This is a genomic window from Streptomyces sp. BF23-19 (genome assembly GCF_041106355.1).
Lineage (GTDB): Bacteria > Actinomycetota > Actinomycetes > Streptomycetales > Streptomycetaceae > Streptomyces > Streptomyces virginiae_A.
In genome coordinates this window covers 56,692-110,859 of record NZ_JBGBPT010000020.1, presented here as the reverse complement: position 1 = coordinate 110,859, position 54,168 = coordinate 56,692, and the positions used below count along the sequence as shown (strand labels likewise).

General features: G+C 71.4%; 46 protein-coding genes and 1 pseudogene (1 of these 47 only partly in view). 16 read left to right on the top strand and 31 right to left on the bottom strand.

Annotation, left to right across the window (positions count from 1 at the left end; translation table 11 throughout):
- From AB8A24_RS14410 to rimP, 8 genes and pseudogenes are all read right to left on the bottom strand, one after another.
- Positions 1-1,091, bottom strand: a pseudogene (locus AB8A24_RS14410) (hypothetical protein); the annotation flags it as partial.
- A 232-nt stretch (positions 1,092-1,323) separates the two neighbouring features.
- Positions 1,324-2,259 carry a tRNA pseudouridine(55) synthase TruB gene (gene truB, locus AB8A24_RS14405; RefSeq protein WP_328961426.1) on the bottom strand — a complete coding sequence of 312 codons (936 nt, stop codon included), beginning with the start codon at positions 2,257-2,259 and terminating at the stop codon, positions 1,324-1,326.
- Positions 2,256-2,714, bottom strand: coding sequence for a 30S ribosome-binding factor RbfA (gene rbfA / locus AB8A24_RS14400; protein ID WP_266379076.1), 459 nt, complete (start codon positions 2,712-2,714; stop codon positions 2,256-2,258). The genes truB and rbfA overlap by 4 nt, the downstream gene beginning before the upstream one ends.
- Positions 2,715-2,742: 28 nt before the next feature.
- Positions 2,743-3,036 carry a DUF503 domain-containing protein gene (locus AB8A24_RS14395; protein ID WP_030651158.1) on the bottom strand — a complete coding sequence of 98 codons (294 nt, stop codon included), beginning with the start codon at positions 3,034-3,036 and terminating at the stop codon, positions 2,743-2,745.
- Between the two features lie 160 nt (positions 3,037-3,196).
- Positions 3,197-6,331 (bottom strand): translation initiation factor IF-2, encoded by a 3,135-nt coding sequence (gene infB / locus AB8A24_RS14390; RefSeq protein WP_328961427.1) that lies wholly within the window; start codon positions 6,329-6,331, stop codon positions 3,197-3,199.
- Between the two features lie 148 nt (positions 6,332-6,479).
- On the bottom strand, positions 6,480-6,764 hold the full coding sequence (locus tag AB8A24_RS14385) for a YlxR family protein (RefSeq protein WP_266379085.1): 285 nt from the start codon (positions 6,762-6,764) through the stop codon (positions 6,480-6,482).
- 145 nt (positions 6,765-6,909) lie between these two features.
- A complete protein-coding gene (gene nusA / locus AB8A24_RS14380) occupies positions 6,910-7,920 on the bottom strand; it encodes a transcription termination factor NusA (protein ID WP_266379088.1) in 1,011 nt (336 codons plus the stop codon).
- Positions 7,921-7,922: 2 nt separating this feature from the next.
- Complete coding sequence (rimP, locus tag AB8A24_RS14375) at positions 7,923-8,420, bottom strand: ribosome maturation factor RimP (protein WP_030386337.1); 498 nt, start codon at positions 8,418-8,420, stop codon at positions 7,923-7,925.
- Between the two features lie 179 nt (positions 8,421-8,599).
- Between rimP and AB8A24_RS14370 the strand changes: the two genes are divergently transcribed.
- The 4 genes from AB8A24_RS14370 to AB8A24_RS14355 are packed head-to-tail and all read left to right on the top strand — an operon-like array spanning position 8,600 to position 11,548.
- On the top strand, positions 8,600-9,142 hold the full coding sequence (locus AB8A24_RS14370) for a hypothetical protein (protein ID WP_328961428.1): 543 nt from the start codon (positions 8,600-8,602) through the stop codon (positions 9,140-9,142).
- Positions 9,139-9,606, top strand: a complete 468-nt coding sequence (locus AB8A24_RS14365) for a ferritin-like domain-containing protein (RefSeq protein ID WP_266379096.1) — start codon at positions 9,139-9,141, stop codon at positions 9,604-9,606. The genes AB8A24_RS14370 and AB8A24_RS14365 overlap by 4 nt, the downstream gene beginning before the upstream one ends.
- Positions 9,607-9,622: 16 nt before the next feature.
- Positions 9,623-10,525 (top strand): aminoglycoside phosphotransferase family protein, encoded by a 903-nt coding sequence (locus AB8A24_RS14360; protein WP_266482143.1) that lies wholly within the window; start codon positions 9,623-9,625, stop codon positions 10,523-10,525.
- A gap of 42 nt (positions 10,526-10,567) precedes the next feature.
- Positions 10,568-11,548 carry a slipin family protein gene (locus tag AB8A24_RS14355; RefSeq protein ID WP_328961429.1) on the top strand — a complete coding sequence of 327 codons (981 nt, stop codon included), beginning with the start codon at positions 10,568-10,570 and terminating at the stop codon, positions 11,546-11,548.
- Between the two features lie 211 nt (positions 11,549-11,759).
- Here the strand turns inward: AB8A24_RS14355 and AB8A24_RS14350 are convergent, their stop codons facing one another.
- From AB8A24_RS14350 to AB8A24_RS14300, 11 genes are all read right to left on the bottom strand, one after another.
- Complete coding sequence (locus AB8A24_RS14350) at positions 11,760-13,457, bottom strand: proline--tRNA ligase (protein ID WP_369475919.1); 1,698 nt, start codon at positions 13,455-13,457, stop codon at positions 11,760-11,762.
- Positions 13,458-13,499: 42 nt separating this feature from the next.
- Complete coding sequence (locus AB8A24_RS14345; protein WP_328961431.1) at positions 13,500-14,042, bottom strand: GNAT family N-acetyltransferase; 543 nt, start codon at positions 14,040-14,042, stop codon at positions 13,500-13,502.
- A 100-nt stretch (positions 14,043-14,142) separates the two neighbouring features.
- Complete coding sequence (locus AB8A24_RS14340) at positions 14,143-14,985, bottom strand: GNAT family N-acetyltransferase (RefSeq protein ID WP_328965830.1); 843 nt, start codon at positions 14,983-14,985, stop codon at positions 14,143-14,145.
- 154 nt (positions 14,986-15,139) lie between these two features.
- On the bottom strand, positions 15,140-16,297 hold the full coding sequence (gene ispG, locus AB8A24_RS14335; RefSeq protein WP_030386345.1) for a flavodoxin-dependent (E)-4-hydroxy-3-methylbut-2-enyl-diphosphate synthase: 1,158 nt from the start codon (positions 16,295-16,297) through the stop codon (positions 15,140-15,142).
- Between the two features lie 174 nt (positions 16,298-16,471).
- Positions 16,472-17,773, bottom strand: a complete 1,302-nt coding sequence (locus AB8A24_RS14330) for an RIP metalloprotease (RefSeq protein ID WP_369475916.1) — start codon at positions 17,771-17,773, stop codon at positions 16,472-16,474.
- Positions 17,770-19,023: a 1-deoxy-D-xylulose-5-phosphate reductoisomerase gene (gene dxr, locus AB8A24_RS14325; protein ID WP_369475914.1), complete on the bottom strand. Its 1,254-nt coding sequence runs from the start codon at positions 19,021-19,023 to the stop codon at positions 17,770-17,772. Before dxr ends, AB8A24_RS14330 begins: the two co-directional genes overlap by 4 nt.
- A gap of 21 nt (positions 19,024-19,044) precedes the next feature.
- Positions 19,045-20,373 (bottom strand): hypothetical protein, encoded by a 1,329-nt coding sequence (locus AB8A24_RS14320; protein WP_369475913.1) that lies wholly within the window; start codon positions 20,371-20,373, stop codon positions 19,045-19,047.
- A gap of 91 nt (positions 20,374-20,464) precedes the next feature.
- Positions 20,465-22,396, bottom strand: a complete 1,932-nt coding sequence (locus tag AB8A24_RS14315) for an acyl-CoA dehydrogenase family protein (protein WP_328961435.1) — start codon at positions 22,394-22,396, stop codon at positions 20,465-20,467.
- 256 nt (positions 22,397-22,652) lie between these two features.
- Positions 22,653-24,098 (bottom strand): aldehyde dehydrogenase family protein, encoded by a 1,446-nt coding sequence (locus AB8A24_RS14310; protein WP_328961436.1) that lies wholly within the window; start codon positions 24,096-24,098, stop codon positions 22,653-22,655.
- 146 nt (positions 24,099-24,244) lie between these two features.
- Complete coding sequence (locus tag AB8A24_RS14305; protein ID WP_369475910.1) at positions 24,245-25,825, bottom strand: PucR family transcriptional regulator; 1,581 nt, start codon at positions 25,823-25,825, stop codon at positions 24,245-24,247.
- A 143-nt stretch (positions 25,826-25,968) separates the two neighbouring features.
- Entirely contained in the window at positions 25,969-28,071 is a 2,103-nt protein-coding gene (locus tag AB8A24_RS14300; protein ID WP_369475908.1) for an ATP-binding protein, read from the bottom strand.
- Positions 28,072-28,323: 252 nt separating this feature from the next.
- Between AB8A24_RS14300 and gabT the strand changes: the two genes are divergently transcribed.
- Together gabT and AB8A24_RS14290 are read left to right on the top strand one after the other, a co-directional pair.
- Entirely contained in the window at positions 28,324-29,670 is a 1,347-nt protein-coding gene (gene gabT / locus AB8A24_RS14295; protein ID WP_030012869.1) for a 4-aminobutyrate--2-oxoglutarate transaminase, read from the top strand.
- A gap of 394 nt (positions 29,671-30,064) precedes the next feature.
- Positions 30,065-30,601: a phosphatase PAP2 family protein gene (locus AB8A24_RS14290; protein WP_369475904.1), complete on the top strand. Its 537-nt coding sequence runs from the start codon at positions 30,065-30,067 to the stop codon at positions 30,599-30,601.
- Here the strand turns inward: AB8A24_RS14290 and AB8A24_RS14285 are convergent.
- The 8 genes from AB8A24_RS14285 to AB8A24_RS14250 all read right to left on the bottom strand — a co-directional run bounded on the left by AB8A24_RS14285 (position 30,567) and on the right by AB8A24_RS14250 (position 40,403).
- The gene (locus AB8A24_RS14285; protein ID WP_369475902.1) at positions 30,567-32,372 is read right to left on the bottom strand and encodes a chitinase; all 1,806 of its coding nucleotides are present in this window, start codon (positions 32,370-32,372) and stop codon (positions 30,567-30,569) included. The two genes, AB8A24_RS14290 and AB8A24_RS14285, sit on opposite strands and share 35 nt — an antisense overlap.
- 70 nt (positions 32,373-32,442) lie before the next feature.
- On the bottom strand, positions 32,443-32,907 hold the full coding sequence (locus AB8A24_RS14280; RefSeq protein WP_328961441.1) for a hypothetical protein: 465 nt from the start codon (positions 32,905-32,907) through the stop codon (positions 32,443-32,445).
- Positions 32,908-33,090: 183 nt separating this feature from the next.
- Complete coding sequence (locus AB8A24_RS14275; RefSeq protein ID WP_328961442.1) at positions 33,091-34,509, bottom strand: FAD-dependent oxidoreductase; 1,419 nt, start codon at positions 34,507-34,509, stop codon at positions 33,091-33,093.
- Between the two features lie 42 nt (positions 34,510-34,551).
- The gene (locus tag AB8A24_RS14270; RefSeq protein ID WP_030718627.1) at positions 34,552-35,358 is read right to left on the bottom strand and encodes an ABC transporter permease; all 807 of its coding nucleotides are present in this window, start codon (positions 35,356-35,358) and stop codon (positions 34,552-34,554) included.
- Positions 35,358-36,287: an ABC transporter permease gene (locus AB8A24_RS14265; protein ID WP_328961443.1), complete on the bottom strand. Its 930-nt coding sequence runs from the start codon at positions 36,285-36,287 to the stop codon at positions 35,358-35,360. The genes AB8A24_RS14270 and AB8A24_RS14265 overlap by 1 nt, the downstream gene beginning before the upstream one ends.
- The gene (locus AB8A24_RS14260) at positions 36,284-37,432 is read right to left on the bottom strand and encodes an ABC transporter ATP-binding protein (protein WP_328961444.1); all 1,149 of its coding nucleotides are present in this window, start codon (positions 37,430-37,432) and stop codon (positions 36,284-36,286) included. Before AB8A24_RS14260 ends, AB8A24_RS14265 begins: the two co-directional genes overlap by 4 nt.
- A 133-nt stretch (positions 37,433-37,565) precedes the next feature.
- Positions 37,566-38,816 carry a spermidine/putrescine ABC transporter substrate-binding protein gene (locus tag AB8A24_RS14255; RefSeq protein WP_328961445.1) on the bottom strand — a complete coding sequence of 417 codons (1,251 nt, stop codon included), beginning with the start codon at positions 38,814-38,816 and terminating at the stop codon, positions 37,566-37,568.
- 69 nt (positions 38,817-38,885) lie between these two features.
- Positions 38,886-40,403, bottom strand: coding sequence for a gamma-aminobutyraldehyde dehydrogenase (locus AB8A24_RS14250; protein WP_369475898.1), 1,518 nt, complete (start codon positions 40,401-40,403; stop codon positions 38,886-38,888).
- Positions 40,404-40,597: 194 nt separating this feature from the next.
- Between AB8A24_RS14250 and AB8A24_RS14245 the strand changes: the two genes are divergently transcribed.
- From AB8A24_RS14245 to AB8A24_RS14235, 3 genes are all read left to right on the top strand, one after another.
- Complete coding sequence (locus AB8A24_RS14245; protein ID WP_369475896.1) at positions 40,598-41,152, top strand: NADAR family protein; 555 nt, start codon at positions 40,598-40,600, stop codon at positions 41,150-41,152.
- The gene (locus tag AB8A24_RS14240) at positions 41,149-41,562 is read left to right on the top strand and encodes an NUDIX domain-containing protein (protein WP_328961448.1); all 414 of its coding nucleotides are present in this window, start codon (positions 41,149-41,151) and stop codon (positions 41,560-41,562) included. Before AB8A24_RS14245 ends, AB8A24_RS14240 begins: the two co-directional genes overlap by 4 nt.
- A 485-nt stretch (positions 41,563-42,047) precedes the next feature.
- Positions 42,048-43,637, top strand: a complete 1,590-nt coding sequence (locus AB8A24_RS14235; RefSeq protein WP_369475894.1) for a TROVE domain-containing protein — start codon at positions 42,048-42,050, stop codon at positions 43,635-43,637.
- 10 nt (positions 43,638-43,647) lie between these two features.
- Here AB8A24_RS14235 and AB8A24_RS14230 read toward each other — a convergent pair whose 3' ends face one another.
- Positions 43,648-44,370: a DUF4190 domain-containing protein gene (locus tag AB8A24_RS14230; protein ID WP_369475893.1), complete on the bottom strand. Its 723-nt coding sequence runs from the start codon at positions 44,368-44,370 to the stop codon at positions 43,648-43,650.
- A 110-nt stretch (positions 44,371-44,480) separates the two neighbouring features.
- On the opposite strand from AB8A24_RS14230, the gene AB8A24_RS14225 reads away from it, so the two are divergent.
- From AB8A24_RS14225 to AB8A24_RS14205, 5 genes are all read left to right on the top strand, one after another.
- Positions 44,481-45,506 (top strand): adenosine deaminase, encoded by a 1,026-nt coding sequence (locus AB8A24_RS14225; RefSeq protein WP_369475891.1) that lies wholly within the window; start codon positions 44,481-44,483, stop codon positions 45,504-45,506.
- 36 nt (positions 45,507-45,542) lie between these two features.
- Positions 45,543-46,232 (top strand): glycerophosphodiester phosphodiesterase, encoded by a 690-nt coding sequence (locus tag AB8A24_RS14220; protein ID WP_328961451.1) that lies wholly within the window; start codon positions 45,543-45,545, stop codon positions 46,230-46,232.
- Positions 46,233-46,318: 86 nt separating this feature from the next.
- Positions 46,319-47,395, top strand: coding sequence for a sensor histidine kinase (locus AB8A24_RS14215; RefSeq protein WP_369475927.1), 1,077 nt, complete (start codon positions 46,319-46,321; stop codon positions 47,393-47,395).
- The gene (locus AB8A24_RS14210) at positions 47,392-48,069 is read left to right on the top strand and encodes a response regulator transcription factor (RefSeq protein ID WP_266482170.1); all 678 of its coding nucleotides are present in this window, start codon (positions 47,392-47,394) and stop codon (positions 48,067-48,069) included. Before AB8A24_RS14215 ends, AB8A24_RS14210 begins: the two co-directional genes overlap by 4 nt.
- Positions 48,070-48,216: 147 nt before the next feature.
- On the top strand, positions 48,217-49,404 hold the full coding sequence (locus AB8A24_RS14205; RefSeq protein ID WP_369475888.1) for a serine hydrolase domain-containing protein: 1,188 nt from the start codon (positions 48,217-48,219) through the stop codon (positions 49,402-49,404).
- 3 nt (positions 49,405-49,407) lie between these two features.
- Here the strand turns inward: AB8A24_RS14205 and AB8A24_RS14200 are convergent, their stop codons facing one another.
- The 3 genes from AB8A24_RS14200 to AB8A24_RS14190 form a co-directional block, all read right to left on the bottom strand.
- Entirely contained in the window at positions 49,408-49,872 is a 465-nt protein-coding gene (locus AB8A24_RS14200) for a hypothetical protein (protein WP_030718595.1), read from the bottom strand.
- Between the two features lie 78 nt (positions 49,873-49,950).
- Positions 49,951-51,129 (bottom strand): spermidine/putrescine ABC transporter substrate-binding protein, encoded by a 1,179-nt coding sequence (locus tag AB8A24_RS14195; RefSeq protein ID WP_369475886.1) that lies wholly within the window; start codon positions 51,127-51,129, stop codon positions 49,951-49,953.
- A gap of 92 nt (positions 51,130-51,221) precedes the next feature.
- The gene (locus tag AB8A24_RS14190) at positions 51,222-52,661 is read right to left on the bottom strand and encodes a gamma-aminobutyraldehyde dehydrogenase (protein WP_328961454.1); all 1,440 of its coding nucleotides are present in this window, start codon (positions 52,659-52,661) and stop codon (positions 51,222-51,224) included.
- Between the two features lie 169 nt (positions 52,662-52,830).
- Here AB8A24_RS14190 and AB8A24_RS14185 point away from each other — a divergent pair, with 169 nt between their 5' ends.
- Positions 52,831-53,334, top strand: coding sequence for an Lrp/AsnC family transcriptional regulator (locus AB8A24_RS14185; RefSeq protein WP_007266859.1), 504 nt, complete (start codon positions 52,831-52,833; stop codon positions 53,332-53,334).
- 3 nt (positions 53,335-53,337) lie between these two features.
- Positions 53,338-54,168 carry the 5' portion of an aspartate aminotransferase family protein gene (locus AB8A24_RS14180; protein WP_030718578.1) on the top strand. 531 nt of this gene lie beyond the right edge of the window, so only the first 831 of its 1,362 coding nucleotides appear in the window; its start codon is at positions 53,338-53,340; the stop codon falls past the right edge of the window.

Sequence of the window (54,168 nt, the reverse complement as noted above, 5' to 3'; positions counted from 1 at the left end):
CGGGGCGTCTCCTCGGGCGCCGAACGTGACGAGGGGTCGGAACGTCGGGCGGCACTGCGTTCGGCGCCCTGCGGGGATCGCCCCGACACACACCCGGCCCCGTCGGAACCGGTGCTCACGTCCGCTCCGTCCTGGGGGGAACCGGCCGTCCCCACGATGCGGGCCGCCGCGGTGAGGGCGCGGGTCGCCGCGTCGGCCAGGGAGGTGTCGGTGGCGCGCAGGTCCGCGCCGCGCAGCCACAGCGTCGGGGCCGGGCAGGCGCCCCGTGCGCGGCGTACGGCCAGGGCCGCGAGCTCCGTGGTGCGGCCCGTGCCCGGGTCTCCGACGAGGCCGAGGACCGGGCGGTCCCCGGTGGTGAAGGCGGCCAGTTCGGCGGCGATGCCCGGGCGTTCCACGGGTTCGGGGCCGTCCGGGAGGAGGGAGGCGCCCAGCGTGGTCGCGGTCAGTTCCAGTGCCCCGGCGAGGTTCAGGTCGGCTCCGTGGCCGGGCACGGTCGCGGCGTTGCGTTCCAGCAGTGCGGCCAGCGGGCCGTGCGGATCGGCCCCGGCCGCCGCCCGCAGGGCCACCGCGAAGCCTCCGGAGCGGTGCCCCGCCTGCAGGGCGGTGCCCACCACCGCGAGCCCCGCTCCGGAGTCGGCGTCGAGGACCGGGCCCCCGCAGGCCTCCCCGCCCAGCCGTAGCGCGTCCCGGCCGTCGGTGCCGATCGCCAGCTCCACGGCCACGCCCGCGGGCACCGCGTGGGACCGGTCCGTCGCCGGGTAGTCGACCTCCGTGCCGCCCAGTACCCGCGCATGCCGCCATCCCCGCGCGGGCAGCCGTACGTAGGTCCCGGGATCGATCACCTCGCGCGGCGCCACCGGAAGCGGCCGCAGCCCGAGCCCGTCCGTGCGGATGAGGGCCAGCGCCAGGCCGGGCAGAGCGGTCACGTCGGCCGCCTCGGCCAGCCAGGTCCGCCCGGGGGCGTGCAGCACGACCCGCGGCAGGCCGTCGACGGCCTCGTGACTGGTGACGACCGTCCCGCGGTCGTCCGCGACGAACCCGCTGCCGCGCTCCCGCCCGGCCGGATCGCAGATTTTGACGAGCTCCGCCATGGCCGCACCACTCCCCCGCAACGCCCCGTGCTCACGACGGTAGGCAGGTGAAGATCAGCACGAAAAGCACGCGAGGCGAAAGCGCCCCCTTACGCTCCCTCCATTCACTCCGAGCGCCTGCTCGGACGGGTGAATACAGGGGTCCGGGTGGATAGAGACCTACCCGAGGGGGGTCGTGGAGCGGTGAGCGGCAGTCCATGTGCGCTCACCGCTCCACGTCAACACCCGATCGTCAGACGAAGACCGCGAGGGACTTCGCCTTTCCGTTCTTGCTCTCGACGAGACCGAGCAGTTGGCCCTGCGGTCCGAAGACCGCGACCGTGCGGCCGGACTCGTACTCCTGCGGCATGTCGATCCGCACGCCGTTGGCGAGCAGCGACGCCCGCCGGGCGTCCAGATCCCAGCGCGGGAAGGCCGCGGCGGCCGCCTCGCCGATGGGCATGACGGTCAGCTCCTCCTGGAGCTGGTCCAGGGTCCGCGCCTTGTCGAGCTTGTACGGGCCCACCCGCGTGCGGCGCAGCGCGGTCAGGTGTCCGCCGACGCCGAGGTCGGCGCCCAGGTCACGGGCGAGGGCGCGGATGTACGTACCGCTGGAGCAGACCACGGAGACGACGAGGTCGACGACCTTCGTGCCGTCCTCGGCCTCCGCCTCGCGCATGTCGTACACCTGGAACGACGAGATGGTCACCGGGCGGGCCGGGATCTCGAAGTCCTCGCCGTCGCGGGCGCGCTTGTAGGAGCGCACGCCCTTGATCTTGATGGCGCTGACCTTGGACGGGACCTGCATGATCTCGCCGGACAGCTTGGCGATGCCCGCGTCCACGGCTTCCCGGGTGACCCCGGCGGCGTCCGTGGAGGAGGTGATCTCGCCTTCGGCGTCGTCCGTCAGGGTGTTCTGGCCCAGGCGGATGGTGCCGAGGTACTCCTTCTCCGTGAGCGCGAGGTGGCCGAGGAGCTTGGTGGCCTTCTCCACGCCCAGGACCAGCACGCCGGTCGCCATCGGGTCGAGCGTGCCGGCGTGGCCGACGCGGCGGGTCTTGGCGATCCCCCGCATCTTGGCGACCACGTCGTGCGAAGTGAAGCCGGACGGCTTGTCGACGATGACCAGGCCGTCCCGGGGGCCCCTCCCAGCGGTAGCTGGGGGAGTCTGACCTGCGTCGGTGCTCATTCCGCGGCCGCGTCCTCGTCGGAGTCGTCGTCCTCGCCCGGCTTCTTGTACGGGTCGGCGTCACCGGCGTACTGGGCGCCGGAGGACACCTCGCGCACCTGGGCGTCGGAGGAGCGCGCCTTGTCGAGGAGGTCCTCGATGGTCTTGGCGTTCTCCGGGAGGGCGTCCGCGACGAAGGTCAGGGTGGGCGTGAACTTGGTGCCCGCCGCCCGACCGACCGCGGAACGCAGTACGCCCTTGGCGCTCTCCAGGCCCGCCGCCGCGCTGGCCCGGTCCTCGTCGTCACCGTAGACCGTGTAGAAGACCGTGGCCTCCCGCAGGTCGCCGGTGACCCGGGTGTCCGTGATGGTCACGTGCGTACCGAGGCGGGGGTCCTTGACACCGCGGAGCAGCTTCTCGGCCACCACCTCCCGGATGAGGTCCGCCAGCTTCTTCGCCCGCGCATTGTCGGCCACTGGTCCGTCTCCTTCTTATGTCTTGCTATCAGTCTTCATCACCGTGGAGGCGCCGTCGTACGGACAGCAGCTCCACTTCCGGACGCGCAGCGACCAGCCGCTCGCAGCGGTCCAGTACGTCCGAGAGGAACCCCGCGTCCCCACTCACCAGGGCGACCCCTATACGGGCCCTGCGGTGCAGGTCCTGGTCGCCCACTTCAGCCGCGCTCACGGAGAACTTGCGTTGGAGCTCGGCCACGATGGGCCGAACCACGGAGCGTTTCTCCTTCAGCGAGTGGACGTCGCCGAGGAGCAGATCGAAGGACAGAGTCCCCACGTACATGCAGTTCCGGATATCCCGCCGGTGCGGGTTCGGTGGCCTGCCGGCCGTCGCTCGGCAGGGTCACCAGAACCGTACACGCAACGGCCGGGGCCGATCGACGGATATTCCGCCGACCGGCCCCGGTGTTACGAGCTACGACACGGTGCGATGTGCCTCGCGCTTACGCGCGCGGCTTCTCGCGCATCTCGTACGTCGCGATGACGTCGTCGATCTTGATGTCGTTGAAGGAACCGAGGTTGATACCACCCTCGAAGCCCTCGCGGATCTCGGTGACGTCGTCCTTGAAGCGGCGCAGACCGGAGATGGTGAGGTTCTCGGCGACGACCTTGCCGTCGCGCAGGAGCCGCGCCTTGGTGTTGCGCTTGACCTCGCCGGACCGGATGAGGACACCGGCGATGTTGCCCAGCTTGGACGAGCGGAAGATCTCGCGGACCTCCGCCGTACCGAGCTCGACCTCTTCGTACTCCGGCTTGAGGAGACCCTTCAGGGCCGCCTCGATCTCCTCGATGGCCTGGTAGATCACCGAGTAGTAGCGGACGTCGACGCCCTCGCGGTCCGCCATCTGCGCGGCACGGCCGGCCGCACGGACGTTGTAACCGATGACGATGGCGTCGGAGCCCATCGCCAGCGAGATGTCGGACTCGGTGACCGCACCCACACCGCGGTGCAGGACCCGGATGTCGACCTCTTCACCGACGTCGAGCTGGAGCAGCGAGGACTCGAGAGCCTCGACCGCACCGGACGCGTCGCCCTTGATGATGAGGTTGAGTTCCTGGACCAGACCGGCCTTGAGCACGGAGTCGAGGTCCTCGAGGGACACGCGACGGACGCGCTTGGCGAAGTTGGCGTTGCGCTCTCGCGCAGCACGCTTCTCGGCGATCTGACGGGCCGTACGGTCCTCGTCCACGACGAGGAAGTTGTCGCCGGCGCCGGGGACGTTGGTGAGACCCAGGACCAGGACGGGGGTCGACGGACCCGCTTCCTCGACGTTGTTGCCCTTGTCGTCGAGCATGGCGCGCACACGACCGTAGGCGTCGCCCACGACCATCGTGTCGCCGACGCGGAGGGTACCGCGCTGGACGAGGACGGTGGCGACGGCACCGCGGCCGCGGTCGAGGTGGGACTCGATCGCAATACCCTGAGCGTCCTGCTCCGGGTTGGCGCGCAGGTCGAGCGAGGCGTCGGCGGTGAGGACGACGGCCTCGAGCAGGGAGTCGATGTGCAGACCCTGCTTGGCGGAGATGTCGACGAACATCGTGTCGCCGCCGTACTCCTCGGCGACCAGACCGAACTCGGTGAGCTGACCGCGCACCTTGACCGGGTCGGCACCCTCGACGTCGATCTTGTTGACCGCGACGACGATCGGGACGCCGGCGGCCTTGGCGTGGTTGAGCGCCTCGATCGTCTGCGGCATGACGCCGTCGTTGGCCGCGACCACGAGGATCGCGATGTCGGTCGACTTCGCACCACGGGCACGCATGGCGGTGAACGCCTCGTGACCCGGGGTGTCGATGAAGGTGATCTTGCGCTCTTCGTCGTTGACCTCGGTGGAGACCTGGTACGCACCGATGTGCTGCGTGATGCCACCGGCCTCGCCCGCGACGACATTCGTCTTGCGGATGGCGTCGAGCAGTCGGGTCTTACCGTGGTCGACGTGACCCATGACGGTCACGACCGGCGGACGCGGCATGAGGTATTCCTCGCCGCCCTCGTCCTCGCCGAACTCGATGTCGAAGCCCTCGAGGAGCTCGCGGTCCTCTTCCTCCGGGCTGACGATCTGGACGACGTAGTTCATCTCGCCGGCCAGCATCTCGAGCGTCTCGTCGGAGACGGACTGCGTGGCAGTGACCATCTCGCCGAGGTTCATCATCACGGCGACGAGCGACGCCGGGTTGGCGTTGATCTTCTCCGCGAAGTCGGTGAGGGAGGCACCGCGCGACAGGCGCACGGTCTCGCCGCCACCGCGCGGCAGCATCACGCCGCCGACGGACGGGGCCTGCATGGCCTCGTACTCCTGGCGCCTCTGACGCTTGGACTTGCGACCACGACGGGCCGGACCACCGGGACGACCGAAGGCACCCTGCGTGCCACCACGGGCACCGGGACCACCGGGACGACCACCGAAGCCGGGACGACCGCCGCCACCGGCACCGGCCGGACCGCCGCCGAAGCCGCCGCCACCGGGACGCGGGCCACCGAAGCCGCCACCGCCGCCGGGACGCGAGCCCGGACCGGCCGGACGACCGGCGAAGCCGCCGCCCGCGGGACGACCGGCACCGCCACCGGGACGGGCACCGCCCGCACCGGGACCACGGCCACCGGGGCCGCCACCGGGACGGGGACCGGGACCACCGGCAGCGGGACGCTGCGGCATCATGCCCGGGTTCGGACGGTTACCACCGGGAGCACCGCCGGGACGCGGGGCGCCACCCTGCGGACGCGGCATGCCGCCCGGGGTCGGACGACCTGCACCGGCACCCTGCGGACGCGGAGCGCCGCCGGGACCACCCTGCGGGCGGGGAGCACCCTGGCCGCCACCGGCGCCGGGGGCACCGGGACGGGGCGCGCCGGCCGGACGGGGCGCCTGGGGGCGCGCCATGCCGGTGGAGCCGCCGGAGGTGAAGGGGTTGTTGCCCGGACGGGGACCCGCCGGACGGGCACCCTGCGGACGCGGCGCCTGGGAGCCGGGGGCTCCGGCGGGACGCTGCGACTGGGCACCGGGAGTGGCGCCGGCCGGGCGCGGGGCGCCGGGACGGGCACCGGCCTGGCCACCCTGACCCTGGGCCGGACGCTGCTGCGCCGGACGGGGGCCGGGAGCCGCGGCGGGACGCTCGGTGCGCGCCGGGGCGGCCGGGGCCGCCGGAGGCGCGGAGAACTCGGTCGCCACGGGCGCCGCCGGAGCGGGCTTCGGGGCGGCCGGAGCCTTCGGGCCGGGACGCGGGCCGGAGGCGGCCGGAGTCACCGGTGCGGGCGCTGCGGCGGCCGGAGCCTCCGCGACGACCGGCTTGGGGGCCGGTGCGCCGGGCTTCGGCGCAGCGGGACGTGCAGCGGCACCCGGGGTGGGAGCCCCGGGCTTGGCGGGGGCGGCCTTGCGAGGCGCACCCGGCTTCGCGGCGGACTTGCCGGCGTTACCGCCGGGGCCCTGCAGCGCGTCGGTCAACTTGCGTACAACCGGCGCCTCGATCGTCGAGGACGCCGAACGGACGAACTCACCGAGTTCCTGGAGCTTGGCCATGACGACCTTGCTCTCAACTCCGAACTCCTTGGCGAGTTCGTATACCCGGACCTTAGCCACTTCGCTCCTTTTAGGTCCGGGTTACGCCGGACCGTCGCTACTTCATGGGCGTACTCATCGCGTACTCATCGAGTGCTCATCGCAATCTCGACCTACTTCCAACTCGCGAGGTACCTGACCGCACGGTTATCCGTGCCGTACTACTTCTTTACGGTGTGCCCGGCCTATCGGCCACGGCTTTGCGCAGGTTCTCCGTGTCGAGCGCTCCGGCGGACCGAAGGGCCCGGGGGAACGCACGGCGGCGAATCGCCTGGTCGAGGCAGACCACGGCGGGGTGCACATACGCACCCCGACCCGGCCTCGTGCCGCGTGGATCGGGGACGCATGCGTCCCCGTCCGCCACGACGCGCAGCAGATCGTTCTTGGCCGCTCGCTCCCGACACCCCACACAGGTGCGTTCGGGGCATGCGCGGGCTTGCGTCCGGCCAGACACGCCTAAGTCTACCTCCCCGCACCGACCTCTCTCCCGACAAGTCGCGGGGGAAAGATCGAACGGCTGTTGTGTTGTCTTGTATCCGCCGCCGTAACGGCGGCCGTGCACCCTGTCTAACCTCCGGGCAAGCCCGGACGGTACCGGTTTATTCCCCGTCCCGGTCCCGGTCGGCGTCCGGGGACACCTCGGTGTCGGGACGGATGTCGATGCGCCAGCCGGTGAGCCGCGCGGCGAGGCGGGCGTTCTGGCCCTCCTTGCCGATGGCCAGCGACAGCTGGTAGTCCGGCACGGTCACCCGGGCGGACCGGGAGTCCCAGTCGACGACGTCGACCTTGCTCACCCGCGCGGGTGACAGCGCGTTCGCGACCATCTCCGCCGGGTCGTCCGACCAGTCGACGATGTCGATCTTCTCGCCGTGCAGCTCGGCCATCACGTTGCGCACGCGACTGCCCATCGGGCCGATGCAGGCGCCCTTCGGGTTGAGGCCCGAGCGGGTGGACCGCACGGCGATCTTGGTGCGGTGACCGGCCTCACGGGCGATCGCCGAGATCTCGACGCTGCCGTCGGCGATCTCCGGGACCTCCAGCGAGAAGAGCTTCTTCACCAGGTTGGGGTGGGTGCGCGAGAGGGTCACGGACGGACCGCGGACGCCCTTCGCCACTCGTACGACGTACGCCTTCAGGCGCAGGCCGTGCGTGTACTCCTCGCCGGGGACCTGCTCCTGCACCGGCAGGATGGCTTCCAGCTTGCCGATGTCGACGAGGACGTTCTTGGGGTCCTTGCCCTGCTGGACGACGCCGGTGATGACGTCGCCCTCACGGCCGGCGAACTCGCCGAAGGTCAGGTCGTCCTCGGCGTCGCGCAGGCGCTGCAGGATCACCTGCTTGGCGGTCGTCGCGGCGATCCGGCCGAAGTCCGACGGCGTGTCGTCGAACTCCTTGGGCTCCTGGCCCTCTTCGAGATCCCTCGGGTCTTCCGTCGCCCATACGACCACGTGACCGTTGGTGCGGTCCAGCACGACGCGAGCGCGGCGGAAGCTCCCCTCGGTCCGGTGGTACGCGATGAGGAGGGCCGACTCGATCGCCTCGACGAGCAGGTCGAAGGAGATCTCCTTCTCCCGGACCAGACCCCGCAGGGCACTCATGTCGATGTCCACGGCTACGCCTCCTCTTCCTTCTTGTCCTTGCGGTTGAACTCGATCTCGACACGCGCCTTGGCGATGTCGGTGAATGCGATACGCCGGGCGGTCGCCTTGCGGCCCTTCACGCCCGGGACTTCGAGGTCCAGGCCCTCGTCGTCGACTTCGAGAATGCGGGCGATCAGTTCCCCGCCCTCGGCGAGCTGGAACTTCACGAGACGGCCGATCGCCCGTACGTAGTGACGGTGCTCGGTCAGCGGGCGGTCGGCGCCCGGCGAGCTCACTTCGAGGACGTACTCGTCCTCACCCATCACATCGGTTTCGTCGAGCTTGTCGGAGACCTCGCGACTCAGCTCGGCACACGCGTCCAGCTCCACGCCCTCGTCGGAGTCCACGATGATCCGCAGCATCCGGCGCTTGCCCGCCCGGGACATCTCGATCTCTTCGAGGTCCAAGCCCTTGGCGGCGACGAGCGGCTCCAGCAGTCCGCGCAGCCTGTCGCTCTGGGTGGTGCTCATCCGGGTGACTCCTCGGCCGCGTGTGCTGTTGTGGTTTCCGTCGTGTGTCAGGTCAAAGGGTATCCGGTGTCGGAGGGTGTTGCCGTCCGCCCTGTGGACGGGGCCCCGGGTACCGTGATCACACCCTGCCCCGCCGGCAGTCCCGCCATCAGTCCCGTCATCACCCGGAGGACGTCGCCGTGCCCTGGACCCATCCTTCGAGACCGTCGCGCAGGAGCCTGCTCGCCGGTGCGGCCGGCGTGGCCGGCGCCGTGCTGCTGACCGGGTGTTCGGACGGCGGCGCTTCCGATGCCGACGTCACGATTCCACTCGAACGGCGGATGCGGGAGACAGCCGTTCGTGACAGTACGCGACTGCTGGAACGTTACGACGCCACCACGGCCGCCCATCCGGCCCTGGCCGCGCGGCTCGCTCCGCTGCGGGCCGCCGTCGCCGCCCACACCGCGGCCCTGTCCCTCACGCCTTCGGCCCCGCCGTCCCCCTCCCCGTCCCGGTCCGGCGGTACGGGTGCCGCCGCGCCCGCGGCGAGCGGCGAGCCGGTGCCGCCGAAGCCCGAGGAGGCGCTGAGCGAGCTCGCGGACGCCGAGCGCGGCCTGTCCGAGTCGCGGACCATCGACCTGGCCGGGGCCCCCGGCGAGCTGGCCCGGCTGCTGGCCTCGGTCGCCGCCTGCGGCGCCGTACACGCGTACCTGCTGACCTCGAACCCCGGAGCCACCTCGTGAAGCCCGAACCCTCCCCCGCCGGCCGGGCCCTGGAGGCCGCCCAGGCCGCGCTCGCCGCCGAGCACGCGGCCGCGTACGGCTACGGGGTGATCGGCGCCCGGTCCGGCGGCGCCCGTGCGACGCAGGCCCGCGAGTCGTACGGCGGCCACCTCGCGCGGCGTGACGCGCTGGCCCGGACCGTACGGGAGCTGGGTGGGGCGCCCCGGCCCGCGGAGGCCGCGTACGCCCTGCCGTTCGAGGTGCGCACCCCGGCCGACGCCGAGCGGCTGGCCGCCGAGATCGAGGACCGGGTGGCCGGCGCGTACTCCGATCTGGTGCGTGCCGCGGAGGGTCCGCTGCGCCGCGAGGCGGCCGACGCGCTGAGCGCGGCGGCAGTGCGCGCGGCACGCTGGCGTGGTGTCGGCGTAGCCTTCCCTGGGCTCACGGAACGCGCTGACGAGGCGCAACGGGCCCAGCACAGCTGAAAGGGACCACGCACGCATGGCTTTCGAACCGCCGCAGCGGCTTGTACGGGCGCTCGGCGAGATGCCGGAGACGGCGCAGGACACGGACTGGCTGGGGCAGTTGCCCCGACTCACCGAGGCCGCGCTGTCCCGGCGCGGGGTGGCGGCCCGCCGGGTGCAGGCCCCGGGTGGCCGTAGCAGCCTGGTGGTCCTCGTCACGTACGCCGACGGGACCCCGGCCGCACTGAAACTGGCGCCCCCGCACGCCCGGCCCGACCGGGAGCTGGCCGCACTGGCCCACTGGGGCGGTTTCGGGGCCGTACGGGTCCTCGACACGCGGCATCACGACGACGACGGGGCGCTGCTGCTGGAGCGGCTGCACCCGGAGGTGTCGCTGCGGTCGCTGCCGGAGGCGAAGGCCTTGCTGGAGGCGAGCGGCACGCTGCGCAGGCTGTGGGTGGCGCCGCCGGCCGGGCACGGGTGGGAGACGGTGGCGGAGCGCACCGAGTGGCAGTCGGCGGCCCTGCGGGCGGCTCCGGCGGAGACCCGGGCGCTGGCGGACACGGCGCTGGCCATGCGGGCGGAGCTGGTGGCGGCCCCGCCGGAGGAGCTGCTGCTGCACGGGAACTTCCGGCAGGGCAAGGTGCTGGCGGGTGAGCGGGCCCCGTGGCTGACGGTGGGCCCCGATCCGCTGGTCGGCGAGCGGGCGTACGACCTGGCGCGGCTGGTCCGGGACCGGCTGGAGGACCAGGTGGCCTCCTCGGCGGGGGCGGCGGGGGCCCGGCGCCGGGTGAACAAGCTGGCGGACGCGCTGGAGGTGGACCGAGAGCGGCTGCGGGGTTGGACGCTGTTCCGGGCGGTGGAGTCGGGTAACCGCGCGCTGGCCGCGGGGCGGCGCAGGGACGCGGAACTGCTGCTGGAGTTCGCTGCCTGGTTGTAGGGCATACCGTAGATATCAAGGTATGTCCGGCAGGGGGCCGTCATGGTCGAAGAACTGCTGACAGCGGCGATCGCCACGGGTGTGGGCGTCGCGGTCTACATGGGCGCCGCGGCCCGGGTGGTGAAGCAGTACGAGCGGGGCCTGGTCTTCCGCTTCGGCAGGCTGCGCGAGGAGGTCCGCGGGCCCGGCTTCACGACGATCGTTCCGCTCGTGGAGCGGCTCCGCAAGGTCAACATGCAGATCGTGACGCTGCCGGTGCCCGCGCAGGAGGGCATCACCCGGGACAACGTCACGGTGCGGGTGGACGCGGTCGTGTACTTCAAGGTCGTCGACCCGGCGAGCGCGATCGTGGCGGTGGAGGACTACCGCTTCGCCGTCTCGCAGATGGCACAGACCTCGCTGCGGTCGATCATCGGCAAGTCCGACCTGGACGATCTGCTGTCCAACCGGGAAATGCTCAACCAGGGGCTGGAGCTGATGATCGACAGCCCGGCGGTGGGCTGGGGCGTGCAGATCGACCGGGTCGAGATCAAGGACGTGTCGCTGCCGGAGACGATGAAACGGTCGATGGCCCGGCAGGCGGAGGCGGACCGGGAGCGCCGGGCGCGCGTGATCAACGCGGACGCGGAGCTGCAGGCCTCGCACAAGCTCGCCGAGGCGGCGGAGGTCATGTCGGAGCAGCCGGCGGCGCTGCAGTTGCGCCTGCTGCACACGATCGTGGCGGTGGCCGCCGAAAAGAACTCCACGCTGGTGCTGCCCTTCCCGGTGGAGCTGCTGCGCTTCCTCGAGCGCTCGGCCCCTCCGCCGGCGGCGGCGACGCCCGTGCGGAAGGAACCGGCCCCGGCCGGCCCGGCTTCCGAAGGCCCCGGGCCGGCCGAGGTCGCGGACGCAGCTGCGGCTGCGGACGCGGACGCCGACGCGCTCGACGGAGCTCCGGTGCCGGACGCGCTCGGTGGGCCGGCGGACGGGCTGATGCTCGACGCGCCCCCGCCGGAGGAGGAGCGGGAGGGGCTGCGCGAGTAGCCGCTGCGCGGAGCCTGCTCCCCGCCCCGCCCTTTCCCCGTTTCCCGGGCGCTGCCCGGACCCGCGCCTCAAACGCCGGCGAGGCTGAAATTGCGCTCCGCGCAGTCCAGCTCGCAGGCACCGTGCCGGTCCAGCCAGACATATCCAGCCCCGCCAGCGTTTGAGGCGCGGGGTCCGGGGCGGAGACCCGGGAGTCGCGCCGCGGTCGGCGCTACGACGTCAGGCGGGCGAGGGCTTCTGCCAGGGGGAGTTCCTCGCGGGTGCCCGTGGCGCGGTGCTGGAGTTCGACCACCCCGTCGGCGGAGCGGCGTCCCGCCACCAGGATCCACGGCACGCCGATCAGTTCCGCGTCCGTGAGCTTCACGCCGGGCGACAGGCCGGGCCGGTCGTCCAGCAGCACCCGCCGTCCCGCCGCGGCCAGGGTCGTCGCCGCCTCCTCCGCGAGCGCGAGCGGCACCGCCTTGCCCGCCGCCACCACGTGGACGTCGGCCGGGGCCACCGCCGCGGGCCAGCACAGACCGCGCTCGTCCGCCGTCTGCTCGGCCAGCGCCGCCACCGCGCGGGAGACGCCGATGCCGTAGGAGCCCATCGTGACCCGGACCGGCTTGCCCTCGCGGCCGAGGACGTCCAGCCCGAAGGCGTCCGCGTACTTGCGGCCCAGCTGGAAGATGTGCCCGATCTCGATCGCCCGGTCCAGCTTCAGCCCCGCCCCGCAGGACGGGCAGGGGTCGCCCGGCTCCACGACCACCACGTCCAGGTACTGATCCACCTCGAAGTCCCGCCCGCAGACGACGTTCCGGGCGTGCGTGTCCGCCCGGTTGGCGCCCGTCACCCAGGAAGTGCCGGGCGCGACACGGGGGTCGGCCAGGTAGCGGACCTTGTCCAGACCCTGCGGGCCCACGTAGCCGCGTACCAGGTCCGGGCGGCCCTCGAAGTCCTCGGCCGTCACCAACTCCACCACCGCCGGGGCCAGGTGCTCACCCAGCTTGCCGAGGTCCACCTCCCGGTCCCCCGGCACGCCCACGGCCGTGATCTCGCCGTCCACCTTGACCAGGAGGTTCTTCAACGTCGCGGAGGCGGGTACGCCCAGGTGCGCGGCCAGGGTCTCGATCGTCGGGGTGTCCGGGGTGTCCACCTCCTCCAACGCCGGGTGCTCCGCGGAGACGGGGGCCAGGGCGAAGGTCACGGCCTCCGTGTTCGCCGCGTAGTCGCAGGACGGGCAGTCCGCGAAGGCGTCCTCGCCCGCCTCGGCCGGGGCGAGGAACTCCTCCGACGCCGAGCCGCCCATCGCGCCCGAGACCGCCGACACGATCCGGTGGTCCAGGCCGAGCCGCTCGAAGATGCGGACGTACGCCTCGCGGTGGAGCCGGTAGGACTCCTCCAGCCCCTCGTCGGACACGTCGAAGGAGTAGGAGTCCTTCATCTGGAACTCGCGCCCGCGCAGCACCCCGGACCGGGGCCGCGCCTCGTCGCGGTACTTGGTCTGGATCTGGTACAGCATGACCGGCAGGTCCTTGTAGGAGGTGCACTGGTCCTTCACCACGAGGGTGAAGATCTCCTCGTGCGTGGGCCCGAGCAAGTAGTCCGCTCCCTTGCGGTCCTTGAGCCGGAACAGCAGGTCCCCGTACTCCGACCAGCGTCCGCTGACCTCGTACGGCTCCTTCGGCAGCAGGGCCGGGAGCAGTACCTCCTGGGCCCCGATCGCGTCCATCTCCTCGCGGACGACGCGCGAGACGTTGTCGAGGACCCGCTTGCCGAGCGGCAGCCACGTCCACACCCCGGCGGAGCTGCGTCGGACGTAGCCGGCGCGGACCAGGAGCCGGTGGCTGAGGGTTTCGGCGTCGGCCGGGTCCTCGCGGAGGGTCTTGGCCATGAGGCGGGACATGCGCTGCACGTGTTGCGTAGACATGTCGGGAGATTACCGGGGGCCCGGCGGCCCGCGGTACCGGTTTCAGCGCCTGGTCAGCGGCAGGGTGGCGCCCATGACCGCGTACGGCAGGCTCGCGCTCGGGAAGTGGACCTGGCGGGCGAGGTCGGTGTAGCCGAGGGCCCGGTAGAGGCCGCGTGCGGGGCTCTCGGTGTCGATGGCGGAGAGGATCGAGCGGGGCTCGGCTGCGTCGTCGGTGATGCCGGTGATCAGGGCGCGGCCGACGCCGTGGCCCTGGAAGCCGGGGTGGACGTGCAGCTCGGTGATCACGAAGGAGCCGTCGAGCCAGCCCTCGTGGCCGCCGGCGCGCAGGTAGGGCTCGACGATGGTGGACCACCAGTGGGTGCGGTCGTTCGGCATCCCGTACACGAATCCGGTGAGCGCCCCGTCCTCGGCGAACGCCCCGAGGGCGCGGGCGCCGCGGCAGGTCATGTGGCGCTGGACGATGTAGCGCCGGATGCCGACCTCCTCCTCGCTGAGGCCGAAGGCGACGGCCTGTACGCGCAGGGCCTCGTCCACGCGGGCGGCGAGGTCGAGGGGAGCGATGCGGACTCCGGAAGGCAGCATGCGGCGACCTTACTTCGCGGTACGGGGCTGCCGGAATGCCGCAGCCGGGGTCCGTGGCCCGCGGTTCGGATCAGGTGCGGCCAGGTGTCGGAACCGGGTGTCAGAAGAGCACGCTCATGAACGCGCCGACCTCGCGGAAGCCGACGCGCTGGTAGGCCGCCCGGGCGGCGGTGTTGAAATCGTTCACGTAGAGGCTGACCACGGGGGCGACGTCGCGCAGCGCGTAGGCGACGACGGCGGCCATCCCGGTCTCCGAGTGACCGAGGCCGCGGAACTCGGGGTCGACCCACACGCCCTGGATCTGGCAGGCGCGGGCGGTGGCGGCGCCGATCTCGGCCTTGAAGACGACCTTGCCGTCGTCGACGCGGGCGAAGGATCGGCCACTGGCGACGAGCTCGGCGACGCGGGCCTGGTAGAGCAGCCCGCCGTCACCGGCCATCGGCGAGATGCCGACCTCCTCGGTGAACATGGCCACGCAGGCGGGCATGATCAGCTCCATCTCGTCCTTGCGGATCCGGCGGACCTGAGGGTCGGCGTCGACCGTGGCGGACGGGCGCTCGATGACCATGAGCGGCTGGTGGGAGCGGACCTCGCGGGCCGGGCCCCAGCTGGGCTCCAGGAGTTGCCACAGCAGTCGGGTGGCCTCGGCGGGGCCGACGATGGAAGAGCAGCGGCGGCCGGTTCGGCGGGCCCGGTCGGCGAAGGCGCGTACGGCGTCGGGTCCGGCGCACACGGGGACCAGATTGGCGCCGGCGTAGCAGAGCGAGCGGAGCTCGCCGTCGGCGTACCAGCCCCACATCTCGCCGCCCAGGCGCCAGGGGTCGAGTCCGGCGACCTGGACCCGGGAGGTGACGAAGGCGTTCTCGACCGGCTCGCGTCCGAGGATTTCCATCGCGGCGTCGAGATCACTGGGCTCAAGGACCCGGGTGGTGGTCTGCGTCAACACTGGGGCCTCACCATGCAAGTCTGCTGATCTCCGCACTGTACCCGGCGGCGCCCGGGGATGCCGCGTCCGAGGTCACGAAAGAGCCCCGGCCCGCCCCCGAACTGCGGGAACGGCGCCGGGGCCACTGACGGGGCGGAATCTCTCGGAGAGATCAGACGCCGATGGCGACGGTGGGCTCGCCGCTCATCACGCCGTCCTTCTCCATCTGCTCGGCGATCTTCATGGCCTCTTCGATGAGGGTCTCCACGATCTTCGACTCGGGGACGGTCTTGATGACCTCGCCCTTCACGAAGATCTGGCCCTTGCCGTTGCCGGAGGCGACACCGAGGTCGGCCTCACGGGCCTCGCCCGGACCGTTGACGACGCAGCCCATGACCGCGACGCGCAGCGGGACCTCCATGCCCTCCAGGCCCGCCGTGACCTCCTCGGCCAGCTTGTAGACGTCGACCTGGGCGCGGCCGCAGGACGGGCAGGAGACGATCTCCAGGCGGCGCGGCTTGAGGTTCAGGGACTCCAGGATCTGGATGCCGACCTTGACCTCCTCCGCCGGCGGGGCGGAGAGGGAGACGCGGATGGTGTCGCCGATGCCCTCGGAGAGCAGCGCGCCGAAGGCGACGGCGGACTTGATGGTGCCCTGGAAGGCGGGGCCGGCCTCGGTGACGCCCAGGTGCAGCGGGTAGTCGCAGGCGGCGGCGAGCTGGCGGTAGGCGTTGACCATGACGACCGGGTCGTTGTGCTTGACCGAGATCTTGATGTCGCCGAAGCCGTGCTCCTCGAAGAGGGAGGCCTCCCAGAGCGCGGACTCGACCAGCGCCTCGGGGGTGGCCTTGCCGTACTTCTTCAGCAGGCGGGCGTCGAGGGAGCCGGCGTTCACACCGATGCGGATCGGCGTGCGCGTCTCGTTCGCGGCCTTCGCGATCTCCTTGACCTTGTCGTCGAACTGCTTGATGTTGCCCGGGTTCACCCGGACCGCGGCGCAGCCGGCGTCGATCGCGGCGAACACGTACTTGGGCTGGAAGTGGATGTCGGCGATGACCGGGATCTGCGACTTCTTGGCGATCACGGCGAGCGCGTCGGCGTCGTCCTGGGTCGGGCAGGCCACGCGGACGATGTCGCAGCCGGAGGCGGTGAGCTCGGCGATCTGCTGGAGCGTCGCCCCGATGTCGGAGGTCCTGGTCGTGGTCATCGACTGCACGGAGATCTGTGCGTCGCCGCCGACGGCCACCTTGCCGACCTGGATCTTGCGACTGACCCTGCGGTCGGCAAGCTTCGTCGGTACGGCCGGCATTCCGAGAGAGATGGCAGTCATCTGCTGTGCAACCCCAAGGTGTGGATCAAGGTCCCGAGATCGGCGGGCTCCAGGCTTCGAGATTACGCCAACCACGGCGTGGCCCGTGCATCCGAGGGGTGCGCCACCCGAACGTAGGGAGCCGGGCACGATCCGTGCCCGGCTCCCGTGGTCCTGGGGTAGAGCCCCCGCAAACTAGGTGATCTTGATCGGGTTCACCACGTCCGCGACCATCACCAGCAGGGTGAAGCAGATGAACAGGCCCGCGACCACGTACGCGACGGGCATCAGCTTCGCCACGTCGAACGGGCCGGGGTCGGGGCGTCGGAAGACCCGGGCGACGGTGCGCCGGACCGATTCCCACAGGGCACCGGCGATGTGCCCGCCGTCGAGCGGGAGCAGGGGCAGCATGTTGAACAGGAACAGCGAGAGGTTGAAGCCGGCCAGCAGGTTGAGGAAGAAGACCAGCTGGTGCTGGGCGGGGATGTCGAGGGTGAAGATCTCACCGCTGACCCGCGCGGCGCCGACGACGCCCATCGGGCTGTCCTGCTTGCGCTCGGCCCCGTTGAAGGCCGCGTTCCACAGGTCCGGGACCTTGGAGGGAAGGGCGACCAGCGACTCCACGCCGGCCTGCATCATCTCGCCCATGCGGTCGACGGACTGGCTGAAGGACTGCGGGACGTAGCCGGAGGCGGGGGCGAAGCCGAGGAAGCCCGCGGTGACGTACTCGTCCTTGACGTACCTGCCGCTGCCGTCCGTCTTGGCGACCTTGTTCTCGATCAGGTTCGCCTTGAGGTCCACCCGCTGCCCGGCCCGCTCCACCGTGATCGTGGCGGGTCCGACGGTGGCGCGGATGTCCTTCTGCAGGGCGGACCAGTCGCCGACCGACCGACCGTCGAAGGCGACGATCTTGTCGCCCGCCTTCAGGCCCGCGGCCTTGGCGGGGGCGGCCGGGTCGCCGGGGACGCACTTGTCGCGCTTCTCGCTCTGCTGGATGACGCAGTCCGAGACGGTGGCGACCGAGGTGGTCTGGGTGTTGAGCCCGAAGGTCATCAGGGTCGTGAGGAAGATCGCCACGGCCAGGACGAGGTTCATGAACGGCCCGGCGAACATCACGATCACGCGCTTCCACGGCTTGCGCGTGTAGAAGAGCCGGTTGTCGTCCCCGGGCTGGAGCTCCTCGTACGCGGCCGAGCGCGCGTCCTCGATCATCGACCGGAACGGCGAGGTGGAGCGGGCGGTGACCTTGCCGTCCTCGCCGGGCGGGAACATCCCGATCATGCGGATGTAGCCGCCCATCGGGATGGCCTTGATCCCGTACTCGGTCTCGCCCTTCCTCCGCGACCAGATGGTCGGCCCGAAGCCCACCATGTACTGCGGCACGCGAATGCCGAAGATCTTGGCCGTGGAGAGGTGCCCCAGCTCGTGCCACGCGATGGAGACCAGCAGGCCGACCGCGAAGACCACGACCCCGAGCACCGTCATCAGTAGTGTCATGCGCGCGCCTCCGCGGCGGTCCGAGCCGCCATCTCCCGCGCCCGGGCCCTGGCCCAGGCCTCCGCTTCTAGGACGTCCTGGACCGTCAGGGAGGTTCCCGACTCAGGTGTCCCGTGCTCATCGACCACGGCAGAGACCGTATCCATGATTGCTGTGAACGGCAGCCGACCTGCCAGGAATGCTTCCACGCACTCCTCGTTGGCCGCGTTGAACACGGCCGGGGCGGTGCCGCCGAGGGTGCCCACGTGCCGGGCGAGGCCCACCGACGGGAAGGCCTCGGTGTCCAGCGGGAAGAACTCCCAGGTGGATGCCTTGGTCCAGTCGAAGGCGGGGGCCGCGTCCGGGATCCGCTGGGGCCAGCCGAGGCCGATCGCGATGGGGCCGCGCATGTCCGGCGGGGTGGCCTGGGCGAGCGTGGAGCCGTCGGTGAACTCCACCATCGAGTGCACGTAGGACTGCGGGTGGACCACGACCTCGATCTGCTCGAAGGGGATGTCGTAGAGCAGGTGCGCCTCGATGACCTCCAGCCCCTTGTTGACCAGGGTCGCCGAATTGACGGTGATCACCGGGCCCATGGCCCAGGTGGGGTGGGCGAGCGCGTCCTCGACGGTGACCTTCGCCAGCTCGGCGCCGGTACGGCCGCGGAAGGGGCCGCCGGAGGCGGTCACCACGAGCTTGCGGACGTCGGCGCGGGTGCCGGCGGCCAGCGCCTGGAACAGCGCGGCGTGCTCGGAGTCCACGGGGATGATCTGGCCGGGCTCGGCGAGGGCCTTGACCAGCGGGCCGCCGACGATCAGCGACTCCTTGTTGGCCAGGGCCAGGGTCCGGCCCGCCCGCAGCGCGGCGAGGGTCGGCGCGAGGCCGATGGAACCGGTGATGCCGTTGAGGACGGTGTGGCACTCGGAGGCGGCGAGTTCGGCCGCGGCGTCCGGACCGGCGAGGATCTCGGGCAGCGGCTCGGACGGCCCGTACCGGGCGCTCAGCGCCTCTTTCAGGGCCGGTACGACGTCCTCGCGGGCCACGGCCACGGCCTTGACCCGCAGCTGCCGGGCCTGTTCGGCCAGCAGCTCCACCCGCCCGCCGGCGGCGGACAGCGCGGTGACCCTGAAACGGTCAGGGTTGCGCAGGGCGAGGTCGATGGCCTGGGTCCCGATGGACCCGGTGGACCCGAGGATGACGATGTCCCGGAGGCCGGCCGCGGGGTCGAAGAGGAGGTGCGGGTCGGCGAGGGGGGCTGGGCGGTCGCTCATGCCCCCCATTGTTGCCGCAAGTCACGAGCGGCCGGACACGGAGCCCCCTTCCGTTACCCGCAGAAGCAGGTGCGGGAGCGTTCCGGCGAACTCAGGGAGCGTACGGGCCACCCTCCACCAGGCTTCGGGGTCATCGTCGAGGGCGAGGGCCAGCAGCTGGTCGGCCTCGGCGTGGGAGGCCAGGACGGCCGCGGGGCGGTCGTGCCGGTCGGGATGGTCCACGTCGCCCAGCCAGTGGTCCTGGTCGAGGGCCCAGCAGGCGGGCAGCTTGTGCCGGATCACGTCCTGGCCGGTGAGCAGGCCGCGGTCGAGGCAGTCGCGCACCCAGCGGATGTCCTCCGCGACGCTGTCCATCGGTACGGCGAGGCTCGTCAGGGCCAGCTCGCGCTGCACGCCCCCGTAGGGCTCGCCGGCCGTCGGCGTCAGGTGGCGTACGGCGCGGACGAGGTCGGGGCCGGGCTCACCCGCGTCGGCCGCCTCGGGCACGGTGCCGTCGGCCAGGGCGGCGACCAGCGCGGGCAGCGGGCCCCGGTGGCCGGGGACGTGCCGCAGCAGTTCCGCCCACAGGCGGGGGTCGTCCCCCAGCGGGCGCAGGGCCCGCAGGACGGCCGTCCGCATGCCGGCCTGTTCGGGCAGGGTCCAGCGCAGACCGTCGGTGTCGGGGAGGCGGGCGAGCAGCAGGGTCCGGTGCGCGGGGGCGATGTGGGTGACGAGTTCCTCGTGCGTGACCAGGCCCATCCGCACGGCGCGGACGGCGGGCCGGTGCCAGGAGCGCCCGTCCGACGGGCCCGCCGGGGCGGCCAGGAAGGCGTGGACGGTCTCCAGCGGCAGGTCCAGGGCGAGCAGCAGGGCCTCGACCGCGCCGGTCGGCAGGGGCTCGCGCAGGTGCTCGGCGAGCAGCCGGCCCGGGTCCGACCGGTGCCGCAGCGCCAGGATGTCCAGCGGGACCCGCGGTCCGCGCCGGCCGTGCCGGCGCAGCAGGCCGACGAGTTCGGTCGCGTCCAGCGGTTCCTCGGCGGGGTCCCTGCCGAGCTCGGCGCGGAGCACCGGCAGGAGTTCGGGTGGGGTGCGGCGGCGGGCGTAGCGGGCGGGTCCGGGCAGGCCGGGGAGCGGCCGGCCGACGACCCGGGGGTTGCGCGCGATGAAGGTCCGGTCGGCGGCGCCGCCGTGGCGCAGCAGCAGGGTGACGGTCGAGGCCGACAGCCACTCGTCCCGGCACAGGTACTTGCGGGTGGGCTCGTCCAGCCTGCCGATCATGTCGGTGACGACGTGGTCCGGTGCGTGGCGCAGCAGGTGCGCCACGCACCAGGCCAGCCGTCGGCTGGTGCGGTCTTCCTCGGCCGTCGACATCGTTCTCGTCCGCCTCGCGCTGTGCTCGTACGCGTACCAGTACTCGTACTCATCCTCGTACGTCTGTCCGACGTTCGGCGATGATCGCAGGTCAGCGGATGGGGCGGTGTGCGTTTTTCCGGGTCGAGGGTCCGGGCGTCGCGTCCGCGATCCAGGGGCCGTCGCCGGAGGGGTCGAGGACGCCCTCCTCCAGCCAGGTGTAGGTGCCGGACAGCACGCCCGCGACCACCTTGCGGTCGAGGTCGTCGGTGTTGGACCAGAGCCGGCCGAAGAGCTCCTCGACGCGCAGCCGGGACTGCTCGCAGAAGGCGTCGGCGAGCTGGTAGGCCTCGCGGCCGTGGGCGCCGGTGGCGCGCAGGTGCTCGGCGCGGACGCAGGCCGCGCTCATCGCGAAGAGCTCGGCGCCGATGTCGACGATCCGGCCGAGGAAGCCCTGCTTGGTCTCCATCCGGCCCTGCCAGCGGGACATGGCGTAGAAGGTGGAGCGGGCGAGTTTGCGGGCGCTGCGTTCCACGTAGCGCAGGTGGGTGGAGAGGTCGGGGTGGCCGCCCGGGTGGAAGGCGCGGTAGGTGCCGGGTACCTGGCCGGGGCCGGTGGCGAGCTTGGGCAGCCAGCGGGCGTAGAACCCGGCGGCGCGGGCTCCGGCCTTGGCCTTGTCGCCGAGTGCCTTCTCCGGGTCGATGAGGTCGCCCGCCACCGAGAGGTGGGCGTCGACGGCCTCGCGGGCGATCAGCAGGTGCATGATCTCGGTGGAGCCCTCGAAGATCCGGTTGATGCGCAGGTCGCGGAGCATCTGCTCGGCGGGGACGGCGCGTTCGCCGCGGGCGGCGAGGGACTCGGCGGTCTCGAAGCCGCGCCCGCCGCGGATCTGGACGAGTTCGTCGGCCATCAGGCAGGCCATCTCGGAGCCGTAGAGCTTGGCGAGGGCGGCCTCGATGCGGATGTCGTTGCGGTCCTCGTCGGCCATCTGGGAGGCGAGGTCGACGACCGCTTCGAGGGCGAAGGTGGTGGCGGCGATGAAGGAGATCTTGGCGCCGACCGCCTCGTGGCGCGCGACCGGCCGGCCCCACTGCTCGCGTACGCCGGACCACTCGCGGGCGATCTTCAGGCACCACTTGCCGGCGCCGACGCACATGGCGGGCAGGGACAGCCGGCCGGTGTTGAGCGTGGTCAGGGCGATCTTGAGCCCGGCGCCCTCGGCGCCGATGCGCTGGGCCGCGGGGACCCGGACCTGGTGGAAGCGGGTGACGCCGTTCTCCAGGCCGCGCAGGCCCATGAAGGCGTTGCGGTGCTCGACGGTGATCCCCGGCGAATCCGCCTCGACGACGAAGGCGGTGATCCCTCCCCGGTGGTTCTCGGACTTCGGTACGCGGGCCATCACGACGAGCAGGTCCGCGACGACCCCGTTGGTCGTCCACAGCTTCACGCCGTCGAGCACGTAGTCGTCGCCGTCGGGGACCGCCGTGGTGGCCAGGCGCGCCGGGTCGGAACCCACGTCGGGCTCGGTGAGCAGGAAGGCGCTGATGGCGGTGGTGGCGCAGCGGGGCAGGTAGGCGTCCTTCTGCTCCTGCGTGCCGAACATCTTCAGCGGCTGGGGCACGCCGATCGACTGGTGGGCGGAGAGCAGCGCCCCGATGGCCGGGCTGACCGAGCCGACGAGGGCCAGCGCCTTGTTGTAGTAGACCTGGGTGAGACCGAGGCCGCCGTACTTGGGGTCGATCTTCATGCCGAGTGCGCCGAGCTCCTTGAGGCCGCGCACGGTCTCGTCGGGGATCTTCGCCTCGCGCTCGATGAGCGCCCCGTCGATGCGGGTCTCGCAGAACTCCCGCAGCCGGGCCAGGAAGGCCTCGCCCCGCCGGACGTCCTCGTCGGCGGGGAGCGGATGGGGGTGGATCAGGTCGAGCCGGAAGCGTCCGAGGAACAGTTCCTTGGCGAAACTGGGTTTGCGCCAGTCCTGTTCCCGGGCCGCCTCCGCGACCTGCCGTGCCTCGCGCTCGGTCACCTTGGGCTGTGTTGCGGACATGAGGGGACTCACCTCGCCGCCGAAGTCGGGGGTCCACCGGCATTACCAGCCGGTGCTACCTGTGAGTCGTACCCTCTCCGGCCCGCCGGGAAAAGCCGGGCCGTCCGAGCGAGGGAAATCCGGCCCGGCCGCGCGGCTACGCCCAGGCGGGTGAGCCGAAGGGCGCGCCGGAGGCGAACCGGGCCCAGAGTGAAAAGGGGACGGCCGGAGCCCCCGCACAGTAGGCTCCGGCCGTCGGCTCTTGGGCCGTACGAGATCAGATGTCGAGGCCGGTCAGGACCAGGACCCGCTCGTACGTGTAGTCGTCCATCGCGTAGCGGACGCCCTCGCGGCCCACACCGGACTGCTTGACGCCGCCGTACGGCATCTGGTCGGCGCGGTAGGACGGCGCGTCGCCGATGATCACACCGCCGACCTCGAGCTCGCGGTGGGCGCGGAACGCGGTCTGCACGTTGCGGGTGAAGACGCCGGCCTGCAGACCGAACTTCGAGTCGTTGACGGCGGCGAAGGCCTCGTCGGTGTTCTCGACCTTCTTCAGCGTCAGGACCGGCCCGAAGACCTCCTCGGTGGCGAGCTTGACGCCGTCCGGCACGTGGGCCAGGACGGTGGGCTCGTACGAGGCGCCCGCGCGCTTGCCGCCGGTGAGCAGCTTGGCTCCGCCGGCCACGGCCTCGTCGACCCAGGACTCGACACGCTGGGCGGCGGCCTCGGAGACGAGGGGGCCGACGTCGGTGGCGGAGTCGGACGGGTCACCGGTGACCTGCGCCTGGACCTTCTCGACGACCTTCTCGACGAGGCGGTCGTAGACGGAGGCGTCGGCGATCACGCGCTGCACGGAGATGCAGGACTGGCCGGCCTGGTAGTTCGAGAAGGTCGCGATACGGGTCGCGGCCCAGTCGAGGTCTGCCTCGGAGGACCAGTCGTCCAGGACGACGGCCGCGGCGTTGCCGCCGAGCTCCAGGGTGCAGTGCTTGTGGGGCACCGACTGCTGGATGGCGTAGCCGACGGTGTCGGAGCCGGTGAAGGAGATGACGGGCAGGCGCTCGTCCTTGACCAGGGCCGGCATCTTGTCGTTGGCGACCGGCAGGACCGACCAGGAGCCGGCCGGGAGGTCGGTCTCGGCGAGCAGCTCGCCCAGGATCAGTCCGGACAGCGGCGTGGCCGGGGCGGGCTTGAGGATGATCGGCGCGCCGACGGCGATGGCCGGGGCCACCTTGTGGGCGCACAGGTTCAGCGGGAAGTTGAACGGCGCGATGCCGAGGACCGGGCCCTTGACGAAGCGGCGGGTCAGCGCGAGACGGCCGACACCACCGGCGTCGGTGTCGAGGCGCTGGGCCTCTCCGCCGTTGAAGCGGCGGGCCTCTTCGGCGGCGAAGCGGAACACGGACACCGCACGGCCGACCTCGCCGCGGGCCCACTTGACGGGCTTGCCGTTCTCTGCGGAGATCAGCTGGGCGATCTCCTCGGTGCGCTCGGCGAGCCGCTTGGACACGTGGTCCAGGGCGGCGGCGCGTACGTGGGCGGGGGTCGCGGAGAACTCCGCCGTCACGGCGTGCGCCGCGGCCACGGCTTCTTCGACCTGCTCGTCGGTGGGCACGCTGACCGTGCCGACCGGTCGGCCGTCCCACGGGGAGTGGACGTCGAAGCTGTCCTCGCCGGTGGCCTGGCGGCCGGCGAGCCAGAAGGCGTGGGTGGAAGTCATGCGAATCCCGGCCCTTCGAGAGTGTGCGGTGGGTCCTGACCCCTCCACCGTAGAACTCCGTCGGGGTTTCGGCGTTTGTCCCTGATGGAGCGGCGGGTCGTCGCGCTTCGCCGCTTTGTCACTGTCCGGCCGCGGAGCGGGAGCTCCTAGGACGGAGTGGAGGTGGCCTTGAGGGCGAGCCACAGTTCCATGCGGACGTCCGGGTCCTCCAGGGAGCGGCCGAGGATCTCCTCGACCCGCTTCATCCGGTAGCGCAGGGTGTGCCGGTGCACGCCGAGGTCGGCCGCGGCCGCGTCCCACTGCCCGTGGCGGGAGAGCCAGGCCTGGAGCGAAGCCACCAGGTCGCCGCGCCCGGTCGCGTCGTGCTCCCGCAGGGCGCGCAGGGTGCCGTCCGCGAAGGCTCGTACGGCGTCGTCGGCCAGCAGCGGCAGGACCGAGCCCGCCGCCATGTCCTCGTGCTCCACCATCGGCCGGCCGCGGCGCCGGGCCACGGCCAGGGCCTGGTCGGCCTGCTTGAGGGCCGCCGCCACACTGCCCGGTCCGGCCGGCGCGGACAGGCCGACCACCAGCTCGTCCGGCTCCGGCCCGGCCGCGTCCCGGCCGCGCCGCGCCTCCAGTACCTCGGCGTGGTCCACGCACGCCTGTACGGCCGAGCCCCCGTCGGAGGCCAGGACCACGAGCCGGCCCGCCTCCGGGACGACGAGCAGCGCCTCCCCGGTCCGGGCCGCGGCCGACTCCACCGCGTCGGACAGCAGCGCCAGGCCTTCCGGCTGGGCGGTCCCCGCGAGGGCCGGCTCGGCCACGACGATCCGGAACGGCGCCTCCAGCAGGGCCCCGTACAGGTCCCCGGCCACGGAGCGCGCGTGGTCCGCCTCGCCCGCGAGCAGCATCCGCAGCACCGCGGCCCCCAGTCGGGACTCGGCGTCGTGCAGCGAGCGCGAGCGCTCGGTGGTGAGGGTGAGCAGCGCGACGGCGGAGTGGACGGCGTACCGCTCGGCCGTGCCCAGCGGGGCCGCGGTACCGACGGCGAGCGCGCCGCGCGCCCGCCGGCCCGTGCCCAGGGACTGGAGTTCGACGCGGTCCTCGGAGCCGCCGACCACGGCGCTCGCGGGCGCCGGGCGCTCCCGCAGCCGTTCCACGTCGGGGGTCAGCCGGGCGGCGCGGCGCGCGGCCCAGTCGGGTGCGGCCGCGACGACCGCGCCCGAGGTGTCGTACAGGGCGGCCCAGCCGTGGACGTGCGCGGCCAGTTTCACGAGCAGCTCGGTGGGGCCCTCGACGGAGAGCGCGGCCCGCGTCAGTTCCCGCTGGGCCTCGAACCCGGCGGTCACGGCCCGGTACTGGTCCGCCGCGAGGGCCGCGGAGACCGCCTTGCTGATCGCCAGGAAGGGGGTCCGCCGGGGTACCTCCAGCAGCGGCATGTCCTCGGTGCGCGCGGCCTCGACCAGCGCCTCGGGGATCTCCTCGTAGTTGACCCCGATCGCGAAGCCGATGCCGACGACCCCGGCCGCGGCGAGGCGGCGTACGTAGGCGCGCATCTCCTGCGGGTCCCCCGCGTCCAGCTTCATCGCGGTGATCAGGAGCAGCTCCCCGCCCTCCATGTAGGGGACGGGGTCGGCGAGCTCACTGACGTGGGCCCAGCGCACCGGGGTGTCGAGGCGACCCTCCCCCGCCCGGACGCTGAGCTTGAGCGCCGAGTGCTGGACGAGTGAGGCGAGGGTGAGCGGCATCGGTTACCAGTGGCCTTAGCGGGAGGGGGCGACGGAGCGGAGAGCGGCCGGCACAGGTGGAGGGGAGAACCGCCGGCGGATTTCGCCGTGTCGTACGAACGACTCCCCTCGATTCTGCCACCTCGTACGGGTCGGGGTGCGGGTCAGGACGTTCCGGCCAGGCGGACCAGCAGCGGAGCCGCGCGTTCCCCGCGTACCGAGGTCAGCGACAGCACCGCGTGCCCCGGTGGCACGGCGTGCGCCAGATCCGAGGCGGACCACCGCTCGCGCTCCACCTGGCGCACGGTCACCGCGTCCGTGGTGACGGCCTTGCCGGTGACGAGCTTGCGGAAGGAGTGCATCAGCCGCGTGAGCGGCTGGTCGGCGAAGACGGTGCGGTGGGTGACGTCCCGCGTCTCCACCCACTCCGTGCCCCAGGCCTCGGCGAACCGCTTGCCGTCCCAGGTGGTGACCCCGGAGAAGGCCATCCGGCAGCCGACGGACCCGAGCAGCGGTGTGCGCAGCTCCTCCGGTACGTCGTCCAGCGTGCGCAGCGTGAGCAGGACGCCCGCGTGCGCCGAGCGCAGCCGCTGGACGCCCCGCACGGTCCCGGCGGTCAGGGTGTGGGAGGCGTCGTCGAAGGCGAGGAGGGCGAAGAGGGAGCGGTCGGTGCGGGCGGCCGCGGCGGCGTTGAACTGGGCGAGCAGCAGCCGGGCCAGCATTCGGGAGGCGTCGGCGTGCCCGCGTTCGGGCAGGTCGACGCGGACGCGGATCGGGTGCTCCAGGGCGCGCAGGGAGAACGGCCGGCCCTGGCCGGTGGTGTCGAAGAAGCCGGCGAAGGCGGGCCGGTCCAGCAGGGCCACCCGGTCGGCGAGGGCCGGGCCGGGGTCGGCGGGGGCGCCGTGCTGGCGGGCGCGGGCGTCGAGCTCGCGCAGCATGGCGTGCTGCCCGGCGAGGTCGCGGCGCAGGGCGTCGAAGGCGGTGGGCAGCCCGTCGAGCAGCTCGCGCAGCTCGGGTACGGCCGGGAAGCGCTCGTACGCCGCCCGGAACGGCCCGAGGAGCTGGGCGAGGGCGGTCGCGGCCCGGCGTACGTCGATCCCGGGGACGTCTCCGACGAAGGCCTCGGCGAGCAGGGTGGCGGCCTCGTCGGGGTCGGTGGCGCCGCCGTAGAGGTCGAGGTCGTAGACGGAGGCGGGGTCGCCGACGCGGACCACGACGTCGAAGGCGGCGTCCGGGCCGAGCTGGGCGCCGGCGGCTCCGACGGCGACGACGGCGGCCTGGCCGGCGAGGGCCTGGAGCGAGAGCGACTCGACGACGGGCCGCACCAGCTGCCGGGTCTTGCCGGTGCCGGAGGGTCCGACGGCGAGCAGGGAGGTGCCGAGCACGTCGGGGTCGAGGGCGAGGGCGGTGCCGCGGCGGGGGTAGGGGTTGCGGGTGCCGTCCTCGACGGTGCCGAGCAGTACCTGCCGGGCGAGCAGATCGTGCCGGGCGGCCCGCACGGGCAGGTCCCGCGCCCCGGACGGGTGCACGCAGGCGGCGGCGCCCTTGTCGCGCACGGCGTCGGCGAAGGCCCGCATGCGCGAGGGGTCGACGCGCACCGAGTCCCACGCGCGCCGGATCCGGGTGTAGTCCACGTCGTTCATCCGCCCACCCCCGGCCTCCGCCTCCAACCGCTCGGCCACCTCCCCGAGCCCGGCGGCCCGCAACTGGGGCCAGCGCGCGGGGTCGTCCGGGCCGCCGGCCCCGGGGCGGGTGGTGTCGGCGGGGTGTGCGGGCTGCACCGCGCGCAGGACACGGCTGCTGAGAAGTCGGCGGCCCAGTTCGGGCCAGCGGCCGAGTCGACCGAAGCCGATCACCAGGACGGTGGCGACCATGCCGTACCAGACGTAGGAGGCCACGACGGACGGGAGCTTTCCGGCCCAGGAGTCGGGCGTGAACATGTAGAGCGGCCAGAGCCAGAAGGCACCGAGGTAGCCGTTCCACAGCAGCGACCACAGCAGCAGCCCCGCGAGCAGGGAGATCAGCGCCCCGCTGATGAGTTGGCGGGTGGGGGTCTCCTCGGGCTCCTCGGCGGCCCGCGGCACGTGCCCGTACGTCCACACGCCCGGACCGTCCGAGGAGCGCGGGTGGCGCAGCCAGTCGCCCAGCGTCGGGGCGGCCGTCGGCGCGTGCGAGGGCTTCGGGGGGAGGCCGGGTGGCGGCGACGCCGGTCTCGGGACGTGCCCCACCCGGGGCGGGCGCGTCTCGTGCGTGCCGTCGGTGTCCATGAAACCCCTGCCCCCTGCCCGTGCCTGCGCTGCGTCGCTCAATGTAGTTGCCCGGCGCCGGCCGTGGGCCCGTACTCGTGCTCCGATTCGCCGCGCCGTCCACAAGACGCGTGCCCGCGTCCTTCCTATGGCCGTCACGGACAAGGACACGCGGTGATCACTACCGAACGGAGCATGCAGGACCCCCGCTCCCGGGCCTAGCCTGCGGACAAAGAGACAAGTGCGTCCGAAAACACCCCCCAGGAGCCCTCTATGACCGCTGTTCCGCAGGAGCGCAAGATCGTCACCGCGATCCCCGGCCCGAAGTCGCAGGAACTGCAGGCCCGTCGCCTGCAGACCGTGGCCGGTGGCGTGGGCTCCGTGCTGCCCGTCTTCACGGCCCGCGCGGGCGGCGGCATCATCGAGGACGTCGACGGCAACCGCCTGATCGACTTCGGCTCCGGCATCGCCGTGACCTCGGTCGGCGCCTCCGCCGAGGCCGTCGTGCGTCGCGCCTCCGCGCAGCTCGCCGACTTCACCCACACCTGTTTCATGGTCACCCCGTACGAGGGCTACGTCGAGGTCTGCGAGGCCCTCGCCGAGCTGACCCCGGGCACCCACGCCAAGAAGTCGGCCCTGTTCAACTCCGGCGCCGAGGCCGTCGAGAACGCGGTCAAGATCGCCCGTTCGTACACCAAGCGCCAGGCCGTCGTCGTCTTCGACCACGGCTACCACGGCCGTACGAACCTCACCATGGCGCTGACGGCGAAGAACATGCCGTACAAGCAGGGCTTCGGTCCGTTCGCCCCCGAGGTCTACCGCGTCCCGGTCGCCTACGGCTACCGCTGGCCCACCGGCGCCGAGAACTGCGGCCCCGAGGCCGCCGCCCAGGCGATCGACCAGATCACCAAGCAGATCGGCGCCGAGAACGTCGCCGCGATCATCATCGAGCCGGTCCTCGGCGAGGGCGGCTTCATCGAGCCGGCCAAGGGCTTCCTGCCCGCGATCGTGAAGTTCGCCAACGACAACGGCATCGTCTTCGTCGCCGACGAGATCCAGTCCGGCTTCTGCCGCACCGGCCAGTGGTTCGCGTGCGAGGACGAGGGCATCGTCCCGGACCTGATCACCACCGCCAAGGGCATCGCGGGCGGTCTGCCGCTCGCCGCCGTGACCGGCCGCGCCGAGATCATGGACGCCGCGCACGCGGGTGGCCTGGGTGGTACCTACGGCGGTAACCCGGTGGCCTGCGCCGGTGCGCTCGGCTCCATCGAGACCATGAAGGAGCTCGACCTCAACGCCGCGGCGAAGAAGATCGAGTCCGTCATGAAGGCCCGCCTGACGGCCATGCAGGAGAAGTACGACATCATCGGCGACATCCGCGGCCGCGGCGCCATGATCGCGATCGAGCTGGTCAAGGACCCGGTGTCCAAGACCCCGTTCCCGGAGGCGGCCGGCGCGCTCGCCAAGGCCTGCCACGCCGAGGGCCTGCTCGTCCTCACCTGCGGCACCTACGGCAACGTGCTCCGCTTCCTCCCGCCGATCGTCATCGGCGAGGACCTGCTGAACGAGGGCCTGGACCTCATCGAGGCCGCGTTCGCGGCCATCGGCACGGCCATCTGATCGAACGGCTAGAACGTGCGCACGCTGCAACCGGCACCTACCGGCGGTAACGGGCGGACGCTGTGAAGAAGCTGTGGGGGGCCGATGGCGGGAGCGCGATCCTGCTGTCGGTCCCCCTTTCGCTGCCGTACGGTTTCTGCAGATGAGTGAGACACCCCGCTCCAGGGAAACCGGGGGCGACACCAGTACTGGGCTTCCCCAGCACCGTACTGGGCATGCGTTCGCGCACACTCCTCACCGATCGGACAGCCGTTCGCCCCAAACCCCCCGGGGCGCTCGGCAACCCGGTCCGGGCGGCCGTCCCGGAACCATCCCCCCTGTTCCGGGACGGCCGGCCACTCCTCTCCTGATCGCCGCGGTCTGCGGCCTCCTCTTCTCCCTGGTCACCTGGCAGGTGCTGGTCTCCGGCCCGCTGCTGACCCCGGACCACGCGCTGAGCCGCGCCCTGGTGCGCACGCTCCCGGACTCCGTCACCGAGCGCCTCTCGGACCTCGGCAACATCCCGATCGCCGTACCCGTCCTCGTCCTGGCCATGGCCTACGCCGCCCGGCGCGGGCGGGCCCTGGCCGCCGGGGCCGCGGGCCTGGCGATGGCCCTGGTGCCGGCGCTGGTCATCCCGTTCAAGGAGTGGACCGCCCGGCCCGGCCCGCTGGAGCCCTGGGCCGCCGGCTACTTCCCCTCGGGCCACACGGCCACCGCGGCCGTCGCCTACCTCGGCGCGGCCCTGCTCCTGCGCCCGTACACCCGCCGGGCATGGCCGACGGCCCCCGCCCTGGTCCTCACGGGGGCGACGGCCGTCGGCCTGGTCCTGCGGGGGTGGCACTGGCCGCTGGACGTCCTGGCCAGCCTGCTGATGTGCACGCCCCTGCTGCTCGGTGTGGCCTGGGCCGACCGGGTCAGCCGCCGAAGTAGGCGTCGAAGTTCCGGCTGAACTCCCAGCCGCCGAAGCGGTCCCAGTTGATCGACCAGGTCATCAGGCCGCGCAGGCCCGGCCAGGTGCCGTGGGGCTGGTAGGTCCCGCAGTCGGTCTTCCTCGTCAGGCAGTTGAGCGCCTTGGTCACCTCCGCGGGCGAGGTGTGGCCGTTGCCCGCGTTGGTCGTGGCCGGCAGGCCGATGGCGACCTGGTCCGGGCGCAGGGCCGGGAAGACCCGCGCGGTGTTCCCGGCGACCGGGAAGCCGGTGAGCAGCATGTCGGTCATCGCGATGTGGAAGTCCGCGCCGCCCATGGAGTGGTACCGGTCGTCGAGGCCCATGATCGAGCCCGAGTTGTAGTCCTGGACGTGGAGCAGGGTGAGGTCGTCGCGCAGGGCGTGGATGACCGGGAGGTACGCGCCGGCGCGCGGGTCCTGGCCGCCCCAGGGGCCGGATCCGTAGTACTGGTAGCCCAGCTGGACGAAGAAGGTCTCCGGGGCCATGGTCAGGACGAAGTCCGGGCCGTACTTGGCCTTCAGGGTCTTCACGGCCGAGATGAGGTTCACGACCACCGGGGTGGTGGGCGCCCGGAAGTCGGTGTCCCCGGTGGCCAGGGACAGGGAGTGGCCCTCGAAGTCGATGTCCAGGCCGTTGAGGCCGTACTCGTCGATGATCTTGCTGACGGAGGAGACGAAGGTGTCCCGGGCGGCCGTGCTCGCGAGTTGGACCTGGCCGTTCTGGCCGCCGATCGAGATCAGCACTTTCTTGCCGGCGGCCTGCTTGGCCTTGACGGCCGCCTTGAACTCGGCCTCGGATTCGACGTTCGGGCATTCCGCGACCGGGCAGAGCCGGAAGCGGATGTCGCCCGAGGTCACCGAAGTGGGTTCACCGAAGGCCAGGTTGATGACGTCCCAGGAGGCGGGCACGTCGGCCATGCGGACGTAGCCGGAGCCGTTGGCGAAGCTCGCGTGCAGGTAGCCGACGAGCGCGTGCGCGGGCAGGCCACCGCCGTCGCCTCCACCGCCACCGGGCGTGGTCGCGGTGGCGGGCGCGCTCTGCGGGGAGGTGCCCGCCGCGTTCACCGCGCTGACCCGGAAGGTGTAGGTGATGGCCGCGGTGAGGCCGGCCACGGCCGCCGAGGCGGCGGTGACGGACAGCGGGGCGGCGCCGTCCCGGTGGACGGTGTACGAGGTGGCGCCCGGCACCGCCGACCAGGTCAGCGCGACCGAGGTCGACGAGGTGGCGGAGGCGGTCAGGCCGGTGGGGGCGGCCGGGAGCTGGGGTTGGCCGGGACCGCCGGGGTCCGGGCCGACCAGGGTGAGGTCGTCGGTGAGGTGGGCGGGTTGGCCGTACCAGCCGTGGGTGTAGACGGTCACCGAGGTGGTGGACGGGCCGGTGCGGAAGGTGGTCGTCAGCTGCTTCCACGCTCCGGGCGTCTGCGTCCAGGTCGACACGTCGGTGGTGCCGGTGCCGCTCGCGCCGAGGTAGACGTACGCGCCCTGCACCCATGCGCCGAGCGTGTACGCCGAGTCGGGCTCGACGGTGACGGTCTGGGAGCAGCGGGCGTTGTCCTGGCCGGCCGGGGTGGCCCGCAGGGCGGAACTTCCGCCGTGGACGGGCGTGGTGACGACGGCTCCGCTGCCGCCGGAGCAGCTCCAGCCGTCGAGTCCGGCCTCGAAGCCGCCGTTGCGTACGAGGTCGGCGTCGGCCGCCGCGGCGGGCGGGCCCGCGGCGAGGAAGCCGGCCACCGCGAGGGCGGCGGCCGTAAGGAGGGGTAGGGCTCTGCGCACAACTGCCTCCGGGGCATGGGGGGATGGAGGGGGTCAGCGGCGCCCAAGATGGTCCAGACCAATACCCTTGTCAAGACTTCCGGCCTCCATGCGTCAGCACGCACGCGGCCGCCTCGTGCATCGCGAGCTCCAGCACGGCCGGGTCGGTGAGCGTCCCCTCGCCGTCCGGGAGTTCCAGCCAGCGGACCCCGCCGGTCGCCCGACCGGGATACGGGACCACGATCCAGCTCCCGCGCCCGGCGCCCCGTACACCGGTGCCGAGCCACCGGGACGCCGTGCCGGCGGGCACGAAGAAGCCCAGCCGGGAGTGGCCGAAATCGGCGAGCACCGGGCCGGGCCGGTCGAGGATCAGGCGGAGCACGTCGAGGGTGGGCCGCCCCAGCTCCCCGGGCAGGATCAGTACGTCCCAGCGGCGGCCGGCGGGCAGCAGGGCGACCCCGAGGGGGTTGCGCTCCCACTCCCACCGGCAGGCGTCCGGATCCGGCGCCACCGATACCAGCCATTCCACCGCCGTCTTGGCCCCCGGAATCGTCATCGCCCGGCCTCCGTTCCCTGTAGGTGAGGGGTTCTCACCGGGAGAGAGCGGAGCCGGGCGCGGGTATGACGCGGGTTTCGTTACTCCATAGTAGTGAATCGGGTCACACGGTGACGGGCGGTTCGCGCCGGGGGCGCGCCCGGCATGATCGGCAGGACACCCCCTGGATCCGAAAGAGACTGCCTAGCTGTCGAAGCCGAGGCCGAGCTTGTCCATCACCTTGAGCCACAGGTTCCGGTGGCCGCCCCGGGCGTCCGCGCGGGCCAGCGACCACTTGGTGAGCGCGATCCCGGTCCAGGCGAACGGCTCGGGCGGGAACGGCATCGGCTTGGACTTCACCATCTCCAGCCGCGTGCGCTCGGTGGAGAGCCCGTCCAGGAGGTCGAGCATCACCTCCGCCCCGAACCGGGTGGCCCCCACGCCGAGCCCGGTGTAGCCGGCCGCGTAGGCGACCTTCCCCGAGTGCGCCGTGCCGAAGAAGGCGGAGAAGCGCGAGCAGGTGTCGATCGCGCCGCCCCAGGCGTGACTGAACTTCAGGCCCTCCAGCTGCGGGAAGGCGGTGAAGAAGTGCTCCGCGAGCTTGAGGTAGGTCTCGGGGCGATGGTCGTACTCGGAGTCGAGCTTCCCCCGGTAGGGGTAGATCGCGTCGTAGCCGCCCCACAGGATCCGGTTGTCGCGGGTGATCCGGAAGTAGTGGAACTGGTTGGCGCTGTCACCGAGACCCTGCCGCCGCTTCCAGCCGATCGCGGCCAGCTGGGCCTCGTCGAGCGGCTCGCTCATGAGCGCGTAGTCGTAGACCGGGACGGTGAACGGGCGGACCCGACGGACCAGCGAGGGGAAGATGTTCGTGCCGAGGGCGACCCGGCGCGCGAGGATCGTGCCGTAGGGGGTCGTCACGGTCATCCCGGAGCCGGCCGCGGCCAGCTTCAGGCCTCGGGTGTTCTCGTAGATCCGCACCCCGAGCTCCAGGCAGGCCCGCTTGAGGCCCCAGGCCAGCTTCGCCGGGTTGAGCATGGCGACGCCGTCGCGGTCCCAGAGGCCCGCGAGGAAGGTCGGCGAGTCGACCTCGGCGCGCACCGCCTCGCCGTCCAGCCACTCGGAGCCGTCGGCGAGGCCCAGGCGCATTGCCTCCTCGTGCAGTTCGCGCAGTTCCTCGACCTGGTGCGGTTCGGTGGCGACGTCGATCTCGCCGGTCCGCTCGAAGTCGCAGTCGATGCCGTAGCGGGCGACGGCCTCCTCGATGGCGTCGAGGTTGCGGGCGCCCATCTCCTCCAGCTCGGCCAGCTCGCCGGGCCAGCGGGCCATGCCGTTGCCGAGGCCGTGGGTGAGGGAGGCGGCGCAGAATCCGCCGTTGCGGCCGGAGGCGGCCCAGCCCGCCTCCTTGCTCTCGATCAGTACGACGTCCCGCCCGGGGTCGCGCTCCTTGGCGATCAGCGCGGTCCACAGTCCGCTGTAGCCGGCGCCGATGACCAGCAGGTCGCAGCGCTCGTCGGAGGTCAGCGCCGGCTCGGGGGCCGGCTTGCCGGGGTCGTCCAGCCAGTACGAGACCGGCTTCGCTTCGGAAAGGGATTTCGCAACACTACGCATGGCGACTGGGGCCATGTCTTCCAACTCCCTACGGAACTGATGACGTGCTTTCCCGAATTACTTCGGTTGTGCCTTCTTGCGGCGGTTGCCGACCATCTGGCCGGCCAGGACCACCAGCACCGCGATGACGAACATCGCCGTACCGATGACGTTGATCTGCACGGGCGTACCGCGCTGGGCCGAGCCCCACACGAACATGGGGAAGGTGACGGTGTTGCCCGAGTTGAAGTTGGTGATGATGAAGTCGTCGAAGGAGAGCGCGAAGGAGAGCAGCGCGCCCGCCGCGATACCGGGCGCCGCGATCGGCAGGGTGACCCGTACGAAGGTCTGCACCGGGCCGGCGTAGAGGTCGCGGGCGGCCTCCTCCAACCGCGGGTCCATGGACAGGACACGCGCCTTGACGGCGGCGACGACGAAGCTGAGGCAGAACATGATGTGGGCTATCAGGATCGTCCAGAAGCCCAGCTGGATGCCCATGTTGAGGAAGAGCGCGAGCAGCGAGGCCGCCATCACGATCTCGGGCATGGCCATGGGCAGGAAGATCAGCGAGTTGACCGCGCCGCGCGCCCGGAAGCGGTAGCGCACGAGCGCGAAGGCGATCGCGGTGCCCAGGGCGGTCGCGACGAGGGTGGACCACAGCGCGATCTGGAGCGAGAGGGACAGCGACCCGCACATGTCGGCGACCCCGCAGGGGTCCTTCCACGCGTCGAGGGAGAACTCCTGCCAGGCGTAGTTGAACCGCCCGGTGGGGTTGTTGAAGGAGAAGACGGTGACGACGACGTTCGGCAGGATCATGTACGCGAGCGTGCCGAGGCCCGCGATGACGACCAGGTTGCGCCGGAGCCAGGTGAGGGGATTGCGCATCAGACCAGGTCCTCCGTCCCCGCTCGGCGGATGTAGATGGTGACCATGATCAGCACGATCGCCATGAGAATGAAGGACAGCGCGGCCGCCGTCGGGTAGTCGAGGATCCGCAGGTACTGCGACTGGATGACGTTGCCGATCATCCGGGTGTCCGTGGACCCGAGCAGTTCGGCGTTCACGTAGTCGCCGCTCGCCGGGATGAAGGTGAGCAGGGTTCCGGAGACCACGCCCGGCATCGAGAGCGGGAAGGTCACCTTCCGGAAGACCGTGGCGGGGCGGGCGTACAGGTCCCCGGCCGCCTCGTGGAGGCGGGTGTCGATGCGCTCCAGCGAGGAGTACAGCGGCAGGATCATGAAGGGGAGGAAGTTGTACGTCAGACCGCAGACCACCGCGAGCGGCGTGGCCAGTACCCGGTCCCCCTCGGTCATGCCGAGCCAGCTGGTGACGTCGAGGAAGCCGACGCTGTTGAGGACGGCGACCACCGGGCCGCCGTCGGCCAGGATCGTCTTCCAGGCGAGGGTGCGGATCAGGAAGCTGGTGAAGAACGGGGCGATGACCAGGACCAGCAGCAGGTTGCGCCAGCGGCCCGCCTTGAAGGCGATCAGGTAGGCCAGCGGGTACCCGAGCAGCAGGCACAGCGCGGTCGCGGTGCCCGCGTAGAGCAGGGAGCGCAGGAACTGCGGGTAGTACTCGGTGAAGGCGTCCCAGTAGGTCCCGAAGTGCCAGGTGACCTGGAAGCCCTCTTCGAGGGAGCCGGTCTGCACCGAGGTGGAGGCCTGGTAGATCATCGGCAGCACGAAGAAGACCAGCAGCCACAGGATGCCGGGGAGCAGCAGCCAGTACGGGATCAGCCGCTTGCGCAGGGACGGCTTGTGCACCGGGGGCTCGGTGGGGGCGGGCGCCTGGGGCGGCGCCGCGGTGGTCGTCATGCGCTCTCCTCCACCGTCTCGATGCCCGCGTCGATGTCCTGGGCCGCGTCGAGGCCGAAGGTGTGCTCCGGGTTCCAGTGCAGGATCACCTCGGCGCCCGGTATGAGGCGGGAGTCCCGCTCTATGTTCTGGGCGTACACCTCCAGCTCGGGACAGACCTGGCTGTCGATGACGTACTGGGTGGAGACGCCGATGAAGGAGGAGTCGGCGATCCTGCCGGTGATCGTGTTCCGGCCGGCCGCGATGGTGTGCTCCTCGTCGGCGTGGACCAGGGAGATCTTCTCCGGGCGCACCCCGACCAGGAGCTTTCCGCCCGCACGGGGGGTGGTCGCGCAGCGGGCGGCGGGCAGCCGGAGTTTCGTGCCGGAGGCGGAGACGACCACCTCGGAGCCCGCGGAGTCCACCGAGGCCTCGATGAGGTTCGAGGTGCCGAGGAAGTTGGCGACGAAGGTGGTGCCCGGGTTCTCGTACAGCTCGGCGGGGGCGCCCAGCTGCTCGACGCGGCCGCCGTTCATCACGGCGACCGTGTCGGCCATGGTCATGGCCTCCTCCTGGTCGTGCGTGACGTGCACGAAGGTGATGCCGACCTCGGTCTGGATCCGCTTGAGCTCCAGCTGCATCTGGCGGCGCAGCTTGAGGTCGAGGGCGCCGAGCGGCTCGTCGAGGAGCAGCACCTGCGGGTGGTTGATCAGGGCGCGGGCGACGGCGACGCGCTGCTGCTGGCCGCCGGAGAGCTGGTGCGGCTTGCGCTGGGCGAACTGGCCGAGCTGGACCAGCTCCAGCATGTCGTCCACCTGCTTCTTGACCGACTTCACGCCGCGGCGGCGCAGCCCGAAGGCGACGTTCTCGAAGATGCTCAGGTGCGGGAAGAGCGCGTAGCTCTGGAAGACCGTGTTGACCGGGCGCTTGTACGGCTGCAGGTCGGTGACGTCCCGGTCGCCGAGGTGCACGGTGCCGGTGGAGGGTTCCTCCAGGCCGGCGATCATGCGCAGGGTGGTGGTCTTCCCGCAGCCGGAGGCGCCGAGCAGGGCGAAGAAGGAGCCCTGGGGGATGGTGAGATCCAGCGGGTGCACGGCGGTGAAGGTGCCGTAGTGCTTGCTGATCCCGGAGAGGCGGACGTCGCCGCCCGCGGTCTTGTCAGTCATGGATGGTCCCGGGGTTGGGTGGGGCAAGGGGGCGAAGGCTCGGCGGAGCCGGTCGGGCGGGCCGCGCCGCCGCCGGACGGATCCGGCGGTCGGGGTCGCGGTCCGGCGGGATCGGCTCGCCGCAAGGCGTGCGTCAGGCGCCGATGAGCTTGGCGAACTTCTCCTCGTACGCCGTCTCTTCCTCGCTGGTGAGGGAACGGAAGGCGTGGGCCTTGGCGGCCATCGCCTTGTCCGGGACGATCAGGGGGTTGTCCGCGAGCTCGGGATCGATCTTGGCCAGTTCGTCCTTGACGCCCTCGACCGGGCAGACGTAGCTGATGTACGCGGCCAGCTGGGCGGCGATCTCGGGCTCGTAGTAGAAGTCGATCAGCTTCTCCGCGTTGGCCTTGTGCCGGGCCTTGGCGGGGACCAGCAGGTTGTCGCTGGAGGTGATGTATCCGGGGGCGGGGATGGCGTACTTGATGTCCGGGTTGCCGGCCTGGAGCTGGATGATGTCCCCGGCCCAGGCGAGGCAGGCGGCGAGGTCGCCCTTGTCCAGGTCGGACGTGTAGTCGTTGCCGGTGAAGCGGCGGATCTGGTTCTTGTCCACGCCCTTCTGGAGCCGGCCGATGGCCTCGTCGAAGTCGGCGGTGGTGAAGGTCGCCGGGTCCTTGCCCTGGTCGAGCAGGGTCATGCCGACGCTGTCGCGCATCTCGGTGAGGAAGCCGACGCGGCCCTTGAGGGAGGGGTCGTCGAGCAGCTGGGTGACGGAGTCGACCTTCTTGCCGCCGGTCGCCTTCTCGTTGTACGCGATGACGGTGTCGATGCCGGTCCAGGGGTAGCTGTAGGACCGTCCCGGGTCCCAGTCGGGGGTGCGGAACTGCGGGATCAGGTTGGCGTAGGCGTGCGGGAGGTGTGCGGGGTCCAGCTTCTGTGCCCAGCCGAGGCGGATGATGCGGGCGGCGAGCCAGTCGGTGACGACGATCAGGTCGCGGCCGGTGTCCTGACCGGCCGCGAGCTGGGGGCGGATCTTGCCGAAGAACTCGACGTTGTCGTTGATGTCCTCGGTGTACTTGACCTTGATGCCGGTCCGCTTGGTGAACTCCTCCAGTGTGGGACGGCTCTTCTCGTCCTCGCTGGTGTCCATGTACTCGGTCCAGTTGGAGAAGTTGATCTCCTTCTCCTGGGCCGAGTGGTCGTCGGAGGCCACGGCGGCGTCGCCCTCACGTTTGGCGGGCGGGATCCCGCACCCGGTGAGGGCGGACAGCCCTCCGAGGGTGAGCGCTCCGACTCCGGAGGCGCGCAGCAACGAGCGGCGGGTGAGGGCGCCACGCCCGCTGGTGAGGCTGCGCCGCATCGCGGCGAGTTGCGCCGCCGAGAGGCGGTCGGGCTCGAACTGCTCCATGCGCTGTGCCCTTTCGGGAGGTGTACCGCTGGTCAGGCGGTGGGCCCACGCGGCGATAGCCGCAGATGGTTACGGACGGTCCCCGAAGATCGTGCGGTGCCAGTCCTTCTCGGCCACCGCGGTGTTGTCGTACATCACGTGCTTGACCTGCGTGTACTCCTCGAAGGAGTAGGTCGACATGTCCTTTCCGAAGCCGCTGGCCTTGTAGCCCCCGTGGGGCATCTCGCTGATGATCGGAATGTGGTCGTTGATCCAGACGCAGCCCGCCTTGATCTCGCGGGTGGCCCGGTTCGCCCGATAGAGGTCACGGCTCCAGGCGGAGGCCGCGAGTCCGTACGGGGTGTCGTTGGCCAGCGCGATGCCCTCGTCGTCGGTGTCGAAGGGCAGGACGACGAGGACCGGACCGAAGATCTCGGACTGGACGACCTCGCTGTCCTGGGCCGCGCCGGCGATGAGGGTGGGCCGGTAGTACGCGCCCTCGGCCAGGTCGCCGGCCGGGATCTCGCCGCCGGTGACGACGGTGGCGTAGCCGCGGGCCCGGTCGACGAAGGCGGCGACCCGGTCGCGCTGGGCGTGCGAGACCAGCGGGCCGAGGTCGGTGGTGGGCGCGAAGGGGTCGCCGAGGCGGACGCTCTCCATCAGCTCGGCCACCCGGGCGACGAAGGCGTCGTGCAGAGGGCGCTGGACGTAGGCACGGGTGGCGGCCGTGCAGTCCTGGCCGGTGTTGATGAGGGAGGCGGCGACGGCGCCGTGCGCGGCGGCCTCCAGGTCGGCGTCGTCGAAGACGAGGAAGGGGGCCTTGCCGCCGAGCTCCAGGTGGAGCCGCTTGACGGTGGCGGTGGCGATCTCGGCGACCCGCTTGCCGACGGCGGTGGAGCCGGTGAAGGAGGTCATCACCACGTCGGGGTGGCCCACCAGGTGCTCTCCGGCTTCGCGGCCGGCGCCGGTGACGATGTTGATCACGCCGTCGGGCAGGCCCGCGTCCTTGGCCGCCTGCGCGAACATCAAGGAGGTCAGCGGGGTCAGCTCGGCGGGCTTGAGGACGATCGTGTTGCCCGCGGCGATCGCCGGAAGGATCTTCCAGGCGGCCATCTGGAGCGGATAGTTCCAGGGCGCGATCGAGCCGACGACCCCGATGGCCTCGCGGCGTACGTAGGAGGTGTGGTCGCCCGAGTACTCGGCGGCCGCCTGACCCTGGAGGTGGCGGGCCGCGCCCGCGAAGAAGGCGGTGTTGTCGATGGTCCCCGGTACGTCGAACTCCGTGGACAGCTTGATCGGCTTGCCGCACTGCAGGGACTCGGCGTACGCGAAGTCCTCCGCCTGCTCGGCCAGTACGGCGGCCAGCTTGTGCAGGGCGTCCGAACGCTCGCCGGGGGTGGCGCCGGACCAGCCCGGGAAGGCCCTCTTGGCGGCGGCGACGGCCTCGTCGACGTCCGCGGTGCTCGCGAGCTCGTAGGTCAGGGCCTCGTCGCCGGTCGCCGGATCGATCACGGTGTGTGACTGTCCGGAGGTGCCGGGCCTCAGGTGCCCGTCGATGTACTGCGCGCCGTCTGCGAAGCGGTCTTTGACCTGGAAGCGGTTGCCCATAACGCTCTCACGCTCTCCGTAGCTACAGTTCGAGCTACAGCTCGAATTGAGTGCCGATCCTGGCAGAGGTGATGCCCTCGGCCAAGTGATTCCGTTGTTGCTCTTTGATTACGCGACGGAATCGGTCGACCATGTGTCGAGGCACACCGAAAATCCCGTACGAAGTGTCAGTGGCGACTGCCAGACTCGCGTGCATGGAAATGATCGACGAACTGATCAAGCAGGTCAGCCGTGGTGAGCGGGTGAAGTACCTGCCGTTCTGGGGGCACCGCCCGCAGCCGGACGGCAGGCTCGGTCCCAGCTGCCTGAGCCAGTGGTGGCCCGCTTCTTTCACTGTCGGTGACGTCCGGTATGCGACCGCGGAGCACTGGATGATGGCCGGCAAGGCCCGGCTCTTCGGCGACGCCGAGGCGGAGCGGGCGGCGGTGGAGGCGGAGAGCCCGGCCCAGGCGAAGAAGGTCGGGCGCCTCGTGCGCGGCTTCGACAACGCGATATGGGAGCGCGAGCGGTTCGCCCTGGTGGTGGAGGGCAGCGTGCACAAGTTCGGCTCCGACCCGGCCCTGAGCGGGTACCTGCTGGGCACCGGGAACCGGGTGCTGGTGGAGGCGAGCCCCATGGACCGGATCTGGGGCATCGGGCTGGCGGCCGACGACGAGCGCACGCTGGACCCGGCGCGCTGGCGCGGGCTGAACCTGCTGGGCTTCGCGCTGATGGAGGCCCGGGAACAGCTCCGGCAGGGTCTGGCATGACGGAGCGGCGCCGGGTCGCCGCCGTGATCGTCCGGGACGGCTGCGTGCTGATGGTCCGCGAGCGCGGCCTGGGGCGGACGGGGCGGCACGACGGGCCGGAGTACTGGACGCTGCCGGGCGGCGGCCTGGAAACGGGCGAGGAGCCCGAGGACGCGGTCCGGCGGGAGGTCGCCGAGGAGACCGGCCTGCGCGCCCTGGAAGTGCGGTACGCGTACGAAGCGCCCTACCCGTCGGGCCGGACCTCGTGCTTCCGCGTGGAGGTCGAGCCCGGCGAGCCGGTCCTCGGCGTCGACGCGGACCTCACGTGCGACTGCCCGCGGATGGTGGGGCTCATCTGGGTCCCGCTGTCGCGGGGCGCCGTCGAGGGCCAGGTCATGGTGGCGACACTGCTGTCGGCGGCGGAGGTCTGAGGCACGGGCCCGCACGGGAAGTATTGCGTGGCGGGCGCCGCGGGTGGTGCCCTACCGTGATGCCCGTCCAGGTGCGCAGACGAGACCTACTTCGACTGCCGCGGGTTCGAATCCCGTCGCCGGCTCCGGCCGGTGTAGCTCAGCCGGTAGAGCACCGCGTGGTTTCGCCGACTCCGATCTCTGGACACCTACGTCACGCACCTCCCGGTGCGCAGGCTGCGGCTCCTTCTTCCACAAAGAACCCAGGCCGCCGCCATCTTGATCTCGGGAGGCCCGCGTGGGGGATGCCCGGTGCGCAGGCGACGGTTACTTCTGGGGACCCGGAGGTCGTGGGTTCGAATCCCACCCGGCTCGTCACCCGCAAGGGAACGGGCCGGTGGAGCAGCCAGGTAGCTCGTCGGGCATAAAGTCCGCCGCCGACTCCCGATCTCGGGCATCCCTCACGCGACGCCTCCCCCGCTTCCATCGAATTCGGGGGGATTCTCATGTCTCGCTTCAACCTGCGCGCGGCCAAATCGGCGCCCGGCGAGCCCACTTCGCCGGTCCGGTCGGCCGGACCCGCCCGCACCGCTCAGGGCGGCCCGGGCCACCTGCGCGACCCGCGCTCCGAACTGTTCCTGCTCGCCGTCGCCAACTTCGTGACGCAGCGGACCGCGTACGAGAGCGGCGAGGCGCGCGACGACCGGTTCGCGGCGCTCGTGCGCACCCTCGCCGTCGAGGATCCCGCGTGGACGGCCGGTCTGCTGGGCCGGCTCCGCGAGGACGCGAACATGCGGACCGCCTCGCTGGTCGGCGCCGCCGAGTACGTGCGGGCGCGGCTGGAGGCGGGCGCCACCGAGGGGCCTTCGAACCGTCAGGTGGTCGACTCCGTACTGCGGCGCGCGGACGAGCCCGGTGAGCTGCTGGCCTACTGGACGGCGACGTACGGACGCAATGTGCCCAAGCCCGTCAAGCGCGGTATCGCCGACGCGGTACGCCGGCTCTACTGCGCCACCTCGCTCCTGAAGTACGACACCGAGTCCAAGGCCTACCGCTTCGGTGACGTCCTCAACCTCGTGCACGCCTCTCCCGACCCGGCCAAGCCGTGGCAGGGCGAGCTGTTCCGCCACGCCCTCGACCGCAGGCACAATCCGCAGGACGCGCGGGTCCCGGCGGGCAGCCGCACCCTGGTCGCCCACCGGGCGTTGATGGAGCTGCCGGTCGCCGAACGACGTGCCGTGGTCCTCGCCCCGGACGGGGCCGAGCGGCTCGCTGCGGCGGGCATGACCTGGGAGTCGCTGGCCGGCTGGCTGCGGGGGCCGATGGACGCGGCCGCCTGGGAGGCGGTCATCCCGTCCATGGGTGCGATGGCGTTGCTGCGCAACCTGCGCAACTTCGACCGGGCGGAGGTCTCGGACGCGGTGGCCGCGCAGGTCGCGGGGAGGATCTCCGACCCGGAGGTCGTCGCCCGGTCCCGGCAGTTCCCCTTCCGCTATCTGGCCGCCTATCAGCACGCGTCCTCGCTGCGTTGGTCGTATCCGCTGGAGCAGGCGCTCGGCCACTCGCTGTCCAACGTACCGGCGCTGCCGGGCCGGACGCTGGTCCTCGTCGACCGGTCCGGGTCGATGTGGTCCCGGCTGTCGGACCGCTCCGAGCTCAACCGGGCGGACGCCGCGGCCGTCTTCGGTACGGCGCTGGCGTTGCGGGCCGAGCAGGCCGATCTGGTGCAGTTCGGTACGTCCAGCGAGGCGGTCCGGTACCACCGCGGCGAGTCGGTGCTCAAGGTGCTGGAGCGGTTCGGGGACCTCGGCGGGACCTATACGGCCAAGGCGGTGAAGGAGCACTACGACGGTCACGACCGGGTGTTGATCGTCACGGACGAGCAGGTCGCCGCGTGGGGCCACGGCGGCGATCCGACCGCCGAGGTGCCGGCCTCGGTTCCGGTCTACACCTGGAACCTGGCCGGTCACCGGGTCGGGCACGCGCCCTCCGGTACCGCGAACCGGCACACCTTCGGCGGGCTCACCGACGGAGCCTTCCGCATGGTGTCCCTGATCGAGTCCGGCCGTGCCGCCGACTGGCCGTGGGCCTCCTGAGACGGCCCGGTCAGACCTTCTCGCGCACCTGGGAGTTGTCGTAGGGGCTTTCATAGGGCGAGTCGTCTCCCGACCCCCGCTCCATGAAGCCCGCGAACACGATCGCGACCATCACGGCGCCCAGCACGATGCCGATCGCGCCCAGGATGATGCCGGCGAGCGCCATCCCGCCGTTGTCCGCCTCGCCGCGGCGCGCCTTGCCGCGGCCCAGGACGCCGAAGACGACGGCCGCTATGCCGAGCGCCAGCGCGAAGAAGCTCGTGATGCAGCCGACGACCGCGAGGATCCCGAGGACGAGCGCCGCGACGCCGAAGCCGTTGCTGCGCTGCACCCCGTAGGGCGGATACGCACCCTGGCCGGGGTACCCCTGGTATCCCGGATATCCGGGGTATCCGGGGTATCCGGGGTATCCGGGATATCCCTGCTGTCCGGACTGCGCGGGGTATCCCGCGTCGCCGGGGAACCCGTAGCCGGGCTGGGCCGGGTACCCGTACGCCGCGGACGCGGGTGGTCCGGTCATCGGGGGCGGGGTCGGCGTCGGTATCTGGGCCGGGGCCTGGGCGGACGGGGGGAACTGGTCGCCCGGCATCCCGGCGAGCGTCGGCTGATCGTGCACGGACGGCGGGCCAGACACGCCCGGTGTGCCCTGCCCGCCCTGCGACTTGCCCAGCTCGACCGCCGGCCGCTCCAGCGGCGCCCACGGGTCTCGCGGCTCGGGACTGCTGTCGGTCATACGGCGCCCCCCTCTCGTACAGCCATGCTAAGCGCTGCCACCGACAGTCACGGGCGTGCCTACGATGAATCCCGACCCGCCCGCACCAGCGTCCTCCCGGAGGCACCCGCATGACCGACCTGCACCCCTTCATCGCGGGGCTGCCCAAGGCCGAACTCCACGTCCACCACGTCGGCTCGGCATCCCCGCGCATCGTGGCCGAGCTCGCCTCCCGGCACCCCGACTCGAAGGTCCCCACCGACCCCGAGGCCATCGCCGACTACTTCACCTTCACCGACTTCGCGCACTTCATCGAGGTCTACCTGTCGGTGGTCGACCTGGTCCGCACCCCGGACGACGTGCGCACCCTCACCTTCGAAGTCGCCCGCGACATGGCCCGGCAGAACATCCGCTACGCCGAGCTGACCATCACCCCGTACTCCTCCACCCGTCGCGGCATCGACGAGAAGGCCTTCATGGAGGCCATCGAGGACGCCCGCCGGGCGGCCGAGACCGAACTCGGCGTCATCCTGCGCTGGTGCTTCGACATCCCCGGCGAGGCCGGCCTGGAGGCAGCCGCCGAGACCGCCCGGCTCGCCGTCGACCTGCGCCCCGAGGGCCTGGTCTCCTTCGGCCTCGGCGGCCCCGAGATCGGCGTCCCGCGCCCGCAGTTCAAGCCGTACTTCGACGCCGCCCGCGCCGCCGGTCTGCGCAGCGTCCCGCACGCCGGCGAGACCACCGGCCCCGAGACGATCTGGGACGCCATCCGCGACCTCGGCGCCGAGCGCATCGGCCACGGCACCAGCGCCACCCAGGACCCGGAGCTGCTCGCGTACCTCGCCGAGCACCGGATCGCGCTGGAGGTCTGCCCGACCTCCAACATCGCCACCCGCGCGGTGACCGACCTCGACCTGCACCCGGTCAAGGAGATGGTCGCGGCGGGCGTGCTCGTCACCATCAACAGCGACGACCCGCCGATGTTCGGCTCCGACCTCAACAACGAGTACGCGGTGGCCGCCCGCCTCCTCGACCTCGACGAGCGCGGGCTCGCGCAGCTCGCCAAGAACGCCGTCGAGGCCTCCTTCCTGGACCCGGCCGGCAAGGCGAAGCTGACCGCGGAGATCGACACGTACACCGCCGAATGGCTCGCGCGCTGACGCCTCCCCGGCAACTGCGCCCCTGAGAATGGGGACATGAGCACTCTGACTGCCGTCGGCCACCGCGGCGATCCCTACCGTGTCCGTGAGAACACCCTGGCCTCGATCCGGTCCGCGTTCGCGCGCGGGGCGGACGCCGTCGAGATCGACGTACGGCTGACCCGGGACGGGGTGCCGGTCCTGCTCCACGACGACACGCTCCAGCGGTTGTGGGGCCACGACGTACGCCTCGACGACGTCACGGCCCCACAGCTGAAGGGGCTGACGCTGGGCGGAGTCCCCACGCTGCGCGACGCCCTGACGGCCGCCGGGTCGGGCCGGCTGATGCTCGACCTGCCCGGCGCCACACCCGAAGCGGTACGCATCGTCGCGGGCGAGGTCCGCGAGTGCGGGGCGCGCGAGCGCACGTACTACTGCGGGGGCCCGAACACCATGCTGGCGGTCCGCGCCGCCGATCCGGGCGCGGAGATCGCGCTGACCTGGACCTCCCTCTCGCCGCCGCGGCGGGCACTGGTCGACGCCATGGCGCCGCGCTGGCTCAACTACCGCTTCGGGCTGGTGAGCCGGGAGCTGGTGGACGCGCTCCACCGGGACGGCCTGCTGGTGTCGGCCTGGACCGCCGACACCAGGCGGACGATGAAGGGCCTCGTCGCGGCGGGGGTCGACTCGATCACCACGAACCGGCTGGACGCGCTGACGGCCGTACGGGCCGGGCTCGGGCGGTGATACGGGCCCTCGGCGAGCGGGTCCGGAACGCGGATGCCCGCCGGCAGGACCTGGGGCTGACGCTGCTGGTGCAGGCGGCCGTCACGATGCCGTTCGTCGTGCCCCGGTCGCCCGACCTCCCTCCCGTGACCTGGGCCTCGTACGCGATGACCACGGCCGCCGTGCTGCCCTTGATCTGGCGGCGCCGGGCACCGGTGGGCGTACTGGTGGCGATCCTGGTCCTCGGGGGGATCTACAAGGTCACGCTCGACGGGCCGGGCCAGCCGCTGCCGTACGCGGGCCTCATCGCCTTCTACACGGTCGCCCTGCAGTGCGCCCCACGGGTCCGGGCGACCGCGGGACTGGCCAGCGTGGTGGTGGTCGCCCTGTCGGTGGGCTGGGAGACGGGGACGGCGCGGGAGCTGCTGTTCACGCTCTTCGTCTCGGCGGCGGCCTACGCCCTGGGCCGGCTCCAGTACACGCGGCAGGCGTACACGGCGGCCGTGGAGGCGCGCGCCGCCGAACTGGAGCGGGCCAACCGGATCGAGGCGGAGCAGGCCGCCGCACGCGAACGGGCCAGGATCGCCCGGGAGATGCACGACGTCCTCTCGCACGCGGTCAGCATCATGATCGTGCAGGCGGAGGCCGGTCCGGTGGCCGTGCGCAGGGCGCCGGAGCGGGCCGAGGCCGCCTTCGAGGCGATCGCGGAGACGGGTCGGGACGCGATGGCGCAGCTGCGCGCGATGCTGGGTGTGCTGCGCACCGACGGGGCCGCGCCCCGGAGCCCGCAGCCGGGGATCGCCGGGCTGACGGAGTTGGTGGACCGGGTGCGGGCCGGCGGGCTGCGGGTGTCGTACGAGCGGACGGGCGCGGTGCGCGAGCTGCCGGCCGCTCTGGAGGCGACCGTGCACCGGGTGGTGCAGGAGGCCCTGACCAACGTGGTGCGGCACGCCGGGGCCGCGGCGGCGGACGTGACGCTGGCGTACGGGCCGGGGACGCTCACGGTGACGGTCACGGACGACGGTCGGGGGCCCGGTGGTGCCTCGGGCGGGCACGGGCTGATCGGCATCCGCGAGCGGGCGGCGGCGCACGGCGGAACGGCCGAGTGCGGTCCGGGGCCGGGCGGGGTCGGGTATGCGGTGCGGGTGTCCCTTGTAACCTCGCCGCTGGAGGTGGGGAATTGACGATCCGTGTGGTGGTGGCCGACGACCAGGAGCTGGTGCGCAGCGGGTTCGCGATGATCCTGGACGTCCAGGAGGACATCGAGGTCGTGGCGGAGGTCGGGGACGGGGCGGCGGCGGTCGCGGCGGTGGACCGGCTCGCGCCGGACGTGGCGCTGCTGGACATCCGGATGCCGGTGCTGGACGGGATCGAGGCGTGCCGGGCGATCTCCGCCGGGAGCGCGTGCCGCACGGTGATGCTGACGACCTTCGACTCGGACGAGTACGTGTACGAGGCGTTGCACGCGGGCGCGAGCGGGTTCCTGCTGAAGGACGTGCGGCGGGACGACCTGGTGCACGCGGTACGGGTGGTGGCGGCCGGCGAGTCGCTGCTGGCCCCCTCGGTGGCGCGGCGGCTGATCGAGGAGTACACGGCGGTGACGGGAGCCGCGGCGCGCAACGAGCTGCCGGCGGACCGGCTGGAGGTGCTGACGGCGCGGGAGCGGGAGACCCTGCTGCATCTGGGGCGGGGGCTGTCGAACGCGGAGATAGCGGCGGCGCTGGTGGTGAGCGAGCACACGGTGAAGTCGCATGTGGGGAACGTGCTGGCGAAGCTGGGGCTGCGGGACCGGATCCAGGCGGTGATCTGCGCGTACGAGACGGGCCTGATCGCGGCGGGCACTCCCTCCGGAGAGTGAGGGGACGGCGTGTCGTATCCCTCGCGCCGGTGAGTTGTCGTACCGGTGAAGACCCCTCTCGTAGGTGATCCGCAACGACCCCTCCGAGCTGGAGCATTGAGTTGTCCGGGCCGCTGGTGGCCCGGTGAACTCACAGGGGGATTCGCCATGAAGGCTCGCACGCGCACATTGATCGCCGCCGCTCTGGTTCTGGGCATCGCGTCCGGACCGGTCATCGCGCACGCGGCTCCGGTACCCGTCCCGGCGGGGGCCACGGCGCCCCTCGTCTCCGCCCCGCCGAATGCCGCGGTGCTGGAGCGGGCGATCGCCGGTCTGGGGGCGGAGCACAGGGACGCGACCGCCGCGCTGGTCCGCGTCGGGGGGACGAGCGGTAGCTGGCGGGGCAGTTCCGGTGTGGCGGACATCGTCACGGGACGGGCGGCCGTCGAGGAGGGGAGGTTCCGGGCGGGGTCGGTGACCAAGACCTTCACCGCGGCGGTGGTGCTCCAGCTGGCGGCCGAGGGCCGGGTGGACCTGGACCGGCCGGTCCGGTGGTACCTGCCCGGCACCGTGCCCGATTCCTACGGTGCGGTCACCGTGCGGCAGTTGCTCAACCACACCAGCGGGATACCGGCGGCGGACGGCCCGGGCGACTCGTTCGAGGCGCAGTGGGAGCACCGCTTCGATGTGACCGACCCGCACGACCAGATCGCCGATGCCCTGGCGAAGGAGCGGGAGTTCGCCCCGGGCACGGCTCAGCACTATCTGAACATCAACTACACCGTGCTGGGCGTGCTCGTCGAGAAGGTGACGGGTACCTCGTACGAGGAGGCGGTCGGCCGGCGGATCCTGCGGCCGCTCGGTCTGCGTCAGACCTCCTTCCCGTCCCGGACGCAGACGAGGATCCACGGTCCGCACAACCGTGGGTACCAGGCGATAGCCCGGGCGGACGGCTCCCGGGAGCTGCGGGACGTGACCGAGTGGAACTCCTCGGACCGCTGGGCGGCGGGGGACATCATCTCGACCACGGCGGATCTGGAGCGGTTCACCACGGCTCTGTTCAGCGGGCGGGTCGTGCCGGCGGCCCAGCTGGAAGAGATGTTCACGGTGCCCGCGGTGAAGGACGTCGAGGACGGGAAGCGCGCCACGATGACCGCGGGACTGTCCAGGATCGCCCTGCCGGACGGCACGGTGGTGTGGGGCAAGTCCGGTGGCCGGTACGGGTACAACACCGGCATGGGTGCGACCCGGGACCTGTCCCGCACCTTGGTCTACTCGGTCAACTCCACGAACGCCAAGGGCGAGGACACGAACCCGTTGCCCTTGAACATCCTGCTGGCGGCCTTCGCCGAGTAGGCGTCAAGCGGGCATGGCCTCAAGTCGCTTGATCATGCGGCGGAGCACCAGCAGGGGGATCACCCCGAAGACGCCGAACGACATGTCGATGACGCTCCACCAGAAGGGGATGCCCCGGATCGGGCCGCATATCAGGGCCAGCGGTATCACTCCGGCGCAGGCGATCATGCCGGCTTCGACGATCCAGATGTTGCGTACCGGGTCGCGGTGGACCCCGTAGAAGAAGACGGCGATGACGAGGTGGGCGAAGGCGAGCCAGTCGGTTCCGTAGAGGAGGAAGGGGTAGTCGGCGTCGGCCCGCTCCAGTCCGTCGCCCACCCGTCGCAGCCACTCGTGGTCGATCAGGGCGTTGGCCCAGCGGAGCTCGCTGACCAGGGGGAAGGCTGTGAGGCCGCTGAGCACCAGGCAGATCAGGAACAGGGTCAACCAGGCACGGATCCGCCGCTGAAGGGCGCTTCTCTCGCTCATGGAAGGAAGCCTACGCCTGTTTTTGAACACGTTCATTCAAATTGCTGAACGTGTTCAACACCACCGTCCGACGCTCGGTCAGAGGCCGACGATCGCGTTCCAGCGCTTGGCGAGGGACCGGCGCTCGGCCGAGGAGATGTCCCGGGCCACGACCAGCCGCTTGCGCATGTCGTCGTCCGGGAAGATCAGCGGGTTCTCGGCGAGTTCGGCGGTCTCCTGGTCGTCGGAGGCTGCCAGGACCTCGCGGGCGGCGGGGACGGGGCACACGTAGTTGACGGAGGCGGCGAGGGAGGCTGCCACCTCGGGGGCGTAGTAGTAGTCGATGAGGGCTTCGGCATTGGCCTTGTGCCGGGCCAGGTTGGGGACGAGCAGGCTCTCCGCCCAGAGTTCGGCCCCTTCCTCGGGGACGACGAACTCGATGTCCGGGTTGTCGGCCTGGAGCTGGATGGCGTCACCGGAGTAGGCCTGGCAGGCGAGGACATCGCCCTTGCTCAGATCGGAGGTGTAGTCGTTGCCGGTGAAGCGGCGGATGTGCTTCTTCTTCACCATGTTCTCGACCTGGTCGCACATCCGGTGGAAGTCGGACTCGGTCCAGCGGGTGACGTCCACACCGTTGCCCTGCATCAGCAGGGCGAAGGACTCGTCGAGGCCGGAGAAGAGGGTCACCTTGCCCGCCAGGTCCGGCTGCCACAGGTCCTTGACCGACTTGATCTCCCGGCCCAGGGCCTTGCGGTTGTAGGCGATCCCGGTGATCCCCGACTGCCAGGGCACGGTGTGCAGTCGGCCCTCGTCGAAGGCGGGGGAACGCAGTTGCGGGTCGAGGTGGCGGGTCACGTTGGGCTGGGCCGACCGGTCCAGCTTCTGGGCCCAGCCCAGGTGGACGAAGCGGGCGGCCATCCAGTCGCTGACCACGATCAGGTCGTGGCCGGTCTCCTGCCGGTTCATCAGGGCCGGACTGACCTTGCCGAAGAACTCGTCGTTGTCGTTGATCTCCTCGGTGTACCGGACCTCGATCCCGGTCCGCTCCGAGAAGGCCTCCAGCGTCGGACGGCGCTCCTCGTCCTCCTCGTCGGTGTCGATGTACAGCGGCCAGTTGGAGAAGACGACGCTGCGGTCCCGCTCGGAACGGTCCGGAGCCTCGCGCCCTTCCTCGGGAACGTAGGCGGCGGGCACGCCGCAGCCGGCGAGGGCGGCCGACAGGCCCGCGGCACCGAGGCCGTACAGCGCAGAACGGCGGGAGAAGGCGAGTTCAGGCATGGGCACAGCCTCGGCGAACGCGAGGGGGCGGGCAATAGACATGTTGTCTACTGCCCGCCCCGTCAACGCTGTGCTGTGATCGATGCGGCCGATCAGCCGTCGAGCGAGGTCATCACGTGCTTGATGCGCGTGTAGTCCTCGAAGCCGTAGGCGGAGAGGTCCTTGCCGTAGCCGGACTTCTTGAAGCCACCGTGCGGCATCTCGGCGACGAGCGGGATGTGGGTGTTGATCCACACGCAGCCGAAGTCGAGGTTCTTGGACATCCGCATCGCGCGGCCGTGGTCCTTGGTCCACACGGAGGAGGCGAGGGCGAACTCGACACCGTTCGCGTACTCCAGGGCCTGACCCTCGTTCGTGAAGGACTGGACGGTGATGACGGGGCCGAAGACCTCGTTCTGGATGATCTCGTCGTCCTGCTTGAGGCCGGAGACCACGGTCGGGGCGTAGAAGTAGCCCTTCTCGCCGACCTGGTGGCCACCCGCCTCGACCTTGGCGTGGGCGGGGAGGCGCTCGATGAAGCCCGCGACCTGCTTGAGCTGGTTCGGGTTGTTCAGCGGGCCGTACAGCACGTCCTCGTCGTCCGGCTGACCGGTCTTCGTGTCCGTGGCGGCCTTGGCGAGCGCGGCCACGAACTCGTCGTGGATCGACTCGTGCACGAGCACGCGGGTGGCGGCGGTGCAGTCCTGGCCGGCGTTGAAGTAGCCGGCGACCGCGATGTCCTCGACGGCCTTGGCGATGTCGGCGTCCTCGAAGACCACGACCGGGGCCTTGCCACCGAGCTCCAGGTGGACGCGCTTGACGTCCTTGGAGGCGCTCTCGGCGACCTGCATGCCCGCGCGCACCGAGCCGGTGATGGAGGCCATCGCCGGGGTGGAGTGCTCGACCATGGCCTTGCCGGTCTCGCGGTCACCGCAGATGACGTTGAAGACGCCCTTGGGCAGCACCGAGTCGATGATCTCCGCCATCAGCACGGTGGAGGCCGGGGTGGTGTCCGAGGGCTTGAGCACGACGGTGTTGCCCGCCGCGATGGCCGGGGCGAACTTCCACACGGCCATCATCATCGGGTAGTTCCACGGCGCGACCTGGGCGCAGACGCCGACCGGCTCACGGCGGATGATCGAGGTCATCCCCTCCATGTACTCGCCGGCCGAGCGGCCCTCCAGGAGCCGGGCGGCACCCGCGAAGAAGCGGATCTGGTCCACCATCGGGGGCAGCTCCTCACTGGCCGTGAGGGCCAGCGGCTTGCCGGTGTTCTCCGACTCGGCGGCGACGAGCTCGTCCGCGCGCGCCTCGAAGGCGTCCGCGATCTTCAGCAGGGCCTTCTGGCGCTCCGAGGGGGTGGTGTCGCGCCAGCCCGGGAAGGCGGCCGCGGCAGCGGCCATGGCGGCATCCACATCGGCCTGGCCCGAGAGCGGGGCGGTGGCGTACACCTCGCCGGTGGCGGGGTTGACCACCTCGGTGGTCCGCCCGTCGGCGGCGTCCTTGAACTCCCCGCCGATGTAGTTGCGCAGACGACGCAGTTCGGTGGTCACTACAGCCACACTCCTGATCACATGTCCAACGATTGAGACGTTTACCAAAGCCTAGCCCCTCGGCGGAGGCTTTCGACAGACCCGGACGCCACCACCTACGAAATCAGTGAGATCGGAGTCGTCAAACAACGGATTTCATCGATTCCGTCTTGCGGAACAGACGACCCTCGTGCACAGTGAGGTCGTGGTCAGTCGAAGCGCAGATTCCAGGAACAGACAACCGTCCCCTTCGGTCGATGCTGTGTCCCTGGCGATCATCGAGCAACTGCAGGAGGACGGTCGCCGTCCCTATGCGTCGATCGGCAAGGCCGTGGGCCTCTCCGAGGCGGCCGTGCGCCAGCGGGTGCAGAAACTGCTCGACCAGGGCGTCATGCAGATCGTCGCCGTCACCGACCCGCTCACCGTGGGCCTGCGACGCCAGGCCATGGTCGGCATCAACGTCGAGGGCGACCTCGACCCGGTGGCCGACGCGCTGACCGCCATGGCCGAGTGCGAATACGTGGTCATGACCGCAGGGTCGTTCGACCTGATGGTGGAGATCGTCTGCGAGGACGACGACCACCTGCTCGAAACGATCAACAAGAAGATCCGCACGCTCCCCGGCGTGCGATCAACCGAAAGCTTCGTTTATCTGAAGCTGAAGAAGCAGACCTACATGTGGGGAACTCGATAGCCCGTGAGCCAGGACCTCTCCAAGACCGCGTACGACCACCTGTGGATGCACTTCACCCGCATGTCGTCGTACGAGAACTCCCCCGTCCCCACCATCGTGCGTGGTGAGGGCACCTACATCTGGGACGACAAGGGCAAGCGCTACCTCGACGGGCTCGCCGGCCTCTTCGTGGTCAACGCCGGTCACGGCCGCAAGGAACTGGCCGAGGTCGCCTACAAGCAGGCCCAGGAACTCGCGTTCTTCCCGATCTGGTCGTACGCGCACCCCAAGGCCGTCGAGCTCGCCGAGCGCCTCGCCCACTACGCGCCGGGCGACCTGAACAAGGTCTTCTTCACCACCGGTGGCGGCGAGGCCGTCGAGACCGCGTGGAAGCTCGCCAAGCAGTACTTCAAGCTCCAGGGCAAGCACACCAAGTACAAGGTCATCTCGCGTGCGGTCGCCTACCACGGCACCCCGCAGGGCGCCCTGTCGATCACCGGTCTGCCGGCCCTGAAGGCCCCCTTCGAACCGCTGGTCCCCGGCGCGCACAAGGTGCCGAACACCAACATCTACCGCGCCCCGATCTACGGCGACGACCCCGAGGCCTACGGCCGCTGGTGCGCCGACCAGATCGAGCAGGAGATCCTCTTCGAGGGCGCCGACACCGTCGCCGCCGTCTTCCTGGAGCCGGTGCAGAACGCCGGTGGCTGTTTCCCGCCGCCGCCCGGGTACTTCCAGCGGGTCCGCGAGATCTGCGACGAGTACGACGTCCTGCTCGTCTCCGACGAGACGATCTGTGCGTTCGGCCGTCTGGGCACGATGTTCGCCTGCGACAAGTTCGACTACGTGCCGGAC

What these genes read in the sequence shown, in the direction of transcription:
- AB8A24_RS14195 (WP_369475886.1), bottom strand. Translation starts at nt 51,129, where the DNA reads ATGCCTGAACTCGCCTTCTCCCGCCGTTCTGCGCTGTACGGCCTCGGT.
- AB8A24_RS14250 (WP_369475898.1), bottom strand. Translation starts at nt 40,403, where the DNA reads ATGGGCAACCGCTTCCAGGTCAAAGACCGCTTCGCAGACGGCGCGCAG.
- AB8A24_RS14350 (WP_369475919.1), bottom strand. Translation starts at nt 13,457, where the DNA reads ATGTCTACGCAACACGTGCAGCGCATGTCCCGCCTCATGGCCAAGACC.
- AB8A24_RS14200 (WP_030718595.1), bottom strand. Translation starts at nt 49,872, where the DNA reads ATGAGCGAGAGAAGCGCCCTTCAGCGGCGGATCCGTGCCTGGTTGACC.
- AB8A24_RS14265 (WP_328961443.1), bottom strand. Translation starts at nt 36,287, where the DNA reads ATGACGACCACCGCGGCGCCGCCCCAGGCGCCCGCCCCCACCGAGCCC.
- AB8A24_RS14225 (WP_369475891.1), top strand. Translation starts at nt 44,481, where the DNA reads ATGACCGACCTGCACCCCTTCATCGCGGGGCTGCCCAAGGCCGAACTC.
- gabT (WP_030012869.1), top strand. Translation starts at nt 28,324, where the DNA reads ATGACCGCTGTTCCGCAGGAGCGCAAGATCGTCACCGCGATCCCCGGC.
- AB8A24_RS14300 (WP_369475908.1), bottom strand. Translation starts at nt 28,071, where the DNA reads ATGGACACCGACGGCACGCACGAGACGCGCCCGCCCCGGGTGGGGCAC.
- truB (WP_328961426.1), bottom strand. Translation starts at nt 2,259, where the DNA reads ATGAGCACCGACGCAGGTCAGACTCCCCCAGCTACCGCTGGGAGGGGC.
- AB8A24_RS14205 (WP_369475888.1), top strand. Translation starts at nt 48,217, where the DNA reads ATGAAGGCTCGCACGCGCACATTGATCGCCGCCGCTCTGGTTCTGGGC.
- AB8A24_RS14280 (WP_328961441.1), bottom strand. Translation starts at nt 32,907, where the DNA reads ATGACGATTCCGGGGGCCAAGACGGCGGTGGAATGGCTGGTATCGGTG.
- AB8A24_RS14320 (WP_369475913.1), bottom strand. Translation starts at nt 20,373, where the DNA reads ATGTCGACGGCCGAGGAAGACCGCACCAGCCGACGGCTGGCCTGGTGC.
- AB8A24_RS14270 (WP_030718627.1), bottom strand. Translation starts at nt 35,358, where the DNA reads ATGCGCAATCCCCTCACCTGGCTCCGGCGCAACCTGGTCGTCATCGCG.
- AB8A24_RS14395 (WP_030651158.1), bottom strand. Translation starts at nt 3,036, where the DNA reads ATGTACGTGGGGACTCTGTCCTTCGATCTGCTCCTCGGCGACGTCCAC.
- AB8A24_RS14220 (WP_328961451.1), top strand. Translation starts at nt 45,543, where the DNA reads ATGAGCACTCTGACTGCCGTCGGCCACCGCGGCGATCCCTACCGTGTC.
- AB8A24_RS14310 (WP_328961436.1), bottom strand. Translation starts at nt 24,098, where the DNA reads ATGACTTCCACCCACGCCTTCTGGCTCGCCGGCCGCCAGGCCACCGGC.
- AB8A24_RS14235 (WP_369475894.1), top strand. Translation starts at nt 42,048, where the DNA reads ATGTCTCGCTTCAACCTGCGCGCGGCCAAATCGGCGCCCGGCGAGCCC.
- AB8A24_RS14255 (WP_328961445.1), bottom strand. Translation starts at nt 38,816, where the DNA reads ATGGAGCAGTTCGAGCCCGACCGCCTCTCGGCGGCGCAACTCGCCGCG.
- AB8A24_RS14360 (WP_266482143.1), top strand. Translation starts at nt 9,623, where the DNA reads ATGGCTTTCGAACCGCCGCAGCGGCTTGTACGGGCGCTCGGCGAGATG.
- AB8A24_RS14355 (WP_328961429.1), top strand. Translation starts at nt 10,568, where the DNA reads ATGGTCGAAGAACTGCTGACAGCGGCGATCGCCACGGGTGTGGGCGTC.
- AB8A24_RS14305 (WP_369475910.1), bottom strand. Translation starts at nt 25,825, where the DNA reads ATGCCGCTCACCCTCGCCTCACTCGTCCAGCACTCGGCGCTCAAGCTC.
- ispG (WP_030386345.1), bottom strand. Translation starts at nt 16,297, where the DNA reads ATGACTGCCATCTCTCTCGGAATGCCGGCCGTACCGACGAAGCTTGCC.
- rimP (WP_030386337.1), bottom strand. Translation starts at nt 8,420, where the DNA reads ATGAGCACCACCCAGAGCGACAGGCTGCGCGGACTGCTGGAGCCGCTC.
- AB8A24_RS14345 (WP_328961431.1), bottom strand. Translation starts at nt 14,042, where the DNA reads ATGCTGCCTTCCGGAGTCCGCATCGCTCCCCTCGACCTCGCCGCCCGC.
- AB8A24_RS14260 (WP_328961444.1), bottom strand. Translation starts at nt 37,432, where the DNA reads ATGACTGACAAGACCGCGGGCGGCGACGTCCGCCTCTCCGGGATCAGC.
- AB8A24_RS14275 (WP_328961442.1), bottom strand. Translation starts at nt 34,509, where the DNA reads ATGGCCCCAGTCGCCATGCGTAGTGTTGCGAAATCCCTTTCCGAAGCG.
- AB8A24_RS14215 (WP_369475927.1), top strand. Translation starts at nt 46,319, where the DNA reads ATGCCGTTCGTCGTGCCCCGGTCGCCCGACCTCCCTCCCGTGACCTGG.
- AB8A24_RS14315 (WP_328961435.1), bottom strand. Translation starts at nt 22,396, where the DNA reads ATGTCCGCAACACAGCCCAAGGTGACCGAGCGCGAGGCACGGCAGGTC.
- AB8A24_RS14240 (WP_328961448.1), top strand. Translation starts at nt 41,149, where the DNA reads ATGACGGAGCGGCGCCGGGTCGCCGCCGTGATCGTCCGGGACGGCTGC.
- dxr (WP_369475914.1), bottom strand. Translation starts at nt 19,023, where the DNA reads ATGAGCGACCGCCCAGCCCCCCTCGCCGACCCGCACCTCCTCTTCGAC.
- AB8A24_RS14230 (WP_369475893.1), bottom strand. Translation starts at nt 44,370, where the DNA reads ATGACCGACAGCAGTCCCGAGCCGCGAGACCCGTGGGCGCCGCTGGAG.
- AB8A24_RS14245 (WP_369475896.1), top strand. Translation starts at nt 40,598, where the DNA reads ATGGAAATGATCGACGAACTGATCAAGCAGGTCAGCCGTGGTGAGCGG.
- AB8A24_RS14330 (WP_369475916.1), bottom strand. Translation starts at nt 17,773, where the DNA reads ATGACACTACTGATGACGGTGCTCGGGGTCGTGGTCTTCGCGGTCGGC.